We start from the raw sequence: 55,771 nt of genomic DNA, 5'->3' as shown, positions 1-55,771 counted from the left end.
ATGACCAGCGGATCGGTGTCCAGGGCGGCCTGGATGACGGGCGTGTTCCAGTACATGTGGCGCAGCGTGTAGCCGTACGCCGCGGCCGCCGCGCCGGACAGCTCGCCGGCCGCGGCCGCGTCGGCCAGGCACTGGGCGACGGCGCGCTGCAGGTCGGGCACGGTGCCGGCTTCGGTCCGCAGCCCGGAGTTGATGAAGTCGGCGCCGACGCCGGTCAGTACGGTGCCGGCGGGGATGCCGCCCTGGCGGTAGACCGCGACGAGGTTGACCCCGCCGGCGACCATCTCCCGGTTGGGGACGCCGAGCATCCGGACGGTCTCCGGGATCGCCCGGAGGATGTCCTCCTCGGAGAGCGCCAGATGGCGCACGGGCAGGCCCAGGTGGGCGCCGAGCTCGTCGGCGGCGGCGTACTCGTCGCCCCACGGGGTGCCCAGGGTGGCCAGGTGGTCGAGGATCCCGGCCTGCTGGGCCAGCGCCGCGACGAGCCCGGAGTCCACGCCGCCGGAGACGATGGCGGTCACCGGCCCGGGCGTGCCGGAGGCGGCGATCTCCCGGCGCAGGGTCTCGATCTGCCGGGCGCCGGCCTCGACGGCGCTCTCGCCGGTGATCACGGCGGCCTGCCAACTCTGCGACACCGTCTCGGTGATGGCCGTCGGGCCGCCGTTCGCGGAGCGGGACAGGACGACGGTGCGGCCGCCGCCGATCGCGCGGATCGAGGCGCGGACGGCGCGGATCTGCGCGACGCGGTCGGGTCGGGCGCCCTGCAGGGCGATGGCGCGCGCGGTGAGCTCGGCCAGGTCGGTGCCGATCAGGACGCGGCCGGTGCCCGGCTGCTGCCAGTGGCGCAGGATCGTGGGGTTCTGCCGGCTGGTGCGGACGGTGACCTGCTCACCGGTCCACTCGACGGTGTTGCAGTCGTCCACGCCGCCGGAGGGCAGTGCCTGCCCGCGGCCGAACTCCTCGACCACGAGTCGGCCGGTGTCGGGGAGTTGACCGGCACCGTCGAGCCGGATCACCAGGCCCGCGCGCTCGCTGCGGACGTCCAGAAGGAGCGAGGGAAACGTGTTCATCGTGCCGTCGCCGCTCAGGCGACCGACAGCCGGACCAGCTTGCGCGGCTGGTCGGGGAAGGCGGCACGACCGTGGACGACCTGCAGGTTGTCCTGGACGATCACCTCCCCGACCTGCCACTTGTGCGCGTAGAGCACGCTCGGCTGGTGCAGGACGGTCTTGATCCGGTCGAGCAGGTCGGCGCTCTCCTCGGCGCTGCGGCCCACGATCGCCGCGTCATGCGTGCGCATCGGGTCCTCGGGGTCGGTGAGGCCGATGACCAGCCGCTTCTTGCCGGTGACCGGGTCGTCCTGGATCGGGGCCACCCGGGGGTGGTCGCCATCGGCCCGGTCGCGGTAGTAGCCGGCGATCCGGTTGCGGTACTCGATGGTGACGCCCTGCATGTCCGCCAGCAGATCGGCCGGAGCCTGGGCGAAGAAGGCGTCGTTGCTGGCGATCAGCGTCTCGCCGCCGACCGCGGGCGCCGTCTCGCAGTACATGCCGATGTACCGGACGGCCGGCCCGGCGTTGAAGTTGCCGTCGGTGTGCAGCGGCATCGCGCGGGTGGTGAACTGCAGGTTGTCGGAGCCCTCCTTCGGCTGGAGGTCGAGCTTGGGGCCGAAGCCGTACTCCACGGGTTCGCCCAGCTCGCACATGATGTCGTCGAGGCTGCGGTCGTCGGCGCCGCCCGGCTGGAGGACGACGAACCCGTACTCGTCCAACTTCTTCCGGAAGTCCTGGTGCTGTCCGGCGGGACAGAGCGCGTTGCGGGCGATGTCCCGCATGTCGAGCGAGTTGGCCATTTCCACTCCTAAGCGATCCGAAGCAACGCATGCGCGGCGCACCGACCCGGTGGACGTCCCTGACACCGGAGCGGCGATCCGTGAGCGAGTGAGTGAACGAACGAATGGACAGATGAACCGGCAGTACCGCCGGGGGCAGGGCAACACGGCCTGGCCGCACCGGAGTTCACACGGCGCGAGCAGGAGCGGCGGCGGAGGCGGCAGCCGAGGCCCAGAGGCCTAGGACCTGGGAGTTCTCCCGGACGACGACCCGAACCGTACGCCCGGACACGACACCGACGCTCGTCCCATGATTCCCCCCGTGGTCATTGATGATGAACCGTCAACCAAGATCCGTGAAAAGCGCCCCGTTGTCCCCACGGATCCTCGAATACCCCTGACGGGCAATGCCCCGCCGCGGTCGGGGAGTTGACCCGACCCTTCATACCTGGGGTGCTCTCTCTCCCGCCGGGCGACCGCGCTCGGCAGGATCGATCACCACCGTAAGCGCCCCGATCGCATACCGTCAAGGAACTCATGCACGACATGACGTGCCATCACCTCGGCCGTGGCACAGTCGAAGTGACGCATCCGGCAGCGCACTTGACACAGCCCGCGGACCCGGCCGGGTCACCGCCGCGCAGACCGCCTCCAGGGCCCGCCGCTCGTCCTCCCCGGCCTGCCGGAGCAGCCGGCGGGCGGCATCGAGGAACACCGCGCTCTCCGCGTGCAGGAACTGCAGCGCCCTCATCCGCAGCAGCCCGACCGTGGTCACACCGTCCCGCCCGCAGTCATCTGCCGGGCCAAGGAGCGGATTTCACCGAGCAGGTCGGCCGGCCCGCGGCCGAGGTCCAGCGCGTGCTGGTGGAGGACGATGCCGGCGTGCCGCACCCGGTGGGCGGCGTGCGGGGCGTTGCCCTTGGCGTAGATCAGGTGCCCTTCCCGCAGGTGGAGGGCGGTGCAGTAGGCCAGCATCTGGTAGAGGTCGTCGTCGGGGTAGCCGCCGGACTTCTCGGCCTTGTACTTGGCGTCGGCCACCGCCTGCGGTTCGCCGTCCGGGCCGTACAGGACGAAGTCGGGCTTCATCCGGATCCCGCCCGCCTCGTCGAGGTGGTGCGGATCCTGGAACCGGCAGGTGCGGTCCGTGCCCCGGAACGCCTCGCGCAGGGCGACCGTCACGAAGTCCTCGAAGAGCTTGTTCATGTCGAACAGGAAGCCGTCGATGCGCAGTTCACCGGCCACGTGCCCGGGTGACGATCCGTCGAGGACCACACCGGCCAGCTGGAGGGCGTGCTGGTAGCGGGAGTTGAGCCGGGTGGCGTGCCATTCCGGGAGCTCCTGGCCGCGCACCAACGGGGTGACGTCCGCGAGGCGTACCCGCTGGTGCAGCAGGCGGCGGCGCACGTCCTGGGGTACGCCCGGCAGGCGGAGCAGGCGTTCGACCGCGGCCCGCAGGATGCGGTTCTCCGCGATGTCGGTGGTGAACTCGTCGTACGCGATCTCCACGGGCAGAGCGGCGCCGAACCTGCGGCGTATCTGCTCGGCTTCACGGATCCGGCCCCGGACCACGAGCGCGGACTCCTCGACCGCGGTGTATCCCTGCAGGAGGCCCTGGCGCAGCGCCCGGTCCACCTGGCGCTCCACGGCGTGGGCGAGGGCCGGCAGGAGTTCGTCGTGGTCACCGGCCTCGACGTCGCCGTCCCGCCAGCCGCGCGGGTCGAGGCTGTACCCGATGAGGAAGAACAGGCGGGCGATCGGCACCTTGGGAGTGATCCGCACGGTGACCGGGTCGCCGCCCGGCACCGGCAGGCTCACCGCGCCGACCTTGCTGCCGGCCCGCAGCGTCCAGTGGCCCGTCCGGTACGGATCGGGGGCGGCGGTGTCGAGGATGCGGGAGGCGGCGACGGCGCGGCCGGCGGCGTCCGGGAGGGGAACGGAGACCGCCGGGGCGTGCTCGGTCAGGTGGACGACGGTCACGACTCGGCCGGGGACTGGCCGTCCCACCGGATGTCGCCCGGCTGCACGGCGAACCTGGAGCGCTTCGCGGCCACGTCGGCCTGCAGCGCTTCGAGGCCGTACCGCTTCTCGATGTCGACGCCCTCGCCGTAGTGGTGCTCCTCCAGCAGGGGAAGGATCTTGGTCCGCCAGGTGCGCTCCAGGCCGCCCTCGCGGTAGACACCCGGCTTCATCAGGTACGAGGGCCCGATCCGGAAGTCCGCGTCGTCGATCCGGGCGTTGAGCGCGGCCAGCAGGTCGGCCGGTTCGCCGTCGCGCTCCTGTGCCGCGAGCCAGCGCCGCAGCAGGCCGCTGGTCGGCTCGGTGCGCGGCGACAGTTCGACGAACGCGAACCGGCGCCGCATCGCCGCGTCGACCAGGGCGATGGAGCGGTCGGCGGTGTTCATGGTGCCGATGACGAACAGGTTCGGCGGGAGGGCGAAGTCGTCGCCGGAGTAGGTGAGCCGGACGGCCTTGTTGCGGTACTCCAGGAGGAAGTACAGCTCGCCGAAGACCTTCGCCAGGTTGGCCCGGTTGATCTCGTCGATGATCAGGAAGTGCGGCACGTGCCGGTTGCCCTCGCGGGAGGCGAGGTCGGCGAGTTCGCGCAGCGGGCCGGCGGTGAGGCGGAAGGCGACCTCGCGGGTCTCCGGGTCCTCCTTGGGGCGGAAGCCCTCGAAGAAGTCCTCGTAGGCGTAGGAGGGGTGGAACTGGACGAGCTTGACCTGCTCGGGCCCGCCGCCCAGGAACTCCGCGAGCTTCTGCGCGAGGTACGTCTTGCCGGTCCCCGGAGGGCCGTAGAGGACCAGCTGGCGCTCGTCCCAGAGGAGGTCGCGGACCTCCCGGAGCCATGCCACGTCGTGGACGAGCAGGTCCCGGGCGAGCTCGGGGGTCGGCTCGGGCAGCTCCAACTCCCGCCGGGCGATGAGGATCTCCGCACTCGGGTCACGCTCGGTGGCCTCGGCCTCCTCCGCCAGCTCCTGGTCGCTCACCCCGAGGCCCTTGACCAGGGCCTGTACGGAGGTGAGGTCCACGACGTCGTGCTGCACCGAGAGCCTCTGTTGAAGCTCCTCGGGCAGCTGGGAGTACGGGTACCCCTCGCTCTGCCACTCCACCGGCCGTCGCAGGTTGGACCGCCCGTCCTCCGACGCCGTCTGCTCCACCGGCCCGGTCACCTCGCCCACGTGGAGCCGGCCGCCGGACAGGGTGCACACGGTGTCACCGGGCTTGATCCGGGACAGGAAGGCGTGCAACTCCTCGACCAGGTCCTGCTTCTGGCTGTACGTGGCCGTAGACTCGTAGTCCTCCTGCACGAACGCGCGCAGCCTCTCCTTGCTCTCGCCCTTCTCGACGCCCTGCCGCAGCCGGGACGCGGCCAGCGTGACCAGCCCCTCGGGAAGCCACAGCCCCTGGACGAGGTCGAGGCCCGAGACGTTGGAGCCGCGGACCAGCCAGGCCCGGTTCGGGCCCATCCAGACGCCCGGCATGAACTCCGACAACGGCCGGTCGTCGTCCTCCGTCCGCCACCGCGACCACCCGTTGGCCGCACGGCCCATCAGGATCTCGGCGGCGGCGGACGGCGAGCCGCACTCCACGTCCGCGACCAGTTCGAGGTGCCCGGGCCAGCGCTCGGAGGGCCGCAGCCTCCCGTCCTCGATCAGCTGCGTCCGGAGCCGATGCGAGGACGCGTTCCGCACCGAGAAGGACGGCACCACGCTCCCCCGAGCCGGCGCCCCCGCGTACACCAGGAACTTCTGACTCCCGTTACTGCCCTTCTCCGGCAACAGCCGCCCCCGCGCCACCGGCCCGCCGTTGGGCAACCGCAGCCGAAACTCCTGGTACTCGTCCTGCACGGACAACTCCCGCCCCTCGTCCTCAGAGATCCCGTAGCACCATAGGCCCTACCACTGACAAGAAGGCAGGCGGATCACGAGGTCCGAGGACACCCGCACGGGGAGTGCGCGGCGGTCGGCGGGCGGACGGCGGGTCAGCGTTCCCGGCCGCGCGGCTTCAGGGGTAGTGCGGGGAGGTCCGGAGCAGGCAGTCGGGCCCCGTCGTAGCCGTGCACCTCGCCGAAGCGGGTGCCGGCCGTCCAGTCAGCGCGGGCCCGGGCGATGTCCTCGGTGGTGCGCCCGATGAAGTTCCACCACATGAGGATCTTCTCCTCGAAGGGCTCGCCGCCGAGCAGCAGGACGGCCGCGTCGGTGTGGGCGCGGAGCGGGAGGTGGGGGCGGCCGCAGCCGAGGTAGAGCATGGTGCCGGGCTCGACGGGGACGCCGTCGACGTCGACCCGGCCGGACATGGCGAGGACGGCGTACTCGAAGTCGGGGACGAGCGGGAGCCGCAGGTCGGCGCCCTCGGTGAGGGCGAGGTCGGCGCCGACGAGAGGGGTGTGGGTGGTGCCGGGGGAGGTGGCGGTGTCGAGGGTGCCGAGGATGACGGTGGCGCGCAGGCCGCCGGCGGTGACCACGGGCAGGTCGGGGTGGTGCTCGAAGCGGGGTTCGGTGTGCCGGTGGGCGTTCGGGAGGGCGACCCAGAGCTGGGCGCCGTGCAGGTAGCGGGCGTGCGGGCGCGGGGACTCCTCGGAGTGGGAGATCGCCCGGCCGGAGGTCATCAGGCCCAGTTCGTACGGCCGGACGGTCTGCAGGCTGCCGAGGCTGTCGCGGTGCAGCACCTCGCCCTCGTGCAGCCAGCTGACCGTCTGCAGGCCCATGTGCGGGTGCGGCGGGACCTGCATGCCGGGTTCGTCGGCGATGTCGTCCGGGCCGTAGTGGTCGACGAAGCACCAGGCGCCGACCATTCGGCGGCCCAGGTTGGGGAGCAGTCGGCGGACCACCGTGCTTTCGCCGAGCGGGACGTGACGTGGCGTCAGCAGATCTCGCACCGGGCCGCCGCCGGCCTCGCGGCCGCAGACGGTCGGGGTGGGCTTGAGGTCGAGGTTGCTCATCGCGGTTCCACCACCGTACGAGGAGGGCCGGGCGGGGAGTGAAGGGGTCCGTCACCGATCATGCGCCACGATCGGCGGTTCCTCCACCCACGCCCGGCCGTCCGGCGGTCCTGCCGCGCCGAGGAGACGGGGAGCCGGGAGCCGGCCTCAGTGCTCGCAGGCCCACCAGGCGTCCGCCGAGGCCTTGTCGGCGAGCTCCCGCAGGTTGCGGACGGCCGCCGCCGGGTCCTGCGCCCCGTACACGGCCGAGCCGGCCACGAAGACGTCCGCGCCCGCCTCGGCGCAGCGCTCGACGGTACTGGCAGCCACGCCGCCGTCCACCTGGAGCCAGAGCTCCAGGTCGTGCTTGGCGATCAGCTCCCGGGTGCGGCGGATCTTCGGCAGCATGATGTCCAGGAACGCCTGGCCGCCGAAGCCGGGTTCGACGGTCATGATCAGCACCATGTCGAGCTCGGGCAGCAGGTCCTCGTAGGGCTCGATCGGCGTGCCCGGCTTGAGCGCCATCGAGGCCCGGGCGCCCTTGGCGCGGATCTCGCGGGCGAGCCGGACGGGCGCGGCGGCGGCCTCGACGTGGAAGGTGACGGAGCCGGCGCCGGCCTCGACATACTGGGGGGCCCAGCGGTCCGGGTCCTCGATCATCAGGTGGCAGTCGAGGGGGATGTCGGTGGCGCGGGCCAGCGACTCGACGATCGGGACACCCAGGGTCAGGTTGGGCACGAAGTGGTTGTCCATGACGTCCACGTGCAGCCAGTCGGAACCCCGGACGGCCTCGGCCTCGTCGGCGAGCCGGGCGAAGTCCGCGGACAGGATGCTGGGGTTGATCTGGGCCATGACCGACTACCTTCACATGAGGGCTGGGGCGCCCCGGGATCGGGCACCTCGTCCCATCATCTCGCGCCGCGCAAGCGCCGACCGCCCCACCCCCGGCCCGGCCCGCCACCGCCGCGCCCCGCCGACCCCCGCCCGCCCGGGTCCGCGCGTGACCGTCATCACACCCCGCCCGGGGTTACCGGGCCCCCCGCCGTGGTCATCAGCACTTGAGCGGTCCTCGCACCCGCCCCGCACGGTCCGCGACCCGGGCCGTCCCGGCGCCCGTCGGGCCGTGCCCGTCCAGCCGAGCCCCCGCTCCGTCGGGGAGCTCCGTCCGAGGAAGGTCTGCCGATGACCGATCTCGTCCACCCCGCCCGCGCCCTGTGGTGGCTCTTCGAGCCGGTGCACGCCGTCTCCGGCTTCCAGCCCGAGACCCGCGAGGCCTACGAGGCGGCCGGGCTGCACGGCGCCTGGCGCGGCTACTTCGCCGGGCGCTCGGCGCCGCTGGGCGCGGTGGACGCTCCGCCGGTGATCGCCGCCTTCTTCAACTTCGCCCCGTCGCTGGTCGAGCGCGTACTGCCGGAGGCGTGGACGCACGCCGGCCCGGAGGAGGTGCTGACCGCCCGGCTGAAGGGCGCGGCGGCGACGCTGGCCCGGCTGCTGGAGCACGTGGACCAGGAGCAGGTCGAGCAGGTCACGCAGACCCTGGAGCAGGCCGCGGCGCGGCTGGACTGCGCGGGCCGGGTGCTGGCCGCTGCCAACGCCGCGCTCCCCCGGCCGGCCGGCCTGTACGAACGGCTCTGGCAGGCCGCCACCGTGATGCGGGAGCACCGTGGGGACGGCCATGTCGCCGCCCTGGTGGCGGCCGGGCTGGACGGCTGCGAGGCACTGGTGGTCCGGTGCGCGATGGACATGCGGCGGGAGATGCTGCAGCCGCTGCGCGGGTGGACGGACGCCGAGTGGGAGGCCGCCACGGGGCGGCTGGTGGAGCGCGGCTGGCTGACGGCGCAGGGCGCGGTCACCGAGCTCGGCCGGATCCGTCACCAGGGCCTGGAGGCGGCCACCGACCTGGCCGCCGCCCGGGTCTGGGAGGACTACCCGCGCGCCGAACTCGACCTGCTGGCCGCGGCGTTGAAGCCGATATCGGCGCTCTGTCGCGGCGCACTGCCGGTCAACCCGATGGGGCTGCCGGACAAGATCTGACCGGCAGCCCCGAAGTCCACTGCTACCGGCCGCCGGGCGGGCCGAGCACGATCCCCCGCCCGGCGTAGAACTGCCCGAACGAGCGCCACGGCACCCGCGCGAAGGCCTGCGACTCCCCCGGGAACCCGGACGGGTTGTGGACCAGCAGCGCGGTGTCCGTGGCGCCGACCGCCAGCACCAGGTGCCCGCCGCGCCGCACCGGCTCGGGCCCGCCCGGCTCCCGGATCGACGGGTGCACCGACACCATCACCAGCCGCCCACCGACCACCTCGGCCGCCACCTCCTCGGGCGTCAACTCCGCTTCCTGCGCGGCCAGTCCCCAGCGCCGGCGGACGTACCCGGCGAACGGCGCGTGGATCAGCCCGCGCAGGCTGTCACCGTCCCGCACGTACGCGCCGGCCGCCACGCACTCGCCCGCGAGCGCCATCGCCGTCGGCGTCACGCCCCACCAGTGCTCCAGCGCCATCCGCAGGCAGGCCACCCCGCACAGCCGCCAGGACCACCAGGCGTACTCCTCCGGGCTGGCCGCCCCGGACTGCCCCCAGCGCGGGTCCGCCGCCGCGTCCAGCCGCCCGTCCACGATCTCCCGGACGAGTTCCGCGGACTCCCACTGCGCGCGGTACGGCACCTCGTGCACCACCCGCGCCCCCTGTACGGCGCGGGTCGGCCGCTCCGGCCGGCCCGCCCGCACGCTGCCCTGATCAACCATCCCCCGACGCTCTCACGCGGCGGCGGCCGGACGACTCACGACACTCCCTGGGCGCCGCCCGTGTCCCCCACGGGCTCGCCGACCTGCGCACCGGCGGCGGCCTCCGCACCGGCAGTGGCCTCCGCAGCGGCCGCGACCGGCGCGCCCGCCGCGTTCGGCTCCCCCGCCGCACCCGCCGCACCCGCCGCGGCTTTCCGGCCCGACCGGTACGCCAGGCGCTGCGCCGCACGCCGGCCGCGCTGCTCCACCGGGATCGCGCCGGTGGCGCCGGCCAGGCCGAACGGCGGCATGTCGAAGTAGATCGACTCGTACCCGCCCTCCGGCACGATGTACGTCTCGTGCCAGAGCCCGACGTGCCCGCGGGTCCTGCCCTCCGCCAGCTTGCGGTTGGCGATGCTCCACGCACGGTGGTGGAAGCCGTCCGGCGCGGTCGCGTAGTCGTACAGCTTCTCCTTGGACTCCCAGTACTGGACGACGTAGTAGGTGCGCGGCGAGGCGGTGAGCAGGATGCGGCCGAGCATCCCGCGTTCGGGGCCGCGGCTCAGCTCGTACAGCATCCGGAACATCGCGAACATCACCGGGCCCCACTGGTGCACCGCCCAGAACCGGTTGATCCGCATGCCGATGAGCAGCACCACGGTGTCGCCGCTCGCGGCGGCGGTGGTGAAGCCCGGCAGCGGCTTGACGAACAACGGCATCTGCGCCTCCCCGTACGGCTGATGTAATCGGTGATTACATCAGCGCGCGATACCCCGGTCAAGGCACGCCACAGGCACAATTCGGCTACGGGACAAGCTGGTTGACCGCCATGGACAAGTTGACGGCCATCGCCGGGTCGGCGGCCACACGCCAGCCGGCGTCTACGGCGCAGGCCGGTTGGCGATGCCCTGGCCGAAGCTGTCGAGCACCCGACCGGCCACCTCCTCCGCCTTCTCGGCCGGCAGGTAGCCGTCCACGATCATCTGCGCCAGCCCGTACACCAGCGCCTGCCCCGCCAGCGCGACCAGCGCCGGGTCACCGGGGCGCAGCCGGCCCGCCTCCTGGTCCGCGACGATCAGGTCGGTGAACGCCCGGTCGATCCCGTCCAGTTGCTCGCGCAGCTCGGGCTCCCGGGTGGCCGTGAACACCCGCGAGCGCACCAGCTCGAACCGCTGCGGATGGTGCACCGCGTACCGGACGAACCCCATCCCGATCGCCCGCATCACCGACCTGCCGTCCGGGCCGGCGGCCGCGACCTGCGCCTCCTGCCAGCGGGTGAAGTCCGCCAGCACCCGGTCCGCCAGCGCGGTCAACAGCGCCTGCCGGTCGGCGAAGTGCCGGAACGGCGCCCCCGCCGACACCCCCGCCCGCCGCGCCACCTCCCGGACGCTCACCTTCTCCAGCCCCTGCTCGTCCAACACCTCGAACGCCGCCGTCACCAACGCCTCCGGCAACGCCCCGTGGTGGTAGCCACCCCGTTCTCCGGCGCTTTCCCTGATGTCCCTCATGTCTGTCTTGCTACCACAACCGGCCGGCACCGCCTTCTCCCCGAAGGCGGTGCCGGAGCCGGACGCCGAACCGCACGTTCTACCAGGCGTAGTCCTCCGGGGCGGGCCGGTGCCCGGGGAAGAGCTCGTCGAGGCGGTCGAGGGTCTTCTGGTCGAGCTTCAGGTCGAGCGCCACCAGGGCGGCGTCCAGGTGGGCCGGGGTGCGGGGGCCGATGATCGGGGCGGTGACGGCGGGGCGGGAGAGCAGCCAGGCGAGGGCGAGGTCGGCCGGGTCGACGCCGAGTTCGTCGGCGAAGTCCTCGTAGGCCTGGAGCCGGTCGCGATGCTTGGCGAGGAGTTCGCTCGCGTAGCCCATGGCGCTGCGCGCCCGGGTGCCCTCGCGCTCCTTGCGCAGGACGCCGCCGAGCAGGCCGCTGCGCAGCGGGGACCACGGGATGAGCCCGAGGCCGTAGTGCTGGAGGGCGGGGATGACCTCCAGCTCGATCGCGCGGTCGAGCAGGTTGTAGAGGGACTGCTCGCTGACCAGGCCGAGGAAGTGGCGGGAGCGGGCGGCCTCCTGGGCCTGGGCGATGTGCCAGCCGGCGAAGTTGCTGGAGCCGACGTAGATGATCTTCCCCTGGGCGACCAGGACCTCCATCGCCTGCCAGATCTCTTCCCAGGGCGTGGCCCGGTCGATGTGGTGCATCTGGTAGAGGTCGATGTGGTCGGTCTGCAGGCGGCGCAGGCTGGCCTCGACGGCCCGGCGGATGGCGAGCGCGGAGAGCTTGCCGTCGTTGGGCCAGTCGCTCATGTTCGCGTAGGCCTTGGTGGCGAGGACGGTCCGCTCGCGGCGGCCGCCGCCCTGGGCGAACCAGCGGCCGATGATCTCCTCGGTGCGGCCCTGGAGCCTGCCCTCGCTGTCGCGGCCGTAGGAGTTGGCGGTGTCGAAGAAGTTGATGCCGCGCTCGTGGGCGGTGTCCATGAGGTGGTGGGCGTCGGCCTCTTCGGTGTGCGGGCCGAAGTTCATGGTGCCGAGGCAGAGGCGGGAGACGGTCAGGCCGGTACGGCCGAGGTGGGTGTACTCCATGGGGCCCACCTTCGGCCGCACCGGGCCCGGTGTCCAGCACATTTCACGTCCGGACGGGGCGAACGAGCCGGACGAGCCGGACCAGCCGGACCAGCCGGACCAGCCGGACCAGCCGGACCAGCCGGACCAGCCGGACCAGCGGGTCACCGCCCGTGCGTGGCGAACTTCCGTACGGCCAGCGGCCCGCAGACCGCGAGCAGAAGTCCGCTCCAGAGCAGCGTGGCCAGGACGGCGTGCTGCATCGGCCAGGCGGCGCCGGGTGCGGACGGGTTGCCGAAGAGCCCGCGGGCGGCCTCGACGACGGAGCTGATCGGGTTCCAGTCGGCGACCGTCCGCAGCCAGCCGGGCATGCCGCCGGTGGGCACGTACGCGTTGGTGACCATCGCCAACGGGAAGACCACAACGGAGAGTTGGCCGGCTGCCTCCTCCTTGCCGACGGCCAGGCCGAGCAGCGTGCCGAGCCAGGTCATCACGAACCGGAACAGCAGCAGCAGCGCGAACGCCCCCAGCGCGTCGGCGACTCCGTGCCGGGCGCGCCAGCCGGCGGCGAGTCCGACCAGGGCGAGCAGGGCCAGGACGACCACGCTGACCAGCAGGTCGGCGAGGGTCTGCCCGAGCAGCAGCCCGGTACGCGAGACCGGCATGGAGCGCAGCCGGTCGGTGACCCCGCGCCCGACGTCCCGGGCGGCGCCGACCATGGTGGGCATGACGCCGTTGGTGGCGACCATGGCGAACAGCCCGGGCATCAGGAACTCCCGGTAGTCACCGCCGCCCGGTACCTGCATGGCACTGCCGAAGACGTACCCGAAGACCACGACCATGACCACCGGGACGCCCAGCGAGGCGGCCAACAGGCCCGGCGAGTGGCGGTAGTTGAGCAGAACGCGGAGCATCGACGTCCAGGTGTCGGAGGCCAGCCGTCCCCCGACCGAGGGGCGCCCGGCGCCGTACGCGGCGGTTTTGACGGTGTTGGCCATCAGGCGGCCCTCCCCATCGCAGCGGCGGACTCCTTGGTCAGCGCGAGGAACACGTCGTCCAGCGAGGGCGCCCGCACCGCGACGTCCTCCGCCAGGACGCCTGCGCCGTCCAACTCCCTCACCAGCGAGGGCAGCTGGACGGACACCCCGGGCACCGTCAGCACCGTGACGGTGCGCTCGGCCACGTCCACCTGCGCGTCGCCGCCGGTCAGGGCGGACAACACCACCGCGGTGGAGGCGAGTTGGTCCGGGTTGGCCAGGGTGACGGAGACCTGGCTGCCGATCGCCGCCTTGAGCCGGTCGGGCGGGCCGGTGGCGATGGCGGCGCCGTGGTCGACGACCACGATCTCGTCGGCGAGCCGGTCGGCCTCCTCCAGGTACTGGGTGGTGAGCAGCACGGTGGTGCCGCCGTCCGCCAACTCCTTGACGGTGTCCCAGATCTCCAGTCGGCTGCGCGGGTCGAGCCCAGTGGTGGGCTCGTCCAGGAAGAGCACGGGCGGGCTGGTGACGAGGCTGGCGATGAGGTCGAGGCGTCGGCGCATGCCGCCGGAGTAGGTGCGGACCAGCCGGTCCCCGGCGTCGGCGAGGCCGAAGCGGGTGAGCAGTTCTTCGGCGCGCTGCCGGGCCCGGCGGGCGCCGAGGCGGTGCAGCCGGCCGAAGAGGTGGAGGTTGTCGCGGCCGGTGATGCCCTCGTCCAGGGCGGCGTGCTGCCCGGCGAGGCCGATCGCCCGCCGGACCTCCTCGGGGTGGCGGACGGCATCGTGCCCGGCGACCCGAACGGCGCCCCGGTCGGGGGCGATGAGGGTGGCGAGAACGCGCACGGCGGTGGTCTTGCCGGCGCCGTTGGGGCCGAGGAGGCCGCAGACGGTGCCGGTGGGGACGGCGAGGTCGAGGCCGCGCAGGGCCTCCGTGGCACCGAACCGTTTCTCCACACCCGCCATCTCGATGGCCGGTCGACTGGCTTCGGACATGGCTGATCCCTCTCTCTAGGTACAGCGTACGTAGAAGCGCGCGCAAGCGCATCCTACTACGTACGCCGTACGTATCTAAGATGGGGAACCGAGGTGATCTTCCAGTGCCGTCCAGCAAGCCCAGCCCGTCCGGCAAGCCCGGCCCGTCCGGCCCGTCCAACGAGCCCCGCCCGTCCAGCCCCTCCGCCAGGCCCACGCCCCCCGAGGCGCCCGAACTGATCTGGCTGCGCCCCGAGCGCACCGGCCGCGGACCGCGCCCGGCCCACAGCCGCGAATCGATCGCCGCCGCGGCGATCGCGATCGCCGACGCCGAGGGCCTGGACGCCGCCTCCATGCGCCGGGTCGCGGCCGCGCTCGGCGCGGGCACCATGTCGCTGTACAACTACGTGCCGAAGAAGGAGCACCTGCTCGACCTGATGCTCGACGCCGTCATCGGCGAGTACCGGCTTCCGGCCGAGCCGAGCGGCGACGTCCGGGCCGACCTCACCCGCCTCGCCCACGAGCAGCTGGCCATCCTCCGCCGCCACCCCTGGGTGCCCGCCGTGGTCCTGGCCCGCCCCGGCATCGGCCCCAACGCCCTGCGCTACACCGACCACTTCCTCGCCGTCACCGCCCCCACCGGCCTCGACGGCGCTGCCCGGATGGAGGCGATGTCCCTGTTCAACGGCTTCCTCACCCAGTACGCGCAGTACGAGCAGACGGCGGCCGCGGGCGCCAAGTGGCAGGCGGAGCTGGTCGGTTACCTCACCCAGGCGGCGACGAGCGGCGAATACCCGCACCTGGCCCAGGCATTCGCCACCTCGGGGCCGCCCGCCGACCCGGACCGGACCTTCGACCGCGTCCTGGAACGGGTCATCTCCGCCGTCCTGGCCTCGGCGGCGGGGCACTGAGGGCAGGGGCTCGGGGGGTTGATCACCCGTCCGAGTGGTTTGAGGGGCGCGCCACCGGAACCCCAGAGGCTTGGCACGCCAGACTGAGCCGCTGTTGCAGAGATCAACTCCCCTCACCCATGGAGGCTTTCGATGGCCGGCTGGGACTACTCCGACGTCGGGCTGCCGACGGACCCGCTACAGATCACCAGCATCACCGTCACCCCGGACCCACCCCTCCCGGGTAAGACCAACGTCTTCACCATCAACGCCACCGCCCAGGAAGAGATTCAGGACGGTGCCTACCTCGACGTCGTCATCAAGCTGGGCCTGATCAAGCTGATGGCCAAGAAGTTCGACCTCCTCGCCGAACTGCGCGGCGAGGGCAGCCTCCAACTGGCCTGCAGCACCAGCGACGGCAAGAGCCCGATCCCGAAGGGCCCCACGACGCTGACCCTCACCCTGGACCTGTCGAGGGAGACACCGCGGGCGAAGTTCAGCATCAACGTCCGGGGCTACACGGTGGACGACGACGACCTGCTGGGACTCGACGTCAAGGTCGACTTCCTGACCGCCTGACCGCCTGACCCGCGACGCCGCAGGACGCGTCTCTATCCGACGGCCAGAGCCGCCCTCGGCAGCACCGCCGCGACCCGTCCGTCCACCAGCACCGCCACCCCGGGCCGTGCCTCCCCCAGCGCCGCCCGCGCCTCGGCCGGCGACTGCCCGACACCCACCGTCGGCAGCGCCGGCCCGAGCAGCGCACCGCCCACCGGGTCCCCCAGCGGGTCGCCCGGCTTTGCGGAGCCGTCCGTGAGCGCCGCCGCCAGCTCCGCCCGCTCCACCGAGCCGACCACCTCCGCCGCGGCCACCCCGAACGGCCGCGAGGCCCGCGCGAGCACGACCGGCGCCAGCCCGCCCGGCGCGTCGCGCAGCGCCTCCAGCGCCTCGCCGACGGTCGCCCCGGCGTCCACGGCCACCAACCGGCCCCCGTCGAGCAGGCCCCGCAGGCTCTCTCCCTCCTCTTCCAGGAACCCCCACTGCCGCATCCAGGCGTCGCTGTGCACCTTCGACAGGTACGAACGCCCCGAGTCCGGCAGCAGCACCACGACCAGGTCCTCCGGCCCGAGCTCCCGCGCCACCCGCAGCGCCGCCGCCACCGCCGTCCCGGAGGACGGACCGGCCAGGATGCCCTCCTCCCGCGCCAGCCGGCGCGCGGTCAGCAGCGATTCACGGTCCGGAATCCGCTCGAAGGCGTCGACCACCTCCGACCGGTAGGCCTGCGGCCAGCGGTCCTCGACGGTCTCGGGGTGCAGGAAGTGCCCGATGCTCTCGACGTACCAGGGGCTCCCGTCGCCGCCCCCGTACATCGAGGACTCCGGGTCCGCGCCGACGACCCTCACCGCACCGCCCGAGGCCTCCTTCAGGTACGAGCCGGTGCCGGTGACGGTGCCGCCGGTTCCGACCCCCGCGACGAAGTGGGTGATCCTCCCCTCGGTCTGCTCCCAGATCTCGGGGCCGGTGGTTCGCACATGGGCATCGGGGTTGGCCAGGTTGTCGTACTGGTTGGCCAGCCAGGCGCCGGGGATCTCCTCCTCCAGCCGCCGGACCAGGTTGAACAGGTGCTGCGGGTCCTCCTGCGGCACGGAGGTCGTCGCGTGCACCACCTCCGCGCCGTACGCCCGCAGGATGTCGGACTTCTCCGCCGACGACTTGTCGGACACCCCGACGATCACCCGGTACCCGCGCTGCCGCCCGACGATGGTCAGGCCGATGCCGGTGTTCCCGGAGGTCGCCTCGATGATCGTCCCGCCGGGCTTCAGCAGACCGTCCCGCTCGGCGGCCAGGATCATGGAGAGCGCGGCGCGGTCCTTGACGCTGCCGCCGATGTTGAGGAATTCGGCCTTGGCATAGATCGGCGCGGCGCTGTCCGCGCCCAGCCGGGCGAGGCGGAACAGCGGCGTCCCGCCGATCCCGTCGAGAACGGATTCGTGAACTGCGGCCATCTGGCGGCCCCTTTCGCTAGTCGTCCGCCCCAGACTGCCCAGGCCGGCGGCCCGTTATTGAGGCTTCGCCACATTGTCGGTGGCGGCAGGTCGCGGGAATGAATCACAGGACCTCGTGGCTGTCGGATCACGTCGGGGTGATCACAGTGCCCCGACCCCGTGTGAGCAGTCTTGAGGGAGTGTCAGCGTCATGTCCGATACACAGCCTGCCGCCGAGCGCGTGCGCGTCTCCGCGGAGCCCGACTGGTACGAGTCGGCCGGCATATCGCTCGGCGTCCGGGTCGGGAACCTGGTCTTCACCTCGGGGCAGGCGCCGATCGATGCCCAGGGCGCCACGGTCGGCGCAGGGGACTTCGAGGCGCAAGCCCGTCAGGCGCTCGCCAATCTGTCGACGGTCCTGACGAACGCAGGTTCCAGCCTGGCCGAGGTGGTCAAGGCGACGGTGTTCGTCACCGACATCACCCAGCAGGACGTCTTCGCCAAGCTGCGCGCAGAGCACTTCCCGGACAAGCCCCACCTCGCGGAGTCGTTCGTGGAGGTCTCCTCACTCGCCGACCCTGCGTGGATGATCGAGATCGAGGCCATCGGACTCGTCCGGTGATGCCGGGCGTCGACACCCGTCTCTGCCTCTGGGCGTGAACAGGGGCGCGCGGCCGCCCGTACGCGCCCCGCAGCTCAGCCGCACTCCAAGGTGCGCAACGCTGCGGCCCGCGCCCGCCCCGCCGACGGGGTGTGTGCAGAGAGTGACCGATCGTCAGATCAACGGACCGAAGACACCGCGCTCCCAGTGGCCGAGCCAGGAGGCCGTACGGGAGGGCAACTCCTCGTCCTCCGTGGACTCGTCGTAGGGGAGCATGGCGGTCGGCGCGAACCAGCCCTCGCGCGGCTCGATGCGGATCCGCAGCAGGCCGACCGGCTTGTGCTGGGACAGGCACATCCGCAGGTCTTCGGTGTGCGGGTGGTGGGTCTCGTAACGGTCGCGCACGGTACGGCAGACCGACAGGATGTTGCTGGTCGAGAGGAGCAGGTACCGGGTGCCGGGGCCGAGGTTGACGCAGAGCCGGCGGCGGGAGGTCCGGCGCTCGGCGTACGGCAGGTTCTCGTGGTGGTCGATGTGCACGCCGGGGCGCAGGCCGGACTCGGGAAGGCGGTGGGTGACGGGCTCGCCGGGCGGGTCGTCGGTCTCGCCGAGGGGGACGGGGTGGGGGTCGCCGAGCTCGCCGACCAGGGCGGCGAGGGAGTGGCGGTCGGTGACGGTGTCGGGGAGGCGGAAGAACTCGACCAGGCCGCTGTCCTGGGTGAAGATGCTCGGCGCGTACCGCTCGGGGTGGTCCTCGGGCAGCGGGGACCAGTCGCCGGCGGGCAGCACGGCACCGCTCTCGTAGCCGGGTTCGAGGTGGAGGCGCTGTCGGACGCCGCCGATCTCGCACCGGTCCAGGAAGGCGGCGGGGTCGCGGAAGGCGATCGCGGCGGGGTGGATGTTGACCATGGGTCTTCCTCGGTCAATCGTCGTGGTCGGAACGGTCGTTACGGTCGTTACGGTCGTTACGGTCGTCGTCGTTGCGGCGCGTGATGCCGGTCATGAGGGCGGCGGCCAGGGTGGTCCACCAGACGACGTCGGCGGTGGCTGGCTCGCGCGCCGGGACGAGGTCCGATGCGAAGCAGGCGAGGGCGAGGCTGGCCGCGGTGACAGCGGCCGTGGAAGAGAGCTTGATCGGGCTCAACTCCTGAGCAGGACGCGCGCCCAGACCCGCTTGCCCGCGTCACGGCGGGCGATGACGCCGAAGTCGAAGGCGAGCTGACGGACGAGTTCGATGCCGCGGCCGCCTTCGGTGAAGCGGCGGGGGCGCGACCGGCGGAGCGAGAGGTCGCCGCGCGGATCCCAGACTTCGAGGCGGCAGTCGCCGTCGAACTCCTGGAGGTAGAGGCGGACTTCGCCGTGCCCCTGACAGGCGTGCACGACGGCGTTGGTCACGAGCTCGGAGGCGATGAGGACGAGGTCGTCCACGGGTTCGCCGCTCCAGCCCCAGGAGGTCAGCTGGGCGTGGATGAGACGGCGGGCGGTACGGACCGAGGTCGAGTGCTCGGTGAGGACGGTCTCCCAGGTCTGGAGGACCGGGTTACGCATGGTGGACATGGGTCACCCCACACCTTCAGTGGCGTGTTCGTGCGGTCACGTTGAGTGTGGGGCATCTCAATTCGAACCTGCAACCCGAACGGAACAACAAATCCGTGGATCTTGAAACGAGTTGAGCCACCTGCGCATCATGGCGACACTGGACCCACACTCAGAGGGAGGGGCGCCACTTGAGCAAGGACCTGTCAGCGATCAGGCAGATCCGCCTCGGCGACGAGCTGCGAAACTGGCGGCTGTACAACAACAAGACCTTGACCGAGGTGACCGCCGGCCTGAAGGGTTGGAACGCTGCTCGCCTCAGCAGGATCGAGCGAGCCCACCAGCAGATCAGCGCATCCGACCTCAAGACACTGCTCGATCATTACGGCATCGAGGGCCAGGAGCGCGAGGATTTCGAGAGTCTGCTCAGCGACGGCCCCACGAGGCAGTGGTGGCGCAACCTCGACTTCGCGGACTCGATCACCGCCGCCTTCGCCGAGTACCTCGCGTTGGAGTCCGACGCATCTCACATGCAGGAGTACTTCCTGTCCGCGTTCCCTGGCCTTCTCCAGACCGAGGGCTACGCGAAGGAGATGATCGCAGCGGGCCTGAGTGCTCCCAACGAGGAGCAGATCGAGACCGCCGCTGAAGTCCGGATACTGCGTCAGCGTCGGCTCGCCACCGAGCCGGTACTCACCTTCGACGCATATTTCGGTGAAGTAGCCCTTCTGGTCGCCGGCGACCAGAAGGTGTTGGCTGAGCAGATTCGCCACACGATCAAGGTCGCTCAGTATCCCAACGTCACCGTGCGCATGGTCCCTCTGAGTGCAGGGCGGCAGGGCATTCTCACCTCTGGGCTCGTCCTCATGCGCTTCCCGGACGAGCCCTCCGACGGCTTCGTCTTCGTCGAAGCCGTCGGAGGTATGCTCCCGCGTAGAACGGGACGCGACGTGCGGCGAGCCGAAAGGGCATTTGCCCGCGTGAAGCGGTGCGCGCTGTCCCCGGAGGACACCATCGCAGCCCTTGAACGCAAGTTGGAAGAGTTGACGTGAGCGAAAAGCGCGACCCCTACGGCCACGATCCCGCCTCTGCCGCCTGGGTCAAGTCCCCCTTCTCTGGGGACGACAACGGCAGTTGCGTGATCATCGCGCGTTTCGACAACGGTGACGTCTGGATCGGCGACGACAAGAACCCCGACCGTCCCCACCTCGCCTTCGACCAGGCCGAATGGACCGCCTTCGTCCAGGCCATCGAAGCCCGCGACCCCCGCTTCACCGCCTGACAACCCCCGGGCGGGGGAGTGGGAAGTCGGCGGGTCCGACTTCCCACTCCCCCGCCCGGGGGGTGCCGCCCGGTCCCCGCGCATGACGCCCGCACTGCCCGCGGTACCGCAGAGTGAAGTCGACGACGCCGACGACACCGAAGTGGGCGGGCATGGCACCCCAGTTGGCACTCCGTTTGGCACCGAAGACCGCGCGCAGCGCCGTCCCCCTGGCGGGCGCCCTCGCGCTCCCCTACATCGCGCTGAAGACGTACTGGGCGGCGGGCGGCCGGGCAGGCGTGGCCGACGGCTTCGACGTGGCGGACGAGTTCGCACGCAACGGCGCGCCCACCGCCCTGGTCTGGCTGGAGCGCCACGGCGTCGACTTCACCGCCGTCCTCGCGCTGATCGGCGTCGCGCTCGCCCCGACCTGGGCCGGCACTCTGCTGATCCCGTACGGCCCGCTCACCGGCTGGGTGGCTCCGGTCGGAGCCGCCGCCTTCGTCGGCATCGGTACGGCGCTGGGCATCGCCGCATGGCCGCACCGCCCGTCGGCCGCGCGATGACCACCCGTCACCACCGTCCCGGATTCGGCGAATACCGCTTCCATCTGCTCGGGATCTGCCCTGCGGCGCAGGGCAGATCCCGAGCCGTGGTCACCGTGCGCGGGGCGTGTCACCTCCGATACCGCTGCGCCACTGCGGCGAAGGCGGCCTTGGGTTCCCATTCCATGTCGGGGTAGGTCTGTCCCCGGCGCCCTTCGAGGAGTTTGACGATGCCCAGGCCGGCCCGGTCGAGGTCGTCCCGGGGGTCGCCGTCCGGGCGGTGGGGGTAGCCGGGCAAGGCGAACAGGAACACGAACGCGCTGTCCACGCCCTCGGTCTCGAAGATCTCCAGCAGTTCGCTCAGGTATGCGGCCTGGCCGGCCTCGTCACGCTCGTACACGCCGTTCAGCCGTACCGGGGCCTTGGTCTCCGGGTCGTGCTCGACCACTTCCAGTACCCGCCCACCGCGGTCTCCCGCGCCGCGGTAGGCCGCGGTGCCGAACCCGGTGATGGCGAGTGGCTTCGGGCCCTGGGCCAGGGTGCGCACCGCTTCCCGGAACCGGTCGGCGACCTCGGCGGAGCGGATCAGCTCGAACGTCATCATGTCGAAGGGGGTCCAGTCGACCTGTTCGAACTGGATGGATGCGTAGGTGAGCTTGCCCTGGAAGTGCTCGCGGACCGTGGCCGCGGCGTCGCGGAGGAATGCGTTGATGCGCACGCCGAGTTCGCGCATCGCAACGGATCGCTGCTCGGGTCGGCTCATCAGCTGCTCGACCCGCTCCTCGGGGCTCTCTCCGGGCAGGAACCCGCGGTTCATCACGCTCAGCTCGACCCCTGCGACGAACACGACGGTGGCCCCCTGCTGCCGGAGCCGTTCCGCGCGCTCGGCGCAGTCGCGGAAGAGCGTGAGGATCTGGTCCGGATTCAGCTCCAGCGGATAGGGCGAGAACCAGACCTCCAGGCCGAGTTCGGCGGCGGCATCGGCGGCCAGTTCCATTCGGTCCGGGTCGCCGCCGATGATCTGGACCGCGTTGCAGTGCAGGTCGTCGCGGATGATGGCGAGTTCACGCCGGACCACCGCGGGGTCTAAGTGCTCGCGGGATGTCTGGCCGTGCACGACGAATCCGGTGTCGTAGGTCATTCCTCTTGCTCGCATGGCGACGTCCTCTCGGTCGGTCTCGGTCGGGTCGAGGCTGACAGGAAACTTGCGTGCGCGCAAGTTTGCGTGCACGCATCCCTGTGTGGAACGCTGTCACCGTGACGACACCACCACCAGGGCTGCGGGAGCGGAAGAAGCAGGCCACGCGCGAGGCGCTACGCGAGGCGGCCCTGCGCCTGGCTGTTGAGCGCGGACTGGACCAGGTGCGGGTCGAGGACATCGCGGGGGCGGCCGGGGTCTCGCCGCGCACCTACAACAACTACTTCGCCAGCCGCGAGCAGGCGATCGTCTCCGCTGTCACCGCGGACCGGGAGGCGCGCATCGCGGCATCCGTCGCGGCCCGGCCCGCAGGAGCCCGCCTGGCTGACGCCGTCACCGAAGCAGTGGTCGAGCAGTACACGAACACCGGTGAGCACGAACACGAGGCGCTGCTGCTGATCACCACCCAGCCCGCGCTGCGCGACGCGTTCCTCGACGCCACCGCCGGCATCGAGCCCCCTCTCACGGCGGTGATCGCCGAACGCCTGGCTGACGCCGGAGCACACACAGCCCGCGTGCTCGCGGCGAGCGTGGCCGCGGCGGTTCGCATCGCACTGGAAGGCTGGCTCCAGCCGGCCGGGAGCGCAGGGGCGGCCGGGAGTTTCTGCGCCGGAGGACTGGTCGTGCCCTCCGGCTCACTGCCCGACCAGCTCCGGACGGCACTGGCCCCGCTCGCACCCGCGTTCGACGCCGCCGAGCGACGCACCCAGCCGTGAAGTCGACCCACCTGGGGCATCCGCTGGACAGACAACCTGCCGATTCAACGTAGATGATGGTCGCCGGGCACCGAGGCGGCCGCGCTGATCGTGCCGAGCCTGGCCGGCTCCCTGCGGGCCGTCCTCGACCAGCGCAAGGTCCTGGAGAAGCGGATCCAGGCTTGCCGCCGCGACCCGCAGTTCCGGCTCCTCCATACGCGGCGAGCACCCCTCGCGCCGGGGCAACAAGCAGCTGAAACGGGCGTTCTTCCTGGCTGCGTTCGCCTCGCTCAGCGACCCGGCCTCCCGCGCCTACTACGACAAGAAGATCGGCCGAGGAAAACGGCACACCCAGGCCCTCCTCTGCCTGGCCAGACGCCGGGTCGACGTCCTGTTCGCCATGCTCCGCGACGGAACCTTCTACGAATCCCGGGTGGCGGCAGAGGTCAGCTGAACTGCGGGTCCGCCATCAGCACCACGCGATCGGCCGCGAGGTCAAACCCGAGCACCGGGTTCCCGTAGTCGCCTTCGGCGGTCATGGCCACCGGCTTGCCCAGTCGCCGACCGACCGCCGCCAGGAACCGGCACAGAGTGTCCACTCCCTCCTGGCCCTGCAGCTCGCGAAGGTCGACATCGAAGTCGATCTCCTCGGCAGACATCGGACGGAAGATCGCCAGCACGCCCGGAACCGGTCAGACCTGAAGGTTGACCGTCTCGGCGCCGGCCGGACGCGACAACACCTCCGCTGCGGGAGGCAGCGGCACGGCGACGCGGCCCTCCAAGTACTCCCACGCCCAACCGCTCGACCGGACCAGATCGAACACCGCCTGCCAGTCATCCACCGAAGTGCCTTCCACGGACACGTCCGGCAGAGCACCGATCAGGTCAGGATCGAAGAAGTTCCTGACGTCGTCCCACAGCAGATCCGGCATCCCGCCATGCTGCCCTCCAACGCCACCCGAACGCAGCCCGATTTTCCTTGACGAACCCCATAGAGGCACCCCCCGGCGAGGAGTGGGAAGTCGGACCCGCCGACTTCCCACTCCCCCGCCCGGGGGTGCTGCCCGGTCCCCGCGCAGGACGCCCGCACTGCCACCGAGCCTGCAGGGTGAAGTAAGGCCCTTCGTCGGCATCGGAACGGCAAGGCATGCCGAAGGGCGGCCCCCGCCGGTTTGCCGGGGCCGCCGAAATCACCTGTCCTGTCCGTGACTCCACGGATTCGCAGGAACCTTCCCGAGCAGCGCGCCGGCGTCAGGCCGTCCGAATCCGGTCCCGCCGCTCCGACCGCGCCTCGAACCCACCACTACCAGCGGCAAGCCGCCCGAGCGTCATAGACCACCTTCAAGCACGTGGGCTAACGTTGGTCGCATGTCGGGAGAACCGCCGGAGCTGCGAGCCTCGCACGCGGACCGGGATCAGGCCGTGGACGTCCTGCGTCTGGCCGCCGGCGACGGCCGGCTGAGTACCGATGAGCTCGAAACCCGTGTGGAAGCCGCGCTTTCGGCTCGGACCATCGGCGAACTCGCCTCGCTCACCTCTGACTTACCGGCCGCCAAGCAGGCCGAGGAGGTGCTCCACATCAACCAGCGCTTCGGCCGGTTCGAACGCACCGGCCGATGGACCGTGCCTCGGCGAATCGCGTTCGGCACCCACTTCTGCCGCGTCATCCTCGACTTCACCGAAGCAGAGATCACTCATAGCACCCTGCACATCGACATCGATGCGCAGGGCGGGAAGCTAGTCCTGGTCACCAAACCCGGCATAGTGGTGGACACCACCGAGCTCAATGTGGAGTTCGGCAAGATCAAGGTCAGGCCGCCCGTCGACTCAGGCATACCACTCCTGGTCCGTATCGAACTGGTTGGCGCGGCCCGCCACATCCGCGTTGTGGAGCAGTTCGTCACATCCGAGGTGGCGCGCAGGGCCCGGCGCACATAACGATCTACGGCAGCCGCACCTTCCCGAGCGCCGTCGTCGCTACCCCGGACGCCTGCGCATACCGGACCGGGCAGCACTCGCGGGCGTGATGTACGTGCTGCGTATCGGCGTTGCCGGCGGCGGCTCCGCCTCCACCCGGTAGGCTTCTGTTACAACTACTGGGCCCGCCAGGAGACTTCAGCACATGCGGCGGTCCAACCGGCTCGTGGGCACGGCACTTCTCCCCACGGCCGGCCTCGCGACCGCACGCACCGGCGGCGGCACCGCACCTCAGGGCGGAGACGGGCCGTGGGCCTTGAACGGGCTCGTCGCCACGTCCGCCAGTGAGCCGATCCAGCGCAGCATCGATGCGCGGCCGTCCAAGGGGGCTGCGAAGGTCCTTGGGATTGCCGGGATTTCGGGCACCGACGTGATCCTCTCGGTGAGGGACGGTGCCTGCCAGGTGGCGCTCCTGCCGGACTCCCTGACCGAGCCGACCACGACCGCTCCGACGTCGCTCGGATCACCTCGACCGACTGGCCGTACCGGATAGAAGTCAGGTGATTCGCTGCAGTTCTGGCGGGAAGCCCAGGACGCGGTGCTCGCCGTCGGCCTCCCCGAGGCCATCCATCGGCCGGCCCCGTAGCACAGCAGCTCCTGAGGAACCCTGGCCAACCCGCACACCCCTCCCGATCGCCGCCCGAGTCCGTCACACCCGCCCCACCCGCCCCGACGTGGCGAAATCCCCTCGTCACGACCGCTCCGCTCCCGTAGCGTGGTCCGGTCGATCTTGAGGTCAGAACGGGGCACCACATCATGCAGCAGTACCAGGGCTGGGCCGACGAGCGCTTCGGTGCCGTCGCCGACGTCTTCGCGCGCAACTTCGCCGAGTTCCCCGAACTGGGCGCCGCCGTCACCGTCTTCGTCGGCGGCCGCAAGGTGGTGGAGCTGTGGGGCGGCACCGCCGACGAGCGGACCGGGCGGGCCTGGACGCAGGACACCCTCGTACCCGTCTTCTCCTGCGCCAAGGGCGCGGTGAGCATCAGCGCCCACCTGCTCGCCCAGCAGGGCCGCCTGGACCTGGACGCCCCGGTCGCGCGCTACTGGCCCGAGTTCGCGCGAAGCGGCAAGCAGGAGATCACCACCCGGATGATCCTCGGCCACCGCGCGGGCATCCCGGCCCTCGACGCGGTGCTCTCCTTCGAGGAGATCGCTGCCTGGACGCCGGTGATCCGGGCGATCGAGGCGCAGCAGCCGCTCTGGGAGCCGGGGACGACGTACGAGTACCACGGCCATGTGCTCGGCTTCGCGGTCGGCGAGGTGATCCGCCGGATCACCGGCCTCACCCCGGGGGCGTTCCTGCGCAAGGAGATCGCCGAACCGCTCGGCGGACTGCCGGTCTGGATCGGCCTTCCGGAGAGCGAACTCCGGCACGTGGCCCGGCTGGTGGAAGCCGAGGGTCGTCGTCCGATGCCGGGCCCGGAGCACCTGCTGACCCGGATCGTGACGATGAACGGCGCGCTGGTCTTCCCCGGCCTGGACGTTCCGCACGGGTGGAACGACCCGGCGCTGCACGCGATCGAGCTGCCCGGCGCGGGGGCCGTCGCCTCCGCGACGGGGCTGGCCGGCCTGTACGCGGCGGCGGTGACCGGCCTGGACGGCTCGCCCCGGCTGCTCTCCCGCGAGACGGTGACCGACGCGGTGCGCGAAGTCTCCGCCGGCGCGGGCTTCCTGGGCTTCGACATGGGGGCCCGCTGGGGTTCCGGGGTGCTGCTCGACTCCCCCGCCTTCCGCAGGCTGCTCGGCGCGCGCAGCTTCGGCAATGACGGCGCCGGCGGCCAGTTCGCCTTCGGTGACGACGAGTTCGGCGTCGGCTTCGCCTACGTCGCCAACCGGATGATCGGCCACGGCGACGCCCGGGCGAACCGGCTGATCGAGGCGGTGCGCGGGTGCCTGGGGTGACGGACTTCCTCGGCCGGCTGACCGCGCTCGCCCTCACCGGCGGCCTCGGCGATCTGCGCTACGACGCCTCGCTGCCCGAACTCGCCGCCCGCTACGGCGATCCGTGGGACGGCGGGCGGGTCCACAAGGAGTCGCGCTGGCCGCACGCCTTCGGCTGGGGAGACGCCCAGACGGTGTTCTGCCGCTGCCGCCGGCTCCGCAGCCTCTCCCTGCCCACCTGGCACGGTGAGCTCGAACTCCCCGAGGGCGACGGCGGGTTCGGCACGCTGGACACCCGTGTCACCGAGTCCGCCCTGGTCGCCGCGCTCACCGCCGCCGGCTGCAGCTGGGAGACGGTGACCTACGAGAACATCCCCGGCCAGCGCACCCTGGAGGTGGCCCCGGCCGAGCAGCTGCGGGTCGCCTTCGTCCTCGTGGACCGGATCGGCCACGACGAACCGCCCCTGGGCGACTGGCTGTTGCACAAGACCGGTCTCTGGGGCTACGACCACCCCGACTGCCCCGAGCCGGACCGTACGCTGCCCGACGACGGCTGGGGCGCTGCCGAATCCTGAGCCGACGGCGGGCCGTTCCCACCCCCGTGGGGAACGGCCCGCCGCCCGGCCCGGTACGGCGAGGGCCCTACTTCAGCAGGAAGTCGTACACCGCCTGCCGCCCGGCCGGGTTCGCCGCCCGGGACTGCACCGAGTGCGCCGCCCCGGGGACGATCACGATCTGCGGGTCGTGCGCCTGCGCGGCCTCCTCGTACAGCCACTCGTACGGCGTGGAGAGGTCCCGGTCACCGCCGATCAGCAGCACCGGCACGTTGGGCAGCTTGCGGTGCGCGGGCGGCGTCGGCGGCACCGGTTCGCGCGGCCAGTCCAGGCAGACCAGCAGGCTGCCGAGCCCGGTGGCGGTCGCCGCGTCGTACGGCCAGGTCTGTTCGGTGGTCAGCCGCTGCCGGGTGCGTTCCAGTGCGGCCGCCCGGCCGGCGACCGGGGTGTCGGTGGTGCCCCACGGGAAGTGCGAGTCGGCGCACAGGGTGGCGGCGTGCAGGCCCTGGCTGAGGAATTCGGCGGGCGCGGCGTCGTTCTTGTGCACCTCGTCGATGAAGGCCTGGAGCTTGGCCGGCTGCCCGGCGGCGGCCTCGTGCAGGGCTTCCGGCACCCCGCCGTAGTCGGGGTCGGCGAACTCGTAGCTGGTGAGCGCGTCGAGGATCTGCGCCCCGTTGCCGTACCTGCGGACGGTGGCGGCGAGGTCGGCGGCCGGGTCGGTGGTGCAGCCGGTGGCCTGGCAGGCGGTGTGCAGGACGCGGGCGGTGGCGGGCAGCGCGCCCAGGTCGAGCGGGTCGAAGCCGCGTTGCGGCACCACCGAGTCGAGCACCAGCCGGGCCACGTGGGCCGGGTGGGCGAGGGCGTACCGCTCGGCGACGAAGGTGCCGTAGGAGACGCCGTCGATGGTGAGGCGGCGGTCGCCGAGGGCCTGGCGCAGGAGGTCCATGTCGCCGACGGTGTCCGCGGTGCCGTAGTGGCGGGCGTTCGGGCCGAGGGCGGCGGCGCAGTCGGCGATGGACTGCTTGCGGGGCACGGCGAGGTCGGAGGAGCCCATGTCCTCCTGCAGCCCGGGGCACTGCAACGCGCGTTCACCGGTGCCGCGCTGGTCGAACATGACCAGGCGGTAGTCCTTGAGGACGGGCGTCAGCTTGCTCGCGACCCGCCGGATCAGCGGTACGCCGGGCTGGCCGGGGCCGCCGGTGAGGAACAGCAGGTCGCCCTTGGGGGCGTCGGCGTTGCCGGTCATCGCCACGTCGAGCTGGAGGGAGCCGGGGGTGGCGCCGCTGTGGTCGAGCGGCACGGTGATGGTCCCGCAGGTGAACTCGGGCGCCCCCTGGCAGGGCGCCTGCCCGGTGATCCCGCCGGACTTCCCGGTGATCCCGCCGCCGGGCCGGGCCGCTCCTGCGGCCGGCGCCGCGACGGCGGGGGCGGCCAGGGTGGTGCCAGCGACCACCGCGACGGCGCCCAGCAGGGCGGCGACACGGCCGCGCGTGCTCGTCATGTTCGTCCTTCCGTTCGCACCGCGTCCGTGCTGACGCGGTCACGGAAAACAGCTTGAGCCGGGGCGGTCCCGAACGCGAGCATTCGTGTCAGGATTCGACCAGAGTCGAAAGGTCGGAGCCGAAAGGGCGCCGCACGGCAGTCGAATCCGGCGGTCCCCAGGCGATCTCCCACGGACAGGACGGCATGATCCGACTCACCATCGACTCGGCCGGGCTCGCCCGCACCCGCTTCGTGGTCTCACCGCTGCATGAGGCCGTCAACACCCTGATGGCCTTCTCGCTCAACTCCCGTACCGGCCCGTACGCCTGGGTCGGCCGCACCCGCCGGGTGCTGCGCCGGGAGAAGCTGGAGCTGCTGGCGGGGCTGGCTCTGGACCAGCCGGGCGGCTACATCCCGGACTTCCTCTCCCCGCACCCGGCCGGGCCGGAGCCGACGGTGGCGGAGCAGCTGGAGGCCGTCCGCCGGGCCGACCCGGAGCGGGTGCGGGCGGAGCTGGAGACCGTCCGGCACGGCCTGCCCGCCGCCAACCTGGTCGGCCGTCAGGTGCCGGACGTGGTGCTGCGCGCCGTGCAGCGCGGCCCGCGCTACTTCGCCGAGCGGGTCGCCGACGAGCTGGGCCGGTACTGGGAGGCGGCGCTCGCACCGTACTGGCCGGACGCCCGGGCGGTGCTGGACGCCGAGGTCGACGAGCGGGGCCGCTTCCTGGCCCGGTACGGGACCGGTTCGCTGTTCAACTCGCTCTCCCCGGAGCTCTCCTGGGCGGACGGGCTGATCCGGTTGGAGAGCCGCTTCGAGGTGACGATGCCGGCCCGGATGGTGCTGCTGATGCCGACGCTGGTGAGCCGGCAGATCCACGTCATCCTGGACCCGGTCGACGGCTGCCACCGGGCGCCGACCTTGATGTACCCGGTCGCCAAGCCGCCGGCCGTCCCGCGTACCCCCACTCCGGCGCTGGCCCAACTGCTCGGGCCGACCCGGGCGGACCTGCTCGCCGCCCTGGTCGACCCGACGACCACCGTCGACCTGGCAGCCCGGCACTTCCTGAGCGCGGGCACCGTCTCGTACCACCTGGGCGTGCTGCACCGCTCGGGTCTGGTCAGCCGGATGCGCAGCGGCCGGGAGGTGCTGTACCGGCGGACGCCGCGCGGCGAGGAGCTGCTGGCGACCCGCTGACGCCGCAACCGGTCCCGGGCGTTCCGTCGCGTCAGGCCGGGGCCCGCCCGCGGCTTCAGGCCGGCGCCCGCCTGCGGCTTCGGGTCGGCGCCCGCTCGCGGCTTCAGGCCAGCGCCCGCGGCAGGACCACCCGCACCCACTCCTCCGGCTGCGACAGGTGCGGGGCGTGCCCGGCGCCGACGTACAGGTGCCGCTCCGCCTTCGGCAGGGCGAGGTCGATGAGGTCCAGCACCTCCCCGAACATCGGGGCGCTGTCGTCGCTCTGCGTCAGCAGGGCCGGGTCGGGGTAGCGGGCCAGCCCGGTGAGGTCGAGGTCGAGCGCGTCCGGGTCGCGCAGCTCGTCGAGGTAGGTCGGCGCGTTGCGGATGTAGGTGTGCCGGATCGGCGCGGGCAGCTGCTCCCAGGCGCCGGGCCCGAAGGCGAGGCTGTCCACGTACAGTTCGGCGGCCGCGGCCGATTCGGCCTGTTCCAGCAGCTCACGGACGGCGGCGATCCGGTCGGCGAAGGCGGTGCCGATCGGGCGCAGGTCCGGGTCGGCGAGCAGGATGCCGGTGCCCGGCGGCTCGTGCCCGGCGATGCCGCGGAGCAGGTCGGGGCGGGCGGCGGCGAGCCGGAGCGTGACCAGCGCGCCGTAGGAGTCCCCGTAGACGAAGGCGGGCCCGAGGCCGAGCTCGTGGATCAGCCCGGCCAGGTCGGCCGCGTCCTCGTGGACCGAGCCCTGGGTGAGGGAGTCCTCGCTGCGGCTGTGTCCCCGGCGGTCGTAGGCGACGACGGTGGTGGACTCGGACAGGCCCGGCATCACCCGCGCCCAGGAGTCCCCGTCGCTCCACGAACCGTGCACCAGGACGACACCGGGGCCCTGCCCGCGGGCCTCGTAGTGCAGCGTCACCCCGTTCACGCTGATCTCGGCCATCAGAGCCTCCCGATCTCGGCGGTGCTCCCCCACCAGCCTGACACAACCGCCCGGAAGGCTCAGGTCCCGCCGGTGGGAGGCCTGCTCCCCCGTACCGGGGAGGACCGGGACGAAGATCATCCTCACGTGTGATCCCGCTGCGTCACGGCCGTGCCAGGCTCGGTGCATGCCCTACGTCGTACGCCGGATCGCCGCCGAGGAGTGGCGGGAACTCCGCGAGATCACGCTGGAGGCGCTGCAGGACTCCCCCGGCGCCTTCCACCTCTCCTATGCCGACGCCGCTGCCCGGCCCGACGGCCACTGGCAGCGGCAGGCCGCCGCCGAGGCCACGGCCGAGAACGGCTCCGCCACCCTCACGGTCCGTGACGAGGCCGGGAGCTGGGTGGGAATCGCGGGGGTCGAACCCGTCCCCGACGTCCCCGACACCGTGTGCGTCCGCTCCGTCTACGTCGCCCCGGCCCACCGCGGCGCCGCCGGCCCCGCCGTCGACCTCGTGCACGCGACGATCCGCCACGCGCGGGACCACACGGACGCACGGTGGCTGACCCTAGGAGTCAACGAGAGCAACGGGCGGGCGCTGGCCTTCTACCGGCGGCTGGGCTTCGAGGACACCGGCAAGGTGATCCCTTACGTCCGGAACCCGGCCGAGCGGGTCTTCATCCTGGGCTACCCGGACTTCCGGTCCTGACCCGTCCTCGCGTCACCCGGCGTCACCAGATCACCCGCGTCACCAGGTCACCCGGCGCCACCAGATCACCCAGCGCCACCGCGTCACCCGGCGTCACCTGGTCACCCGGCGCCACCGCGTCACCCGGCGTCACCAGATCACCCGGCACCACCGGCAACGGGCCCTCAGCCCATCCCGCGCACCGGCGGCTCGTCCCGCGTCCCGTCCTCCGCCACCACCGCGAACCGGTCCGGCCCCGCGACCGACAGGTCCACCGGGTAGAGCGAGGACGTGCCGTTCACGTCCAGCTCGGCGCTGCGCCGTCCGGTCGCCGCGTCGACCCGGACGATCCGGCCGCGCGTCATCGCCCACACCGAGCTCCCGTCCACCACCAGGCCGGTCACCTGGTCGTCCAGCCCCGCCGTCCACCGCTGCCCGCCGTCGGCGAGCGAGTACGCCACGAGGCGGCCGGTGGCGCTGCGGCTCGGGTGCTTGCCGCCGCTGATGGTGACGTCGCCGGGCTTCTCGCCCGGCACGATGAACAGGTCGCCGACGACCACTCCGCCGAACAGCGGCCGGGCGTCGAACTCGTCGAAGGCGTGCAGCCCGCCCAGCATCACGTCCAGGTCGTACTCCTCGCCGGAGACCGGGATCGACGCCCGCTGCCGCCCGTCCCGGTCGTAGCCGAGCACCGCGTGCGTCCCGCGCTCGCCCTGGGCGTCGACCCAGACCGCGAGCGGGTCGACCGACACCACGGCGAGGTTCTTCAGGCCGCCGTCCGCCGGCAGGGCGATCCGCGACCGCTCCTGCCCGTCGACGGCCGCCAGCGACCGCAGCACGGGCGGCGCGGCGCCGCACTGCGCGACCGTCACCACGTCCTGCGCCCCGCCCGCGACCTGCAGCGGGGCGCAGCCGGGGTCGGCCGTACCGCGCCACAGGTCCGCGCCGTCCGCCAGGCGGACCGCCCGCCAGCCGTCCTTCTCCTGCAGGACGGCCTGCGGCCCGGCGACGGCGACCACGTCCGGCGCCGCCGAGTCCCCGTCCCGGGCGGGCGTGTCCACGGCGGCGGTCCAGCCCTCCTTGCCGTCGGTGAGGCCGAGTGCGGTCACCGCCGCGCACGGCTTGTCGTGCGGCGAGTGGCCGATCAGCCCGATCCCGCCGGCCTCGCCCTGCCCCGTCCCCCGGCTCATCGCGCACACCGAGTCCTGCCCGGGCGGGGTCCACCGCCACACCACGGCGCCGGTGGCGCTCCGGTACGCCACCACCAGGTCGGGCCGGACCCGCACCACCAGGTCCCCGGCCGTCCAGCTGCCCAGCGCGCGGGTCGTGGACGGCCGGTCCAGCGGTGCCGTCCAGGTGTCGTTGACGCCGTCCCCGGCGAAGCAGAGGAAGATCCCCAGCCCGAGCAGTGCTCCCACGGCGGCCGACGGAAACCCGACCCGGGGGTGAATCAAAGCCCAGACGAAGCCCGCACCGCAGGGCATCAGCCCGAGGATGCTGATGATGCCCATGAACGCGAGGCTGTCGCCGCCGAACCCGTTCGCCGGCCCGAACAGCACCGCCAGCCCCATGCTGACGAACATGGCCCCCAGCACCCCGCCGGAGACCACCATCCAGGTCTCCTTGTCCCAGGCGAACCTGTTGCCCCAGGCGAACCTGGCCCTCCACCCCGCCCGGACGACACTGTCCTCGGGCCCACCGGCCATGCCCGTCTCTCCCCTGCGACGCGTCGCCCACCGCAACGAGGCGACGATCTTCGGATCGTCGCAGAGCCCGCCATGATCCGAAACAAAGAGCAGGGAAAACCCCAGCCATCACCTGCACATGAAAGGCCCAAGGTGGGGTGATCCGCACGAATCCCCACTCCGCCCGCGCAGCTCCGCCGGCGCTCCTACCAACGAAAACGGGCCAATCTTGGCCCCTCAGCCTGGGCCGCCCAACCCGCTGGACTGCCGCGCTCCGCAGCCGAGGAGAGTCCGCCATCAGCGACCCTGCCCGCCGCCTGACCCGACCGCGCGCACCCGGGGAACCCGCTGGATCCCCTGGTCACCGACCGGGTCCCCTGGCCCCGGCCGGCGCACCGCGCCCCGTCGCCGGAACCGTAGAATCCGCCTGTACACATCAGGGAGGATTTCGCGTGTTCCGAGCGCAGCGTCCGCGCACCGCAGAGTTGACCCCCCGGCAGGGGGACGGGCCCGTCAACGGCGTCGCCCTGCTGCTACCGGGCGGGTTCATCCGGAGCCACAGCGGACCGCTGAAGGTCGCCGAACGCGGCCTGCGCGACCTCGCCGTCGAACTCACCGACCGCGGCCGACCGCACGGCACCGCCGTCCACCTGCTGCGCTACCGGTACAGCGGCTGGAACGGCGCGGACGCCGACACCGCCGTCGACACCCGGTGGGCGCTCGACGAACTCGCCCGCCGGTACGGCGACGTACCGGTGGTCCTGATCGGCAACTCGCTCGGCGGGCGCGCCGCGTTCTGGTGCGCCGGGCACCCGTCCGTCGTCGGCGTCGCCGGGATCGCCCCCTGGCTGCCCAGCGGCGACGCGGTCGACCAGCTGGCCGGGCGGCGGGTCCTGATCGTCCACGGCACCGGCGACCACAGCGCGGCCAACGCCACCCAGTCCCTGGAGTACGGGCTGCGCGCCCGCGAGGTCGTCCCGGACCTCGCCCGCTACGAGGCCCCGGGCGCCAACCACTACCTGCTCCGCGAGGCCCGCGACATCAGCGCGCTCACCACCGCCTTCACCCTCGCCGCCCTCGGCGCCGAACCCGCCCCGCTCGCGACGGGCAGCGTCTGCACTCGCCTCCCCGTCCGGGTCTGACCCACCCCGACTCCCGGGCCTCCCCTGCCGATCGGCAGGGGAGGCCCGCCGCATTTCCCGCCGGATTCCTGCCGATCGGCACATACGCAACCGCCCCCCGAACCCCCACCCTTGACACCACCAAGCCCAGTCAAGGAGCCCCCATCATGCGCCCTACCCCCACCCCCACTCCCCGCCTCTCAGCCCACCACCACCGGCCGACGCATCACCTCCTCCAGCCAGCCATCACCCCACCCCAGCACCCCCGTCGCGGCCGCCACCCACCACTCTCCACCCCTCCCCCTCTCCACCCACCGGCCCCAACGCCGCCGGAGGCGCGGGCGGGTTCACCTTCGCCTGCTCCGCGAGGAGGTCCGCGAAGGCGACCGTGAGCGGGTCGGGCCGGGTGCGGGTGTAGGCGGTGAGGGTGCGACGGATCGGCGGGTCCGGGCGGAGCAGGGCGCCGTCGAAGTGCGGCGGCACGATGTTGGCGGGCACCAGGGCGGGGCCCAACCCTGCCGCGGCCAACAGCGGTGCGGCGGAGGTCTGTTCGGCGCGGACGGCCGCGCGGGGCTGGAATCCGGCCCGGGCACCGACGCGGTCGAGCAGGTCTGCGAGGCCGTTGTCGGGGGCGTAGTGGACCCAGTCCCGGTCCGCGAGCCGGGCCGGATCCACCGTGCCGCCGGGGCTGTCGGCCAGCGGGTCGTCCGCGGGCAGGACGATCACGAACTCCTCGACCCCGAGTTCGCGGATCGGCCCCTCCCAGCCGGTCGGGGCAGGGCCGATGGCGACGTCGGCGCGGCCCGCGCTCATCGCGGCCTGGAGGCGATCGGCGTGCGGGTACTCGCGCAGTCGGATCCGCACGCCGGGGTGCCGGCGCCGCCAGGCCCGCAGCACGGGCGGCAGGATGCCGAGGCTGACGGAGTAGACGGCCGCGACCTCCAGCTCGCCCTCCTCCAGCCCCGCCGTACGCCGGGCCACGGTGCGCAGGCGTTCCGCTTCGGCGAGCGCGGCACGGGCGTGCGGCAGCACCGCCCGCCCCATCGGGGTGAGCCGTACCGTGCGCGGCAGGCGTTCCAGCAACGGGCCACCGACGGCCTTCTCCAGGGCCCGGATCTGGTGGGAGAGCGCGGGCTGGGTGACGTGCAGCTGCTCGGCCGCGCGTGTGAAGGAGCCGGTGTCGACCACCGTGACCAGGTATTCGAGCTGCCTGAGCGTTGCCATGAACACATTTTATCGTCGGCGTAGAAAACAATCCTTGGACTCATCACCGCAGCTCAGGCGAGGCTCATGGGGTACCGCCGCCGCCCGCAGAACAGCAAAGCGGCGGCTCCTGACCCGAACCGAAAGGAACACTCCCGTGTCCGAGCTCCCCGACCTCCCCAACCCCAGCACCCCCACCGCCCTCACGGGCCGGCGCCTCATCGTCGTCGGCGCCGGCTCCCGCACCGGCCGTGCTCTCGCCAGGGCCGCGTCCGCCGCCGGTGCCGAGCTCGTGCTGGCCGGTCCGGATCCGCGCAAGCTGGAGTGGACGGCCGGTGAGCTGTCCGGCCCGTCCGAGGTGCTCGCCCTCGACCTCGCGGAGGAGCGGTCGATCGCCGAATTCGCCGCCCGGGCCGGCCGGTTCGACCACCTGGTGTCCACCGCCGCGATACCGGCCAACGGCCCGCTGCAGGAGCTCGAAGTGGCCGACGTGCAGCGGGCGTTCTCGGCCAAGGTGATCGGCCCACTGCTGCTGGCCAAGCACCTGGCCGGGCAGGTGTCCGAGGACGGCTCGTTCACCTTCTTCTCCGGTGTGGCCGCGTGGCGCCCGTCCCCCGGCCGCACCGTGATGGCCACCACCAACGGCGCCCTGGCCTTCCTGGTCCAGGCGTTGGCGGTGGAGCTCGCGCCGGTGCGGGTCAACGCGGTCTCCCCCGGCATCGTCGACACCGGTTCCTGGGACGGCCTGGGCTCCGACAAGGAGGCGTTCCTGCGCGGCGTCGCGACTCGCAATCCGGCCCGCCGCGTGGGCAGCCCGGAGGACCTGCTCAAGGCCGTGTTCTACGCGATCGACAACCCGTACGTCACCGGCACCGTGCTGCACGTCGACGGGGGTGGCCGCCTTGTCTGAGCCCCGGCCCGGCACCGCCGCCGCCACCACCACCACCGCCAGCTCCGCCACCCGCCGGCGCCTCGCGCCGCGCACCGCCGCCGTGGCCGCCGCCTTGACCGTCCTGCTGGGCACCACCGCCGCCGCTGCCCCGGCCCACTCGCCCGCCCACTCGCCCACCCATCACCCCGACCCACAGCCCTGGCCCCAGCGCCTGGTCGACCGCTCGCCCGACCTGGTCCAGCCGAAGGCGCTCACCGTGGACCGCTCCCTCGGCGCCCGGCGCGCAGCCCAGGAGGTGCACCTGGCCCAGCAGTTGTACACCTTCTGGAACACCGGGCAGCAGCGGTACCTGGACGCGGCGATCAGCCCGGCCTTCCGGGACAACACGCTCCCGCCCGGCCGCCCGCAGGGCCCCACCGGCCCGGTCCTGGCCTCCCGGACCTTCCGGGCCGCCGTGCCGGACCTGACCTGCGAGCTGTCCGAGGCCCTGGTCACCGGGGACCGGATCACCGCCCGGCTGGTCTTCCGCGGTCACTTCACCGGCACCTTCGACGGTGTCCGGGGCAGCGGCCAGCGCATCGAGTTCAACGCCATCGACATCCAGCACGTCGGCACCGACCGGATCGTGGAGGACTGGCACATCGAGGACAACACGGCCCTGCTGTCCCAACTGGGCGTCACCGGCTGACGCCCGCCTCCCCGACGAGCGGCCGCCGACCGACGCACCGCCACACCGCCACACCGGCGAAATCGCATTGGCGGTCGGCGGCCCCTCCTGCCTATCGTCGGGAGATGACCACCCGAACCTTCCGCATCATGGTGCGCGGCGTCTTCGACGGCCTCACCGAGGAGCAGCGCGCCGAACTCGTCGCCGCCGCGCCCGAGCACGACGTCCTGCGCGCCGCCTTCACCCGTGAGGGCCACCTCAGCTACGACCTCTCCGCCCGCACCGCCTTCACCTTCCGCTTCCTGGACGAGGGCGAGGCCGAGGAGGACATCCTGGAGGCCACCGAACGGGCCGAGCAGTCCGCAGAGAACTGGCTGACCGAACGCGGCTACGGCTACAAGAACCTGCGCTCCCAGGCGGAGGACCTCTCCCAGGCACCGCTCGGCAAACGACAGCGCCGCGCCGCCACCACCATCCGCTGATCCGACCCCCTCCGCCACCTCCTTGGCGGCTCCCTCCGGGGATATACTTGAGCAGTCAAGGAGGTGGCAATGACAGAGCGCACAACCGACCGTACGACCGAGCACACCGAAACCGACCCGAGCCCCGACCCGCTGGACACCGCCCTGCGGCTGGTCCGCGCCCAGACCGCCCTGGTCAAACGATTCGACGCGAGCCTCAGCGGCCTGCACGGCGTGAGCCTGTCCGACTTCACCATGCTGCTCCACCTCGCCCAGGCCCCCGGCGGCAGAATGCGCCGGGTCGACCTCGCCGAAGCACTCGGCCTCACCGCCTCCGGTGTGACCCGCGGCCTCGCCCCACTGGAACGGATCGGCCTGGTCACCCGCGAGGCCGCCGCCCGCGACGCCCGCGTGGCGTACGCCGCCCTCACCCCCACCGGCCGCGACCGGCTCGCCGAGATGCTGCACACCGCCCGCCAGGTCGCCGCCGACCACTTCGCCGCCGCCCAGTGGAGCCCCGACGACCTCACCCGCCTGTCCGCCCTGCTCACCCGCCTCGGCGGCACCGCCCCCGGCCAACGCCTCACCTGACCACCACCCTCCGACGCCACCCCCACCCGACGCCGCCCCTCACCCGCCACGCCGCCTAGGCTGAACCCCCATGACCCGCCCCATTACCACCCCCGACCTCACCGTCGACGGCACCGGCCTGCTCTGCGTCCAGCTCCTGCTCCGACTGCGCGCCCACATCGCCCACCTCCCGGCCGGCGCGGTGGTCCACATCCTCACCACCGACCCCGCCGCCCCACTCGACCTGCCCGCCTGGTGCCACCTCACCGGCCACGACTACCTCGGCCAGGTCCCCCACGAGGCCCCCGGCCATGAGATCTACGCCCTCCGCCTCACCTCCACCCCCACTCCCACGCACCCCACCCGCCCCTGGCACCCCACCCCCACCCCCACCACCCCCTGACGCCCCCACACCCCAGCTCCCCAGCCCCACCTCCCCGACGGAAAATCCCCGCGCACCCACCCCGACCGCCGGTGCAGACGTCCGCCATGCCCGCCGCCGGCCCACCGGGTGATCGCCGAGCACGGCGTCACCGTCCTGACTACCGTCCGCTGCGGAACGTCTGGCAACGAGCCCGAGAACGGCTTAGTCCCGACTTCCGTCGGCCGCCCGGTGTGCCACGATGAGGGAACACGAACGGCCCATGCCCACAGGGAGGTTGACCACCATGGACCCGACCCTCCACTGCCACTGGCACGACAAGAACGGTCAGTGGGCGCTGACCGTCAGCCACAACGGCCACGACTGGGAGCTGTTCGCCGCCACACCCTTCGGGTCCGAGTCCCTACCGTTCGCCGACCCGGACGAGGTCCGCCAGCTCGCCCAGGCCCTGCTGGACCTGCCCGCCGAGCCCGAGCCCTACGAGTTCGAATGGGAACTCTCCCGAACCGAGGGCGCCCGGACGGAGCGCGAGCGCACCCGCTTCGCGACCTTCGCCGTCGGGCTCGACCCCACCGACGACCACCGGCCGTACCTCGCCTACCAGTCCTACACCCACACGGGCCAGGCGACCGCACTCGGCCTGGAGGCGGTCTGCGAGGACCCGCCGGTCGACGAACTCCGCGCCCAGGCCCACGCTTTCCTCACCAACCTCCCCTGCCCACCCCCGACACAGCCGAAGCAGAAGCAGAAGCCGAGGCCGAAGCCGTAGCCGCAACCGAGCCGCCACCACCACCGCCCACGGCGCGCACCGCCCACTCCACCTCCGCAGCCCAACTCTCCGGCGCAGCCCACCCGTTGACCACCGCCAGCAGCTCCAGGTACCGCTCCCGCCGCGGATCCGCCATGGCCCGCAGCCGCTCTCCCAGCCGGCCCCGCAGCACCTCAGCAGAGCCCGGAACCATCTCCCCGTACCGATCCAGCAGCTCCGCGACGACCCGCGCCGCCGTCTCCGACCCGGGCTCCGCCGCCACCGCGACCGCAGGCCTCGCCAACTCCCGTACCATCACCGCCAGTCCAGGCCCCGGCAGCCCCCCGCTTGCTTCCGCCGCTTCCGCCTCGACGAGCCCGCGCAGCAGCGCCCGGAACTCCACGTCCCCCGCCAGCTGCGCCAACTCCACCCACGCCTCGACCTGTTCGGCCGACGGGTCTTCCGGCAACTCCGGCGTCAACGAGCGCGCCGCGGCCGCGAACCGGCCACCGGGCCCACCACCCCCAGGCCCACCACCACCGAACACCCCCGCCAGGAACTCCCCGATCAGGCGCCCCCGTTCGTCCTCCGACAGCCGGGCCAACCGATGCACGAACGTCAACTCCTCGGGTGAAGACCCGCGCCTGGCCACCGCCCCCAGCACAGCCCGTCGCAGCCGCAGCACCCGAATCTGCATGTCCAGCGCCTCGGCATGCGCCGCCGCCACGGCGGGCAGCGCGAGTTGGCGCTCCAGCACTCCCCGGATCGCGGGCAGTCCGAGCCCGAGTTCCCGCAGGGTGCGGACGAGTTCCAGGCGTGCGACGGCGTCCGCGCCGTACCGCCGATGGCCGGCCGGGTTGCGGTCGGCCGGCGACACGATCCCCTGGTCCGAGTAGAAGCGGACGGTCTTGACCGTCACCCCCGCCCGCCGGGCCAGCTCACCGATGGTGTACGTCGCGTCGCCGTTCATGGCAACCACCATGCCGCCTCCCCCTACGGGAGGTGCAACCACCCGCTACCGATCAGGCCGTCCGCCGCAGCAGCGCCAGGTACATCGCGTCCGTCCCGTGCAGGTGCGGCCACAGCTGCACGTCCGGCCCGTCCCCGAGCGCCGGGACGCCGGGCAGCAGCGGGCGCGCGTCGATCCACTCGACCCGGCCGCCCTCCTCCCGCAGCACGTCGTCCACGACCGCCCGGGTCTCCGCCAGGTGCGGCGAGCAGGTCGCGTAGCCGACCACGCCGCCGACCCGGGTGGCCTCGATCGCCGAGCGCAGCAGGTCCCGCTGGAGCGGCCCGAAGGCCGCGACGTCCGCCGGGCGCCGCCGCCAGCGCGCCTCCGGGCGGCGGCGCAGCGCGCCGAGTCCGGAGCAGGGCACGTCGACCAGCACCCGGTCGAAGCCGCCGGCCTGCCAGGCCGGGCGCGTTCCGTCCGCCGCGATCACCGTGTACGGGCCGGGGTTGCCCTCCAGCGCCCGCGCCACGAGCCGGGCCCGGTGCGGCTGCTTCTCGCTCGCGACGAGCGCCGCCCCGCGCTCGGCGGCCAGCGCGCCGAGCAGTGCGGCCTTGCCGCCGGGGCCGGCGCAGCCGTCCAGCCAGAGCCGGTCCGGGCCGTCCACCGGCGCCGTGGCCAGCGCCAGCGCGACCAGCTGGCTGCCCTCGTCCTGCACGCCGGCCCGATTCTCCCGGACCGCGTCGATCGAGGCCGGGTCGCCGCCTTCGGCGAGCCGCAGCGCGAACGGGGACCAGCGCCCGGGCTGGGCCTCGGGCAGCGCGTCGGCCAGTTCGCCGACGGTGGACCGGCCGGGGCGGGCGACCAGGGTGACCTCGGGCCGCTCGTTGTCGGCCCGCAGCAGTTCCTCGACGGCGCTGCGCCCGGAGGCGTCCGGCTGCCAGCGGCCGAGCGAGTCCCACAGCGCGGCGACCACCCAGCGCGGGTGCGAGTGGACGACCGCCAGGTGGTCCTCGGCGTCCTGGTCGTACGGCGGGGCGACCTGCTCGATCCAGGCGTCCAGGTCGTGCGCGCTGATCCGGCGCAGCACGGCGTTGACGAACTTGGCCTTGCCGTCGCCGAGCACCACCCGGGCGAGTTCGACGGTCGCCGAGACGGCGGCGTGGCTGGGGATGCGGGTGGTGAGCAGCTGGTGGGCGCCGAGCGAGAGCACGTCCAGGACCGGCGGGTCGACCTTGCTGAGCGGCCGGTCGATGCAGGCCGCGATGATCGCGTCATAGGTGCCCTGCAGGCGCAGGGTGCCGTAGACGAGTTCGGTGGCGAGGGCGGCGTCGCGCCGGTCCATGCCCTTCTGCTCGGCTTCGCGCAGGAGCGAGGGCAGGATCAGGTTGGCGTACGCGTCGCGCTCGTCGACGGCGCGCAGCGCGCGGAACGCGACGATCCGGGCCGGGTCCTTCTTCGGACGGCGGTGCGGACGGGGGGCGCGCTTGGCGCCGGGGGTGGGGGTGCTCACTGGTGCCTCGACTGCTTCAAAGTGCTGCGGTGGTTATCGGGGTCAACGATATCCCCTGCGAGATGCCCGACTGCGCGATGCCCGACTGTGAGAGGTCCGACCCCCTCTCGCCCGACAGGTCCGACCCCCTCTCGCCTGAGAGGTCCGACCCCCTCTCCCCGAAGGGGCCGGCCTCCCGTCCCGGACGGCTCGTCAGTCCGCCTCGCAGAGGGCGAGCGCCCGGGCTCCGTCGATGCCCACCGCGATGACCTCCCAGGTGTTGTTCTTGTCGACCGACGGTGCGTTCCGCTCCACCACCAGGGCCGGCGGCGAACCGCTGGAGGAATCGACCTGGACGGTCCCCAGGTCGTAGCCGCCCGAGATCAGGTGGTGGTCCGCCGGGCAGGTGGCGGAGGAGAGCGTGCCCGTGGCGGCCGGGTCGCCGGCGACCACCGTGGTGGTCACGGCACCGGCCGGTGGAGCGGTCGCCAGCCCGTAGGTCGCGGTCACCAGCAGTGCACCGGCCACGGCGGTCCAGGTGCGCGGGCTCGTCCAGGTGAGTCGGGCCATGGGGATCAGCCTTCCTGGTGAGGAACCCCCCACTCGGACCAAGGTAGGCCCGCCCGCACCACCCCGCGCGGCGAATCTCAGCGCCCCGGACGAACCGCCCCCGAGCCCTCAGCCCACGGGTGGGCCCTCAGCTCGCCGCCCCGAACCGCTCCCCCGCCGCCAGCCGGGCGCCCCGGGCCCAGTCCGCGGCCCGCATCTCCTTCTTGCCCTGCGGGCGGACCTCCCCCAGCTCGATGTCGTGGCTGCCGGTCCCGACCCGCACGCTGTTCTTGCCGACCATCGCAACCTCGCCGGGCGCCAGCTCGGCCGACTCCGCCAGCAGCTTCACCGGCCCGGTGACCTTCAGCCGCTCGCCCCGGAACTCCGTCCACGCCCCGGGCGCCGGCGCGCAGCCGCGCACCACGCGGTCGATCCGCAGCGCGGGGTGGTTCCACTCGATCCGGGCGTCCTCGACGGTGATCTTCGGAGCGAGCGTGATGCCTTCGGCGGGCTGCGGCACGGCGTGCAGGGAGCCGTCCGCGATGCCGTCCATGGTGGCCGCGAGCAGCCGGGCGCCGGAGACGGAGAGCCGGGTGAGCAGTTCGCCGCTGGTGTCGGTCGGGCGGACCTCCTCGGTGATGACGCCGTAGACCGGGCCGGAGTCCAGGCCCTGCTCGATCAGGAAGGTGGACGCGCCGGTGACCTCGTCGCCGGCCAGCACCGCGTGCTGGACGGGGGCCGCGCCGCGCCAGGCGGGCAGCAGCGAGAAGTGCAGGTTGACCCAGCCGTGCTTGGGGATCTCCAGGGTGCCGGGGCGCAGCAGCGCACCGTAGGCGACCACCGGGCAGCAGTCGGGGGCGAGTTCGGTGAGCCGCGCGACGAACTCCGGGTCGCTGGGCTTCGCCGGCTTGAGGACCTCGATCCCGGCCTCCTCGGCGCGCTGCGCGACGGGGCTGGCGACCAGCTTGCGGCCGCGGCCGGCGGGGGCGTCGGGGCGGGTGACCACCGCGACGACCTCGTGCCGGTCGGAGGCGAGCAGGGCGTCCAGGGCGGGAACGGCGACCTCGGGGGTGCCGGCGAACACGAGGCGCATCAAGTGCCTTTCTGTAAAAGGGAATTCAGGAAATCAGCGCGCAGCGCCGAAGGTGCTGTGCGGCGAGACCTTGACGACCGGAGCCGGCCCGCCGCCCCAGTCCGCCTCCCGGATCGCCTTCAGCGCGGCCTTGCGCTGCTCGCCGTCGAGGCGGTCGATGAAGATGATGCCGTCCAGGTGGTCGGTCTCGTGCTGGATGCACCGGGCGAGCAGCTGGGTGCCCTCCAACGTCACCGGATCGCCGTACATGTTGAAGCCCTTGGCGACCACGCCGTACGCGCGCCTGGTGTCGTAGCGCAGGCCGGGCAGCGAGAGGCAGCCCTCGGGGCCCTCCTGCTCGTCCTCGCTCAGCGACAGGTCCGGGTTGATCAGGTGCCCGGTGACGCCGTCCACGTGGTACGTGAACACCCGCAGCGAGACACCGAGTTGGGGCGCGGCGAGGCCGGCGCCGGGGGCGGCCGTCATGGTGTCGGTCAGGTCGCGGACCAGGTTGCGCAGTTCCTTGTCGAACACGGTCACCGGCTGGGCGGTGGCCCGCAGGACGGGGTCTCCGAAGAGACGGATCGGCTGGATCGCCACGGGGTACGGGTCCTGTCCGTCGAGGTGTCGGGAGTCGCTCGGGGGCTGCGGGCAACGGCTGTTCGGCCAAGTCTATGCAACGCGCCGACCCCGTCCCCCATGCCCTCGGACCATGCCCCGGCCACACCCCGGAGCATGCCCCGGAGCCTGCCCTCGGACCGACCGAACACCCGCTGGCATATCCCGAGTCCGGCGAGCCGCGTTACCCCGGCCCCCGATTCGGCGTTGGTCAAGAGAGATTGACCGGGGCCGGGCGCACGGGACACCGCGCCCCGGCCGAGCTGAACCGTACGGAAGGTGGCACGTAGGCCATGGCCGAGCAGATCAACCACGACGCCCGGGCGCGGGCGAGCCTGCACCTGCTGGTGCGGGACATCGAGCGGGTGAGGCGCCAGGTCGACGCGCTGCGGACGCTCACCGCCCAGCTGGGCAACGTCTACCGACCGCGGCGCCCCAGCACCTCGGCCGGCTTCGTGGTGTACGGGCGGGCTCCGGCGCCGACCGTGCGCCTGGCGCAGGAGTTGCGGGAGAGCGTGGAGACCCTGGTGGCGGCGGCGGTCGAGTTCGACCGCGCGCTGGGCTTCTCCTGGGACTCGGTGGGCTCCGCCCTCGGGGTCACCAAGCAGGCCGTGCACCGCCGCTACGGCATGCGCCGCCCGACCAGCGAACTCCTCGCCGCCAGCGGCGCCGTCCCGGGCCCGAGCCGCCCGGATCGCTCCGAGGACCTCCCCACCACCCCGGCCGGCGGCCTGACCCCCACCGTCCCCGCCGCCCGCCAGGGCGGCCTGGACCGCAGCACCTTGGACCGCCCCGCGCTCGACCGCACCCCCGTCGACCGCCCCCAGCCCGACCGCACCACCCCCGTCGACCGCACCGGCATCCCCCTGCGCGGCTGACGGGCACCACCGTACGCACCACCGGCCGTCCGGGGCGGGGTGGCCCACTCACCCCGCCCCACCGGCGCCGCACGCCCTCCACTCCCCCCACCGGCGCCGCACGCCCCTCCCCGAAGCACGCCCCTCCCCGAAGCCTTCCCGAGACCCCGCCCGCGCCGCTCCCCGGCCCGACCTCAGCCGATGTCCGTCGGATCCACCCGCACCCGCACCGGCTCCGCCGTCCGCAGCGCGATCCGCGCGATCTGCGCCGCCTTGAGCGCCGCCGCCAGCGCCGCCCCCTGCCCGGGCGACACCCGCAGCAGCGCCCGCTCCTGCTCCTCCCCCCGCAGCGCCGGCACCGGCACCGGCCCGAGCACGTCCGCCCCCTCGGGCAGCCGGATCAGCCCCAGCAGGTCGGCGACGGCCGCCGGGCTGCCGCTGACCGACGCCATCCGCGACACCGGCGGGAAGTGCAGCTGCGCCCGCTCGTCCCGCTCCAGCCCGGCGTGCCCCAGCGGGTCCCACCGCACCAGCGCCTGCACCGGTCGGGCGGAGGGCTCGGCGACCACGACCACCGTGCCGCCCTCGGTCGAGGGCCGCACCAGCGCGGCGGCCGCCAGCCAGAGCCGCAGCGCCTCCTCCCCGGCCCGCAGGTCGGGCCGGCTCAGCAGCGCCCACCCGTCCAGCAGCAGCGCGGCCCCGTACCCGGAGCCGCCCTCCACCAGGGGCTCCGCACCCGGTGTGGAGATCACCAGCGAGGGCTCGTCCGGCACGGTGGCCAGCACCGCGTCCCGGCCCGAGGTCCGCACCGGGATCCGCGGGAACGCCTTGCCCAGTTCCTCCGCCGTCCGCCGGGCGCCGACCACCTGGGCCCGCAGCCGGAACGACCCGCACTCGGGGCAGTGCCAGTCGTCCTCCGTCTGCCCGCACCACCCGCAGGTCAGCAGGGCGTCCGCCGAGGGCGCCTCCAGCGGCCCCTCGCAGCGCCGGCACCGCGCCGGGGTCCGGCAGCGCCCGCAGGCCAGCCGGGGTACGTAGCCGCGCCGGGGCACCTGGATCAGCACCGGGTGTCCGGCCGCCAACGCCTCCCGGGCGGCCTCCCAGGCGACGGAGGGCAGCCGGGCGGCCTGCGCCGCCGCGTCCCGGTGCTGGTCCTGGTCGGTGACGGTCCGCACCCTGGGCGCGACCTGCCGCACCGTCTCCCGGTCCGCGACGAGCGGGCGGGCCCAACCGGTGCTGACCAGCTGCGCGCCCTCCACCGTCACCGCGTGCCCGCCCAGCAGCACCGCCGCGCCCTCCTCGGCGGCGCGCAGCAGCGCCACCTCCCGCACGTGCGGGTGCGGGGCGCGCGGGTCGCTGTGGCTGCTGTCCCCGTCGGACCAGACGACGACCAGCCCGAGGTCGCGCACCGGGGCGAACATGGTGGCGCGGGTGCCGATCGCGGCGTGCACCGAGCCCCGGCTCACCGCGAGCCAGCGCTTGTAGCGCTCGCGCGGGCCGAGCTCGGCCTCCAGCGCCACGTGCATCCCGGGGCCGAGCAGTTCGGTGAGCGCCTGGTCGACCCGGGCGAGCGACCGCCCGTCCGGCACGACGACCAGCGCCCCGCGCCCGCTCGCCAGCGTCGCCGCCACCGCCCGCGCGATCTCGTACGGCCAGCCGGGCCCGGGCAGCGCCGTCCACACCGCGCGCGGCGAGCCGCCCCCGGCCAGTGCGGCGAGGAAGTCCGGCCCGGCCGGGTAGCGCTGCCAGCCGCCGGGGGCCGGGGCGGCCGGGCGCGGCTGCGGCGGCGGGGAGGGCTCGGCCTCGGCCTTGGCGTGCCGGGGCGGGACGGCCAGCTGGAGCACGTCGGCGAGCGTCCCGGCGTAGCGGTCGGCGACGGTTCGGCAGAGCCGCAGCAGCTGCGGGGTGAGCACCGGCTCGGGAGAGAGCACCTGCGCCAGCGGGGCGAGCGGCCCGGGGAAGTCGCTCTTCTCCAGCCGGGCGACGATGAACCCGTCGTGCAGCTCGCCGCCCTCGCGCTGGCCGTTCACCACGCGCGCGCCGAACCGCACCCGCACCCGCACCCCGGGGCGGGCCTCCTCGGCCATGGCGGCCGGCACCTCGTAGTCGAAGAACTTGTCGATGGTGAGCACGCCCTTGTCCACCACGACCCGGGCCACCGGCAGGTGCTCGGCCCGCTTCGCCCCGCGCCAGCTGCGCGGCTTGGCGCGCTTGACCGTCTCCCGGATGAAGGCCAGCTGCTCCGGCTCCGCGGCCCCGTTCTCCCCTGTGCTGCTCATCGCTCCCAAGTACTACCAGGTCACACCGACAACGCACACACACCGACGACCCACACGGCCGACCCGCCCGCACACGGAAGCGGCGCCCGCCCCCGAAGGGACGGGCGCCGCCTCACGACGTCCGGACGTCAGTCCTGCACGGCAGCCTTCAGCTGCTCCACCCGGTCGGTGCGCTCCCAGGTGAAGTCCGGCAGCTCACGGCCGAAGTGGCCGTACGCGGCGGTCTGGGAGTAGATCGGCCGCAGCAGGTCCAGGTCGCGGATGATCGCGGCCGGGCGCAGGTCGAAGACCTCGGAGACGGCCTTCTGGATGCTGAGGACCGGCACGGTCTCGGTGCCGAAGGTCTCCACGAAGAGGCCGACCGGCTCGGCCTTGCCGATCGCGTACGCGACCTGCACCTCGGCGCGGCGGGCGAGGCCGGCGGCGACGATGTTCTTCGCCACCCAGCGCATCGCGTACGCGGCCGAGCGGTCCACCTTGGACGGGTCCTTGCCCGAGAAGGCGCCGCCACCGTGGCGGGCCATGCCGCCGTAGGTGTCGATGATGATCTTGCGGCCGGTGAGGCCGGCGTCGCCCATCGGGCCGCCGATCTCGAAGCGGCCGGTCGGGTTGACCAGCAGGCGGTAGCCGTCGGTGGTCAGCTTGATGCCCTGCTCGGCGAGCGCCTTGAGCTCGGGCTCCACCACGAACTCCCGGATGTCCGGGGTGAGCAGCGACTCCAGGTCGATGTCACTGGCGTGCTGGGTGGAGACGACCACGGTGTCGAGGCGGACGGCCTTGTCGCCGTCGTACTCGATGGTGACCTGGGTCTTGCCGTCGGGGCGCAGGTAGGGGATGGTCCCGTTCTTGCGAACCTCGGTCAGCCGGCGCGAGAGGCGGTGGGCCAGCGTGATCGGCAGCGGCATGAGCTCGGGCGTCTCGTCGGACGCGTAGCCGAACATCAGGCCCTGGTCACCGGCGCCCTGCTTGTCCAGGTCGTCGTCGTCACCCTCGACCCGGGCCTCGTACGCGGTGTCGACGCCCTGCGCGATGTCGGGCGACTGGGCACCGATGGACACCGAGACGCCGCAGGAGGCGCCGTCGAAGCCCTTCTTGGAGCTGTCGTAGCCGATCTCCAGGATCTTGTCCCGGACGAGCTGGGCGATCGGCGCGTACGCCTTGGTGGTCACCTCGCCGGCCACGTGCACCTGGCCGGTGGTGATGAGCGTCTCCACGGCGACCCGGGAAGTCGGGTCCTCACGCAGGAGAGCGTCAAGGATGGTGTCGCTGATCTGGTCAGCGATCTTGTCGGGGTGTCCCTCGGTGACGGACTCCGAGGTGAACAGGCGGCGAGACACAGCGCTCCCTGGGGTTGCAGCGGCTGCTGACTGAAGTTCCCCGGGTGGACCGGGAGACTCCGGAAAGACTTGATTCCTGGATTCTAACGGTCTGGTTCCGTCGAACGTCACCCGCTTCTGGAATTCTCGAACGTTCTGAGATCGATTTCGATCAGTTGCCGCCCGTTTCCAGCCGCTTTGCGACGAGGTCCCAGACCACGTCCGCAAGGACCTCCTTCGGGCCGACCGGAACAGCCGTCTCACTGCCGTCCGAGCCCAGGACGACGGCCTCGTTGACGTCCGTGCCGAAGGCCTTGCCGTTGCCCACCTCGTTGACGACGAGCAGGTCACACCCCTTGCGGGCGAGCTTGGCGCGGCCGTTGGCGAGCACGTCGTCGGTCTCCGCAGCAAAACCCACGACCAGTTGACCCGAACGGGGCCGGTGGGCCGACAGCTCGGCCAGGATGTCGGGATTGCGCACCAGGGCGACGGGCGCCGGCTCGATCCCCTCGACCTTCTTGATCTTGCCGGTCGCGTACTCGGCGGGTCGGAAGTCGGCCACGGCGGCGGCCATCACCACCGCGTCCGCGTCCGCGGCGGCCTTGAGCGCCGCCTCGCGCAGCTCCAGCGCGGTCGAGACGTGCACCACGTCCACCCCGGCCGGGTCCGGCAGCTCGGCGTTGGCCGAGAGCAGGGTCACCCGGGCCCCGCGGGCCGCGGCCGTCACCGCGAGCGCGTAGCCCTGCTTGCCGGAGGAGCGGTTGCCGAGGAAGCGCACCGGGTCCAGCGGCTCCCGGGTGCCGCCGGCCGAGACCACCACGTGCCGGCCCGCCAGGTCGGTCGCGACCGCCCCGCCGCGGCGCAGCACGGCCCGGCAGGCGTCGAAGATCGCGGACGGCTCGGGCAGCCGCCCCTTGCCGGTGTCCTTGCCGGTGAGCCGCCCGACAGCCGGCTCCAGCACGATCACGCCCCGGCGGCGCAGCGTGGCGACGTTGTCCCGGGTGGCGGGGTGCTCCCACATCTCGGTGTGCATGGCGGGCGCCACCACGACCGGGCAGCGGGCGGTGAGCAGGGTGTTGGTCAGCAGGTCGTCGGCCAGGCCGTGGGCGGCCTTGGCGATCAGGTCGGCGGTGGCCGGGGCGACCACGACCAGGTCGGCCTGCTGCCCGATCCGCACGTGCGGCACCTCGTGGACGCGCTCCCAGGTCTCGGTGGCGGCCGGGCGGCCGGACAGCGCGGCCCAGGTCGCCTCGCCGACGAAGTGCAGCGCGGCCTCGGTGGGCACCACGGTGACCTGGTGGCCGGACTCGGTGAACCGGCGCAGCAGTTCGCACGCCTTGTAGGCGGCGATCCCGCCGCTCACACCGAGGACCACGCGGGGGGCGTCCGCTGGAGCGCTCATGTACCGACCTTTCTCCGCATCGGGAACCCGCCCACCCTACGGCCCCTCAGCCGCCTGCGCGGTGCCCCACCCCCTACCGGCGGCCACCGACAGCGAGCGGAAACGCCGGAGGGCCCGGCGGAAACGATTCCGCCGGGCCCTCCCGGAAACCACGAAGCTACCGACCGCCTCAGGCGGCCTCGACCGCCTCGGCGGTCAGCATGCCCGCGTTGATCTCGCGCAGCGCGATCGACAGCGGCTTCTCGTGCACGTGGGTGTCGACCAGCGGGCCGACGTACTCCAGCAGACCCTCACCGAGCTGGGAGTAGTACGCGTTGATCTGGCGCGCGCGCTTGGCGGCGTAGATCACGAGGCTGTACTTGGAGTCGGTGGCCTCAAGCAGCTCGTCGATCGGCGGGTTGATGATGCCCTCGGGCGCGGTCATGGAAGAGGACACGCGAAAACCTTCCGAAAGGGTGGAAAAGACAGACAGGTCAGGCTACACCGAGCAAGGCTAGCAGTTCGGCCGCTACCTGCTCGACGGAGGTGTTGACCAGGGTCGTGTCGAACTCGGGCTCGGCAGCGAGCTCGATCTTGGCGGCGGCGAGCCGCTTCTCGATCACGTCCTGCGGCTCGGTGCCCCGGCCGGTCAGCCGGCGGACCAGCTCGTCCCAGCTCGGCGGGGCCAGGAAGACCAGCTGGGCGTCGGACATCGACTCGCGCACCTGCCGGGCGCCCTGGAGGTCGATCTCCAGCAGCACGGGCTCGCCGCGCTCCAGCTTCTCCAGCACGGCCGCACGCGGGGTGCCGTAGCGGTTCCCGGCGAACTCGGCCCACTCCAGCAGTTCGCCGTTGGCGACCAGCTTGTCGAACTCGTCGTTGTCGACGAAGTGGTACTGGACCCCGTTCTTCTCGCCGGGCCTGGGGTGGCGGGTCGTCGCCGACACCGAGAGCCAGACCTCGGGGTGCATCTTCCTCATATGAGCGACGACCGTGCTCTTGCCGACCCCCGAGGGGCCGGAGAGCACGGTCAGCCGCGGACGCTCACTCATGCACCGATTATCCCGGATCGCGGAGCTTCCCGGGACCACCGGGTCACGGTCAGGCGGCACCCCCGCCGAACTCCCGCTCCAGGGAGGCGATCTGGTTGGTGCCGAGGCCCCGGACGCGCCGGCTCTCGCTGATGCCGAGGCGCTCCATGATCTGCTTGGCGCGGACCTTGCCGACACCCGGAAGGGATTCGAGCAGGGCCGAGACCTTCATCTTGCCGATCACGTCGTTGTCGGCCTTGCCGGCCTTGATCACCTCGTGCAGGGAGGCGCCGGAGTGCTTGAGCCGGTTCTTGACCTCGGCGCGCTCCCGGCGAGCCTCGGCGGCCTTGGCGAGCGCGGCGGTGCGCTGTTCAGGGGTAAGGGGCGGAAGAGCCACGCCGTTCACCTCAGGTGTGGATGGAAGGGATTGAGCTAGGACTGGTTCGGTACCGAGGACACCGTCCGCAAGGGGGAACCACAAGGCCCTGACCTGCGGGAGACGCGTGAATCGCGGCTCGCCGATGACCTATCGCCGGACACTACCCGGATTGCGGCGCCACGTCAGGAAAAGAACACGAAAAGTCCTGGTCAGCCAAGGCCGACCAGGACTTTCCCGGGCAAATTGACCGCGATTGCGAGACTTTGACACGGTCGATGTGACGGCGCTCACGTCGACTCCGCGACGGCGCCGCCGTCCTGCGGACACTCCACAGGGTCACCGCGCCGCTACCAGAACCGCGCCTTCCGCAACCGGGCGGACACCTCCCGTCACCCGACGGCGTCCGCCACCCGATCCGCCACGCGATCCGTCACGCGAGGACGACCGTCACTTGACGGCGTCCGCGAACTCCCCGACGAAGCGGTCCGCCGCCTCCCGCAGAGCCGCCACCGAGGGGCCGTGCTTGAGGACGTCCCGGCTCACGCTCGGCACCACGTTCAGCACCGAGGCGCCGAACACCCGCGGCAGGTCCGCCATGGTCGCGCCCTGGGCGCCGATCCCGGGGGCCAGCAGCGGGCCGTTGATGGCCAGGTCCACGCCCGCGTCGGCCAGCGTCGCGCCGACCACCGCGCCGAAGGAGCCCAGCGGCGCGGCGTCCGCGTTCTCGGCCGCCAGCTGCCGCAGCACCGAGGCCGCGACCGGCTCGCCGTCCGCGCCCACCGCGCGCTGCACCTCGGCGCCCTCCGGGTTGGAGGTGAGCGCCAGCGCGAAGACGCCGCAGCCCTGCTCACGGGCCAGGTCCAGGGCCGGGCGCAGCGAGCCGAAGCCCAGGTAGGGGCTGACCGTCACGGCGTCCGAGAACAGCGGGCTGCCGGGCGACAGGAAGGCCTCGGCGTAGGCGGCCATGGTGGAGCCGATGTCGCCGCGCTTGGCGTCCATCAGGACCAGCGCGCCGGCCGCCCGGGCCTCCTCGACGGACTTCTCCAGCACCGCGACGCCCTTGCTGCCGAAGCGTTCGAAGAAGGCGGCCTGCGGCTTGAGCACGGCCACCCGGTCGGCCAGCGCCTCGACCACGGTGCGGCTGAAGGTCTCCAGCCCGGCGAGGTCGTCGCCGAGCCCCCAGGCGGCGAGCAGGGAGGCGTGCGGGTCGATGCCGACGCAGAGCTGGCCGCGGGTGTCGAGGGCCTGGCGCAGCCGGGCGCCGAACGGGGCGAGAGTCATGTCGTCCTTTCCAGAACCGGGGTTTCCGGAGCCGATGGGGGTGGTCACGAGCTGCGCACGGCGCTGCCGACGGCGGAGGCCAGGTCGCGGAAGCCCGCGGCCCGGAGCCGGGCGGAAAGGCCCTTGTGGATCTTCCGGCACCAGAACGGGCCCTCGTAGATGAAGGCGCTGTAGCCCTGGACCAGGTCGGCGCCGTGCACGATCCGCTGCCAGGCGTCCTCGGCGGTCTCGATGCCGCCGACCGAGACCAGGGTGAGCCGGCCCTCGGTACGGGCGCGCAGCCGCTGCAGGACCTCCAGCGCGCGGGCCTTGAGCGGGGCGCCGGACAGGCCGCCCATGCCGATCTCCTCGACCCGGGCGGCGTCGGTGCGCAGGCCCTCACGGCCGATCGTGGTGTTGGTGGCGATGATGCCGTCCAGGCCCAGCTCCAGCGCGAGGTCGGCGACGGCGTCGACGTCCTCGTCGGCCAGGTCGGGGGCGATCTTGACCAGCAGCGGCACGTGGTGCGCGGTGGTGCGGTCGGCGGCCTCGCGCACGGCGGCGAGCAGCGGGCGCAGGTGGTCCACGGCCTGCAGGTTGCGCAGCCCCGGGGTGTTCGGCGAGCTGACGTTGACCACCAGGTAGTCGGCGTACTTCGCCAGCCGCTCGGTGGACTTGACGTAGTCGGCGACGGCGTCGGCCTCCTCGACCACCTTGGTCTTGCCGATGTTGACGCCGATCACCGGGGTGGAGCTGGTGTGCGGGCGGGCGGCGAGCCGGGCGGCGACCCGGGCCGAGCCCTGGTTGTTGAAGCCCATCCGGTTGATCAGCGCGCGGTCCTCGACCAGGCGGAACAGCCGGGGCGCCGGGTTGCCGGGCTGGGGCTCGCCGGTGATGGTGCCGATCTCGACGTAGTCGAAGCCGAGCATGGCCAGGCCGTCGATGCCGACGCCGTTCTTGTCGAAGCCGGCCGCCAGGCCGAACGGGCCGGGCAGGTCCAGGCCGAGGGCGCCGGTGCGCAGGGCGCGGTCGCGCGGGGCGAGCACCAGCCGCACCAGGGTGCGCAGGCCGGGCACCGAGGAGGCGAGCCGGATCCAGAAGAAGGCCAGGTGGTGGGCCTTCTCGGGGTCCATCTTCTTGAAGACCAGGTCGAACAGAAGCTTGTACAAGGGCGGTTCAACTCCCGGAGCGGAGAAACGGATTCGGGCACACGAGTGGGGGGCACCCAACGGTTCCGGTGCCCCCCACTGCGGTGGTGCTACTTGCGGCCGGCGTTGATCAGCTCGGCGTGCTCCTGGAGCGACATCACCCCGACCTCGTCGCGCAGCAGCCGGTCGATGCCCTGGACGGCCGCGCCCATCGCCTGGACGGTGGTCAGGCAGGGCACCGCCCGCGCCACGGCCGCGGTGCGGATCTCGTAGCCGTCGAGGCGGCCGCCGGTGCCGTACGGCGTGTTGATGATGAGGTCGACCTCGCCGTCGTGGATCAGCTGGACGATCGTCTTCTCGCCGTTCGGGCCCTCGCCCTCGCTGTGCTTGCGCACCAGCGTGGACGGGATGCCGCCGCGCTGCAGCACCTCGGCGGTGCCGGCGGTGGCGAGCAGTTCGAAGCCGAGGCCGACCAGCGCGCGGGCCGGGAAGACCAGGTTGCGCTTGTCCCGGTTGGCGACGGAGACGAAGACCTTGCCCTTGGTCGGCAGCGCACCGTAGGCGCCGGTCTGCGCCTTGGCGTAGGCGGTGCCGAAGACCTTGTCGATGCCCATGACCTCACCGGTCGAGCGCATCTCCGGGCCGAGCACGGTGTCCACGCCGCGGCCGTGGATGTCGCGGAAGCGGCTCCACGGCATCACGGCCTCCTTGACGGCGATCGGCGCGTCGGCGGGCAGCGTGCCGCCGTCGCCCTCGGCCGGGAGCAGGCCCTCGGCGCGCAGCTCGGCGACGGTGGCGCCGAGCGAGATCCGGGCGGCGGCCTTGGCCAGCGGCACGGCGGTCGCCTTGGAGGTGAACGGGACGGTCCGGGAGGCGCGCGGGTTGGCCTCCAGGACGTACAGGATGTCGCCGGAGAGGGCGAACTGGATGTTGATCAGACCGCGGACCCCGACGCCGCGCGCGATGGCCTCGGTGGAGGCGCGCAGGCGCTTGATGTCGTGGCCGCCGAGGGTGATCGGGGGCAGCGCGCAGGCGGAGTCGCCGGAGTGGATGCCGGCCTCCTCGATGTGCTCCATGACGCCGCCGAGGTAGAGCTCGGTGCCGTCGTAGAGCGCGTCGACGTCGATCTCCACCGCGTCGTCCAGGAAGCGGTCGATGAGCACCGGGTGCTCGGAGATCAGGCCGGCGTGGCGCTCCAGGTAGGAGGCGAGCGAGGCCTCGTCGTAGACGATCTCCATGCCGCGGCCGCCGAGCACGTAGGACGGGCGGGCGAGCACCGGGTAGCCGATCTCGTCGGCGATCGCCTTGGCCTCCTCGAAGGAGAAGGCGGTGCCGTGCTTGGGGGCGGGCAGGCCGGCGTCGCGCAGGACGCGGCCGAAGGCGCCGCGCTCCTCGGCGAGGTCGATCGCCTCGGGCTGGGTGCCGACGATCGGCACGCCGTTGTCCTTGAGCGCCTGGGCCAGGCCGAGCGGGGTCTGGCCGCCGAGCTGGACGATCACGCCGGCCAGCGGGCCGGCCTGCTGCTCGGCGTGGACGATCTCCAGCACGTCCTCCAGGGTGAGCGGCTCGAAGTAGAGCCGGTCGGAGGTGTCGTAGTCGGTGGAGACGGTCTCCGGGTTGCAGTTGACCATGACGGTCTCGTACCCGGCGTCGGCGAGCGCGAAGGAGGCGTGCACGCAGGAGTAGTCGAACTCGATGCCCTGGCCGATGCGGTTCGGGCCGGAGCCCAGGATGATCACGGCGGGCTTGGAGCGCGGGGCGACCTCGCTCTCCTCGTCGTAGGACGAGTAGAAGTACGGGGTCTTGGCGGCGAACTCGGCGGCGCAGGTGTCGACGGTCTTGAACACCGGGCGGATGCCGAGGGCGTGGCGCACCTCGCGGACGACGTCCGGCTTGAGGCCGCGGATCTCGCCGACCTGCTGGTCGGAGAAGCCGTGCCGCTTGGCGTGGCGCAGCAGCTCGGGGGTGAGCTCGGCGGCGTCGGCCAGCTCGCCGGCGATCTCGTCCAGCAGGAACAGCTGGTCGACGAACCACGGGTCGATCTTGGTGGCCTCGAACACCTCCTCCGGGGTGGCGCCGGCCCGGATCGCGTCCATCACGGTGTTGATCCGGCCGTCGGTCGGCACGACCGCCTTGGCCAGCAGCTCCGCCTTGTCGCCGACGGGGCCGGTCCAGGAGAACTGGGAGCCCTTCTTCTCCAGCGAGCGCAGTGCCTTCTGCAGCGCCTCGGGGAAGTTGCGGCCCAGCGCCATGGCCTCGCCGACGGACTTCATGGTGGTGGTCAGCGTGGCGTCGGCGCTCGGGAACTTCTCGAACGCGAACCGCGGGACCTTGACCACGACGTAGTCGAGGGTCGG

General features: G+C 72.6%; 56 protein-coding genes and 3 pseudogenes (2 of these 59 running past the window's edge). 22 read left to right on the top strand and 37 right to left on the bottom strand.

Annotated elements, in window-relative coordinates:
• From BX285_RS17185 to rpe, 6 genes are all read right to left on the bottom strand, one after another.
• Positions 1-1,070, bottom strand: partial view of an asparagine synthase-related protein gene (locus BX285_RS17185; RefSeq protein ID WP_121175582.1) — the 5' portion only. Its footprint begins 292 nt before the window's first position; the window shows 1,070 of its 1,362 coding nt (coding positions 1-1,070); the start codon lies at positions 1,068-1,070; its stop codon lies beyond the left edge, outside the window.
• 14 nt (positions 1,071-1,084) lie between these two features.
• Entirely contained in the window at positions 1,085-1,852 is a 768-nt protein-coding gene (locus tag BX285_RS17180; RefSeq protein ID WP_097238780.1) for a TauD/TfdA family dioxygenase, read from the bottom strand.
• Positions 1,853-2,602: 750 nt separating this feature from the next.
• Positions 2,603-3,808 carry an McrC family protein gene (locus tag BX285_RS17170; protein WP_121175580.1) on the bottom strand — a complete coding sequence of 402 codons (1,206 nt, stop codon included), beginning with the start codon at positions 3,806-3,808 and terminating at the stop codon, positions 2,603-2,605.
• A complete protein-coding gene (locus BX285_RS17165; protein ID WP_121177587.1) occupies positions 3,805-5,679 on the bottom strand; it encodes a DUF4357 domain-containing protein in 1,875 nt (624 codons plus the stop codon). The genes BX285_RS17170 and BX285_RS17165 overlap by 4 nt, the downstream gene beginning before the upstream one ends.
• 134 nt (positions 5,680-5,813) lie before the next feature.
• Positions 5,814-6,773: a pirin family protein gene (locus BX285_RS17160; RefSeq protein ID WP_121175579.1), complete on the bottom strand. Its 960-nt coding sequence runs from the start codon at positions 6,771-6,773 to the stop codon at positions 5,814-5,816.
• Between the two features lie 147 nt (positions 6,774-6,920).
• Positions 6,921-7,604, bottom strand: coding sequence for a ribulose-phosphate 3-epimerase (rpe, locus tag BX285_RS17155; RefSeq protein WP_097238777.1), 684 nt, complete (start codon positions 7,602-7,604; stop codon positions 6,921-6,923).
• Positions 7,605-7,934: 330 nt separating this feature from the next.
• Here rpe and BX285_RS17150 point away from each other — a divergent pair, with 330 nt between their 5' ends.
• Positions 7,935-8,786, top strand: coding sequence for an SCO6745 family protein (locus tag BX285_RS17150; protein ID WP_121175578.1), 852 nt, complete (start codon positions 7,935-7,937; stop codon positions 8,784-8,786).
• Positions 8,787-8,808: 22 nt separating this feature from the next.
• Here the strand turns inward: BX285_RS17150 and BX285_RS17145 are convergent, their stop codons facing one another.
• From BX285_RS17145 to BX285_RS17115, 6 genes and pseudogenes are all read right to left on the bottom strand, one after another.
• Positions 8,809-9,495: a C39 family peptidase gene (locus BX285_RS17145; protein WP_121175577.1), complete on the bottom strand. Its 687-nt coding sequence runs from the start codon at positions 9,493-9,495 to the stop codon at positions 8,809-8,811.
• A 182-nt stretch (positions 9,496-9,677) separates the two neighbouring features.
• A pseudogene (locus BX285_RS17140) lies at positions 9,678-10,193 on the bottom strand (DUF4188 domain-containing protein); the annotation flags it as partial.
• Between the two features lie 162 nt (positions 10,194-10,355).
• Entirely contained in the window at positions 10,356-10,982 is a 627-nt protein-coding gene (locus tag BX285_RS17135; protein ID WP_121175576.1) for a TetR/AcrR family transcriptional regulator, read from the bottom strand.
• Positions 10,983-11,061: 79 nt separating this feature from the next.
• Entirely contained in the window at positions 11,062-12,048 is a 987-nt protein-coding gene (locus tag BX285_RS17130; RefSeq protein WP_121177583.1) for an aldo/keto reductase, read from the bottom strand.
• Positions 12,049-12,191: 143 nt separating this feature from the next.
• Positions 12,192-13,025: an ABC transporter permease gene (locus BX285_RS17120; RefSeq protein WP_097238772.1), complete on the bottom strand. Its 834-nt coding sequence runs from the start codon at positions 13,023-13,025 to the stop codon at positions 12,192-12,194.
• Entirely contained in the window at positions 13,025-13,996 is a 972-nt protein-coding gene (locus BX285_RS17115) for an ATP-binding cassette domain-containing protein (RefSeq protein WP_121175575.1), read from the bottom strand. Before BX285_RS17115 ends, BX285_RS17120 begins: the two co-directional genes overlap by 1 nt.
• Before the next feature lie 104 nt (positions 13,997-14,100).
• Here BX285_RS17115 and BX285_RS17110 point away from each other — a divergent pair, with 104 nt between their 5' ends.
• Together BX285_RS17110 and BX285_RS17105 are read left to right on the top strand one after the other, a co-directional pair.
• Positions 14,101-14,886: a TetR/AcrR family transcriptional regulator gene (locus BX285_RS17110; protein ID WP_310794217.1), complete on the top strand. Its 786-nt coding sequence runs from the start codon at positions 14,101-14,103 to the stop codon at positions 14,884-14,886.
• A gap of 132 nt (positions 14,887-15,018) precedes the next feature.
• Positions 15,019-15,444 carry an ML domain-containing protein gene (locus BX285_RS17105; RefSeq protein ID WP_097238769.1) on the top strand — a complete coding sequence of 142 codons (426 nt, stop codon included), beginning with the start codon at positions 15,019-15,021 and terminating at the stop codon, positions 15,442-15,444.
• Positions 15,445-15,476: 32 nt separating this feature from the next.
• Here the strand turns inward: BX285_RS17105 and BX285_RS17100 are convergent, their stop codons facing one another.
• The gene (locus BX285_RS17100; protein ID WP_121175573.1) at positions 15,477-16,871 is read right to left on the bottom strand and encodes a pyridoxal-phosphate dependent enzyme; all 1,395 of its coding nucleotides are present in this window, start codon (positions 16,869-16,871) and stop codon (positions 15,477-15,479) included.
• Positions 16,872-17,061: 190 nt separating this feature from the next.
• On the opposite strand from BX285_RS17100, the gene BX285_RS17095 reads away from it, so the two are divergent.
• Entirely contained in the window at positions 17,062-17,472 is a 411-nt protein-coding gene (locus tag BX285_RS17095; RefSeq protein WP_121175572.1) for a RidA family protein, read from the top strand.
• A 153-nt stretch (positions 17,473-17,625) separates the two neighbouring features.
• Here the strand turns inward: BX285_RS17095 and BX285_RS17090 are convergent, their stop codons facing one another.
• From BX285_RS17090 to BX285_RS17080, 3 genes are read right to left on the bottom strand one after another with little or no spacing between them, the layout of a single operon-like run.
• A complete protein-coding gene (locus BX285_RS17090; protein WP_121175571.1) occupies positions 17,626-18,360 on the bottom strand; it encodes a hypothetical protein in 735 nt (244 codons plus the stop codon).
• 13 nt (positions 18,361-18,373) lie between these two features.
• Positions 18,374-18,595 (bottom strand): hypothetical protein, encoded by a 222-nt coding sequence (locus BX285_RS17085; protein ID WP_121175570.1) that lies wholly within the window; start codon positions 18,593-18,595, stop codon positions 18,374-18,376.
• Complete coding sequence (locus BX285_RS17080) at positions 18,592-19,008, bottom strand: ATP-binding protein (protein WP_121175569.1); 417 nt, start codon at positions 19,006-19,008, stop codon at positions 18,592-18,594. Before BX285_RS17080 ends, BX285_RS17085 begins: the two co-directional genes overlap by 4 nt.
• Before the next feature lie 170 nt (positions 19,009-19,178).
• On the opposite strand from BX285_RS17080, the gene BX285_RS17075 reads away from it, so the two are divergent.
• From BX285_RS17075 to BX285_RS17065, 3 genes are all read left to right on the top strand, one after another.
• Positions 19,179-20,039, top strand: coding sequence for a helix-turn-helix transcriptional regulator (locus BX285_RS17075; RefSeq protein ID WP_121175568.1), 861 nt, complete (start codon positions 19,179-19,181; stop codon positions 20,037-20,039).
• A complete protein-coding gene (locus BX285_RS17070; protein WP_121175567.1) occupies positions 20,036-20,269 on the top strand; it encodes a DUF397 domain-containing protein in 234 nt (77 codons plus the stop codon). Before BX285_RS17075 ends, BX285_RS17070 begins: the two co-directional genes overlap by 4 nt.
• A gap of 152 nt (positions 20,270-20,421) precedes the next feature.
• Positions 20,422-20,814 (top strand): hypothetical protein, encoded by a 393-nt coding sequence (locus BX285_RS17065; RefSeq protein ID WP_147465175.1) that lies wholly within the window; start codon positions 20,422-20,424, stop codon positions 20,812-20,814.
• 109 nt (positions 20,815-20,923) lie between these two features.
• Here the strand turns inward: BX285_RS17065 and BX285_RS17060 are convergent, their stop codons facing one another.
• Entirely contained in the window at positions 20,924-21,934 is a 1,011-nt protein-coding gene (locus BX285_RS17060) for a hypothetical protein (protein ID WP_121175565.1), read from the bottom strand.
• A gap of 116 nt (positions 21,935-22,050) precedes the next feature.
• Between BX285_RS17060 and BX285_RS17055 the strand changes: the two genes are divergently transcribed.
• On the top strand, positions 22,051-22,707 hold the full coding sequence (locus BX285_RS17055) for a TetR/AcrR family transcriptional regulator (RefSeq protein ID WP_121175564.1): 657 nt from the start codon (positions 22,051-22,053) through the stop codon (positions 22,705-22,707).
• Positions 22,708-22,867: 160 nt separating this feature from the next.
• A pseudogene (locus BX285_RS17050) lies at positions 22,868-23,140 on the top strand (transposase); the annotation flags it as partial.
• Here the strand turns inward: BX285_RS17050 and BX285_RS17045 are convergent.
• A pseudogene (locus BX285_RS17045) lies at positions 23,133-23,618 on the bottom strand (hypothetical protein). The pseudogenes BX285_RS17050 and BX285_RS17045 overlap by 8 nt on opposite strands.
• 436 nt (positions 23,619-24,054) lie before the next feature.
• On the opposite strand from BX285_RS17045, the gene BX285_RS17040 reads away from it, so the two are divergent.
• The 3 genes from BX285_RS17040 to BX285_RS17025 all read left to right on the top strand — a co-directional run bounded on the left by BX285_RS17040 (position 24,055) and on the right by BX285_RS17025 (position 27,119).
• Positions 24,055-24,624, top strand: coding sequence for a DUF1707 domain-containing protein (locus BX285_RS17040; RefSeq protein WP_097238757.1), 570 nt, complete (start codon positions 24,055-24,057; stop codon positions 24,622-24,624).
• 795 nt (positions 24,625-25,419) lie between these two features.
• The gene (locus BX285_RS17030) at positions 25,420-26,565 is read left to right on the top strand and encodes a serine hydrolase (protein ID WP_121175562.1); all 1,146 of its coding nucleotides are present in this window, start codon (positions 25,420-25,422) and stop codon (positions 26,563-26,565) included.
• Positions 26,562-27,119, top strand: a complete 558-nt coding sequence (locus BX285_RS17025; protein ID WP_121175561.1) for a hypothetical protein — start codon at positions 26,562-26,564, stop codon at positions 27,117-27,119. The genes BX285_RS17030 and BX285_RS17025 overlap by 4 nt, the downstream gene beginning before the upstream one ends.
• 67 nt (positions 27,120-27,186) lie before the next feature.
• Here BX285_RS17025 and BX285_RS17020 read toward each other — a convergent pair whose 3' ends face one another.
• Positions 27,187-28,599: an alpha/beta fold hydrolase gene (locus tag BX285_RS17020; RefSeq protein WP_121175560.1), complete on the bottom strand. Its 1,413-nt coding sequence runs from the start codon at positions 28,597-28,599 to the stop codon at positions 27,187-27,189.
• A 185-nt stretch (positions 28,600-28,784) separates the two neighbouring features.
• Between BX285_RS17020 and BX285_RS17015 the strand changes: the two genes are divergently transcribed.
• Positions 28,785-29,774, top strand: coding sequence for a helix-turn-helix domain-containing protein (locus BX285_RS17015; RefSeq protein WP_121175559.1), 990 nt, complete (start codon positions 28,785-28,787; stop codon positions 29,772-29,774).
• 103 nt (positions 29,775-29,877) lie between these two features.
• On the opposite strand, the gene BX285_RS17010 is transcribed toward BX285_RS17015, so the two are convergent.
• Positions 29,878-30,687 (bottom strand): alpha/beta fold hydrolase, encoded by an 810-nt coding sequence (locus BX285_RS17010; RefSeq protein ID WP_097238751.1) that lies wholly within the window; start codon positions 30,685-30,687, stop codon positions 29,878-29,880.
• Positions 30,688-30,853: 166 nt separating this feature from the next.
• Here BX285_RS17010 and BX285_RS17005 point away from each other — a divergent pair, with 166 nt between their 5' ends.
• Complete coding sequence (locus BX285_RS17005) at positions 30,854-31,375, top strand: N-acetyltransferase (RefSeq protein WP_097238750.1); 522 nt, start codon at positions 30,854-30,856, stop codon at positions 31,373-31,375.
• A 22-nt stretch (positions 31,376-31,397) separates the two neighbouring features.
• On the opposite strand, the gene BX285_RS38425 is transcribed toward BX285_RS17005, so the two are convergent.
• Complete coding sequence (locus tag BX285_RS38425) at positions 31,398-31,532, bottom strand: hypothetical protein (RefSeq protein WP_259470555.1); 135 nt, start codon at positions 31,530-31,532, stop codon at positions 31,398-31,400.
• Between the two features lie 7 nt (positions 31,533-31,539).
• Positions 31,540-33,060 (bottom strand): PQQ-binding-like beta-propeller repeat protein, encoded by a 1,521-nt coding sequence (locus tag BX285_RS17000; RefSeq protein ID WP_097238749.1) that lies wholly within the window; start codon positions 33,058-33,060, stop codon positions 31,540-31,542.
• A 431-nt stretch (positions 33,061-33,491) separates the two neighbouring features.
• Between BX285_RS17000 and BX285_RS16995 the strand changes: the two genes are divergently transcribed.
• Positions 33,492-34,181 (top strand): alpha/beta hydrolase, encoded by a 690-nt coding sequence (locus BX285_RS16995; protein WP_097238748.1) that lies wholly within the window; start codon positions 33,492-33,494, stop codon positions 34,179-34,181.
• Between the two features lie 225 nt (positions 34,182-34,406).
• Here the strand turns inward: BX285_RS16995 and BX285_RS16990 are convergent, their stop codons facing one another.
• Positions 34,407-35,384, bottom strand: a complete 978-nt coding sequence (locus BX285_RS16990; protein ID WP_097238747.1) for a LysR family transcriptional regulator — start codon at positions 35,382-35,384, stop codon at positions 34,407-34,409.
• A gap of 136 nt (positions 35,385-35,520) precedes the next feature.
• Between BX285_RS16990 and BX285_RS16985 the strand changes: the two genes are divergently transcribed.
• The 6 genes from BX285_RS16985 to BX285_RS16960 all read left to right on the top strand — a co-directional run bounded on the left by BX285_RS16985 (position 35,521) and on the right by BX285_RS16960 (position 39,104).
• The gene (locus BX285_RS16985) at positions 35,521-36,273 is read left to right on the top strand and encodes an SDR family oxidoreductase (protein WP_097238746.1); all 753 of its coding nucleotides are present in this window, start codon (positions 35,521-35,523) and stop codon (positions 36,271-36,273) included.
• Positions 36,266-36,943, top strand: a complete 678-nt coding sequence (locus tag BX285_RS16980; RefSeq protein WP_259470554.1) for an ester cyclase — start codon at positions 36,266-36,268, stop codon at positions 36,941-36,943. The genes BX285_RS16985 and BX285_RS16980 overlap by 8 nt, the downstream gene beginning before the upstream one ends.
• Positions 36,944-37,047: 104 nt before the next feature.
• Positions 37,048-37,404 carry a DUF6204 family protein gene (locus tag BX285_RS16975; protein ID WP_121175558.1) on the top strand — a complete coding sequence of 119 codons (357 nt, stop codon included), beginning with the start codon at positions 37,048-37,050 and terminating at the stop codon, positions 37,402-37,404.
• Positions 37,405-37,473: 69 nt separating this feature from the next.
• Entirely contained in the window at positions 37,474-37,974 is a 501-nt protein-coding gene (locus BX285_RS16970) for a MarR family winged helix-turn-helix transcriptional regulator (protein ID WP_097238744.1), read from the top strand.
• 70 nt (positions 37,975-38,044) lie between these two features.
• Positions 38,045-38,356: a sulfurtransferase TusA family protein gene (locus tag BX285_RS16965; RefSeq protein WP_097238743.1), complete on the top strand. Its 312-nt coding sequence runs from the start codon at positions 38,045-38,047 to the stop codon at positions 38,354-38,356.
• A 265-nt stretch (positions 38,357-38,621) separates the two neighbouring features.
• Complete coding sequence (locus BX285_RS16960) at positions 38,622-39,104, top strand: hypothetical protein (protein ID WP_121175557.1); 483 nt, start codon at positions 38,622-38,624, stop codon at positions 39,102-39,104.
• On the opposite strand, the gene BX285_RS16955 is transcribed toward BX285_RS16960, so the two are convergent.
• The 5 genes from BX285_RS16955 to def form a co-directional block, all read right to left on the bottom strand.
• Positions 39,037-40,053, bottom strand: a complete 1,017-nt coding sequence (locus tag BX285_RS16955; protein ID WP_121177578.1) for a MerR family transcriptional regulator — start codon at positions 40,051-40,053, stop codon at positions 39,037-39,039. The two genes, BX285_RS16960 and BX285_RS16955, sit on opposite strands and share 68 nt — an antisense overlap.
• A gap of 52 nt (positions 40,054-40,105) precedes the next feature.
• Complete coding sequence (locus tag BX285_RS16950) at positions 40,106-41,545, bottom strand: RsmB/NOP family class I SAM-dependent RNA methyltransferase (RefSeq protein ID WP_097238741.1); 1,440 nt, start codon at positions 41,543-41,545, stop codon at positions 40,106-40,108.
• A 192-nt stretch (positions 41,546-41,737) separates the two neighbouring features.
• Entirely contained in the window at positions 41,738-42,094 is a 357-nt protein-coding gene (locus BX285_RS16945; protein WP_097238740.1) for a hypothetical protein, read from the bottom strand.
• Between the two features lie 127 nt (positions 42,095-42,221).
• Positions 42,222-43,166 carry a methionyl-tRNA formyltransferase gene (gene fmt, locus BX285_RS16940; protein WP_097238739.1) on the bottom strand — a complete coding sequence of 315 codons (945 nt, stop codon included), beginning with the start codon at positions 43,164-43,166 and terminating at the stop codon, positions 42,222-42,224.
• A 33-nt stretch (positions 43,167-43,199) separates the two neighbouring features.
• Positions 43,200-43,745: a peptide deformylase gene (gene def / locus BX285_RS16935; RefSeq protein WP_097238738.1), complete on the bottom strand. Its 546-nt coding sequence runs from the start codon at positions 43,743-43,745 to the stop codon at positions 43,200-43,202.
• A 311-nt stretch (positions 43,746-44,056) separates the two neighbouring features.
• Here def and BX285_RS38420 point away from each other — a divergent pair, with 311 nt between their 5' ends.
• Positions 44,057-44,641, top strand: a complete 585-nt coding sequence (locus BX285_RS38420) for a hypothetical protein (protein WP_259470553.1) — start codon at positions 44,057-44,059, stop codon at positions 44,639-44,641.
• A 173-nt stretch (positions 44,642-44,814) separates the two neighbouring features.
• Here the strand turns inward: BX285_RS38420 and BX285_RS16925 are convergent, their stop codons facing one another.
• The 9 genes from BX285_RS16925 to carB all read right to left on the bottom strand — a co-directional run.
• A complete protein-coding gene (locus BX285_RS16925; RefSeq protein WP_121175556.1) occupies positions 44,815-46,899 on the bottom strand; it encodes a primosomal protein N' in 2,085 nt (694 codons plus the stop codon).
• A 128-nt stretch (positions 46,900-47,027) separates the two neighbouring features.
• Entirely contained in the window at positions 47,028-48,236 is a 1,209-nt protein-coding gene (metK, locus tag BX285_RS16920) for a methionine adenosyltransferase (RefSeq protein ID WP_097238736.1), read from the bottom strand.
• A 151-nt stretch (positions 48,237-48,387) separates the two neighbouring features.
• Positions 48,388-49,617 carry a bifunctional phosphopantothenoylcysteine decarboxylase/phosphopantothenate--cysteine ligase CoaBC gene (coaBC, locus tag BX285_RS16915; protein ID WP_121175555.1) on the bottom strand — a complete coding sequence of 410 codons (1,230 nt, stop codon included), beginning with the start codon at positions 49,615-49,617 and terminating at the stop codon, positions 48,388-48,390.
• A gap of 169 nt (positions 49,618-49,786) precedes the next feature.
• A complete protein-coding gene (gene rpoZ, locus BX285_RS16910; RefSeq protein WP_030056185.1) occupies positions 49,787-50,053 on the bottom strand; it encodes a DNA-directed RNA polymerase subunit omega in 267 nt (88 codons plus the stop codon).
• Positions 50,054-50,090: 37 nt separating this feature from the next.
• On the bottom strand, positions 50,091-50,648 hold the full coding sequence (gene gmk, locus BX285_RS16905) for a guanylate kinase (RefSeq protein ID WP_097238734.1): 558 nt from the start codon (positions 50,646-50,648) through the stop codon (positions 50,091-50,093).
• Between the two features lie 49 nt (positions 50,649-50,697).
• Positions 50,698-51,024 (bottom strand): integration host factor, actinobacterial type, encoded by a 327-nt coding sequence (mihF, locus tag BX285_RS16900; RefSeq protein ID WP_030056187.1) that lies wholly within the window; start codon positions 51,022-51,024, stop codon positions 50,698-50,700.
• Between the two features lie 429 nt (positions 51,025-51,453).
• Positions 51,454-52,287: an orotidine-5'-phosphate decarboxylase gene (gene pyrF / locus BX285_RS16895; protein ID WP_097238733.1), complete on the bottom strand. Its 834-nt coding sequence runs from the start codon at positions 52,285-52,287 to the stop codon at positions 51,454-51,456.
• A 44-nt stretch (positions 52,288-52,331) separates the two neighbouring features.
• A complete protein-coding gene (locus tag BX285_RS16890; RefSeq protein WP_121175554.1) occupies positions 52,332-53,435 on the bottom strand; it encodes a quinone-dependent dihydroorotate dehydrogenase in 1,104 nt (367 codons plus the stop codon).
• Positions 53,436-53,524: 89 nt separating this feature from the next.
• Positions 53,525-55,771, bottom strand: the 3' portion of a protein-coding gene (gene carB / locus BX285_RS16885) for a carbamoyl-phosphate synthase large subunit (RefSeq protein WP_097238731.1). Its footprint extends 1,062 nt past the window's final position; 2,247 of the gene's 3,309 nt are visible here — the last part of the coding sequence; its start codon lies off the right edge, out of view; its stop codon occupies positions 53,525-53,527.

Origin of the sequence: Streptomyces sp. 1114.5, assembly GCF_003635085.1 — a bacterium.
GTDB lineage: Bacteria > Actinomycetota > Actinomycetes > Streptomycetales > Streptomycetaceae > Kitasatospora.
The sequence above is the reverse complement of the archived record's forward strand: the minus strand, read 5'-3'. Positions and strand labels throughout refer to the sequence as shown.

Bases quoted from the DNA above. Each gene is read 5' to 3' on its own strand.
- BX285_RS38420 (WP_259470553.1), top strand. From the start codon at position 44,057: ATGGCCGAGCAGATCAACCACGACGCCCGGGCGCGGGCGAGCCTGCAC.
- pyrF (WP_097238733.1), bottom strand. From the start codon at position 52,287: ATGACTCTCGCCCCGTTCGGCGCCCGGCTGCGCCAGGCCCTCGACACC.
- fmt (WP_097238739.1), bottom strand. From the start codon at position 43,166: ATGCGCCTCGTGTTCGCCGGCACCCCCGAGGTCGCCGTTCCCGCCCTG.
- BX285_RS17100 (WP_121175573.1), bottom strand. From the start codon at position 16,871: ATGGCCGCAGTTCACGAATCCGTTCTCGACGGGATCGGCGGGACGCCG.
- BX285_RS17040 (WP_097238757.1), top strand. From the start codon at position 24,055: ATGTCGGGAGAACCGCCGGAGCTGCGAGCCTCGCACGCGGACCGGGAT.
- gmk (WP_097238734.1), bottom strand. From the start codon at position 50,648: ATGAGTGAGCGTCCGCGGCTGACCGTGCTCTCCGGCCCCTCGGGGGTC.
- BX285_RS16970 (WP_097238744.1), top strand. From the start codon at position 37,474: ATGACAGAGCGCACAACCGACCGTACGACCGAGCACACCGAAACCGAC.
- BX285_RS17160 (WP_121175579.1), bottom strand. From the start codon at position 6,773: ATGAGCAACCTCGACCTCAAGCCCACCCCGACCGTCTGCGGCCGCGAG.
- BX285_RS16955 (WP_121177578.1), bottom strand. From the start codon at position 40,053: ATGAACGGCGACGCGACGTACACCATCGGTGAGCTGGCCCGGCGGGCG.
- BX285_RS17060 (WP_121175565.1), bottom strand. From the start codon at position 21,934: ATGACCTACGACACCGGATTCGTCGTGCACGGCCAGACATCCCGCGAG.
- BX285_RS16965 (WP_097238743.1), top strand. From the start codon at position 38,045: ATGACCCGCCCCATTACCACCCCCGACCTCACCGTCGACGGCACCGGC.
- BX285_RS16960 (WP_121175557.1), top strand. From the start codon at position 38,622: ATGGACCCGACCCTCCACTGCCACTGGCACGACAAGAACGGTCAGTGG.
- BX285_RS17015 (WP_121175559.1), top strand. From the start codon at position 28,785: ATGATCCGACTCACCATCGACTCGGCCGGGCTCGCCCGCACCCGCTTC.
- BX285_RS16975 (WP_121175558.1), top strand. From the start codon at position 37,048: ATGACCACCCGAACCTTCCGCATCATGGTGCGCGGCGTCTTCGACGGC.
- coaBC (WP_121175555.1), bottom strand. From the start codon at position 49,617: ATGAGCGCTCCAGCGGACGCCCCCCGCGTGGTCCTCGGTGTGAGCGGC.
- BX285_RS17120 (WP_097238772.1), bottom strand. From the start codon at position 13,025: ATGGCCAACACCGTCAAAACCGCCGCGTACGGCGCCGGGCGCCCCTCG.
- BX285_RS16925 (WP_121175556.1), bottom strand. From the start codon at position 46,899: ATGAGCAGCACAGGGGAGAACGGGGCCGCGGAGCCGGAGCAGCTGGCC.
- BX285_RS17135 (WP_121175576.1), bottom strand. From the start codon at position 10,982: ATGAGGGACATCAGGGAAAGCGCCGGAGAACGGGGTGGCTACCACCAC.
- BX285_RS17180 (WP_097238780.1), bottom strand. From the start codon at position 1,852: ATGGCCAACTCGCTCGACATGCGGGACATCGCCCGCAACGCGCTCTGT.
- BX285_RS17000 (WP_097238749.1), bottom strand. From the start codon at position 33,060: ATGGCCGGTGGGCCCGAGGACAGTGTCGTCCGGGCGGGGTGGAGGGCC.
- BX285_RS16945 (WP_097238740.1), bottom strand. From the start codon at position 42,094: ATGGCCCGACTCACCTGGACGAGCCCGCGCACCTGGACCGCCGTGGCC.
- BX285_RS17145 (WP_121175577.1), bottom strand. From the start codon at position 9,495: ATGGTTGATCAGGGCAGCGTGCGGGCGGGCCGGCCGGAGCGGCCGACC.
- BX285_RS17005 (WP_097238750.1), top strand. From the start codon at position 30,854: ATGCCCTACGTCGTACGCCGGATCGCCGCCGAGGAGTGGCGGGAACTC.
- BX285_RS17030 (WP_121175562.1), top strand. From the start codon at position 25,420: ATGCAGCAGTACCAGGGCTGGGCCGACGAGCGCTTCGGTGCCGTCGCC.
- rpe (WP_097238777.1), bottom strand. From the start codon at position 7,604: ATGGCCCAGATCAACCCCAGCATCCTGTCCGCGGACTTCGCCCGGCTC.
- BX285_RS17150 (WP_121175578.1), top strand. From the start codon at position 7,935: ATGACCGATCTCGTCCACCCCGCCCGCGCCCTGTGGTGGCTCTTCGAG.
- BX285_RS17095 (WP_121175572.1), top strand. From the start codon at position 17,062: ATGTCCGATACACAGCCTGCCGCCGAGCGCGTGCGCGTCTCCGCGGAG.
- BX285_RS17010 (WP_097238751.1), bottom strand. From the start codon at position 30,687: ATGGCCGAGATCAGCGTGAACGGGGTGACGCTGCACTACGAGGCCCGC.
- BX285_RS17105 (WP_097238769.1), top strand. From the start codon at position 15,019: ATGGCCGGCTGGGACTACTCCGACGTCGGGCTGCCGACGGACCCGCTA.
- BX285_RS17090 (WP_121175571.1), bottom strand. From the start codon at position 18,360: ATGGTCAACATCCACCCCGCCGCGATCGCCTTCCGCGACCCCGCCGCC.
- BX285_RS17115 (WP_121175575.1), bottom strand. From the start codon at position 13,996: ATGTCCGAAGCCAGTCGACCGGCCATCGAGATGGCGGGTGTGGAGAAA.
- BX285_RS17080 (WP_121175569.1), bottom strand. From the start codon at position 19,008: ATGTCCACCATGCGTAACCCGGTCCTCCAGACCTGGGAGACCGTCCTC.
- BX285_RS17065 (WP_147465175.1), top strand. From the start codon at position 20,422: ATGGCACCCCAGTTGGCACTCCGTTTGGCACCGAAGACCGCGCGCAGC.
- BX285_RS17130 (WP_121177583.1), bottom strand. From the start codon at position 12,048: ATGGAGTACACCCACCTCGGCCGTACCGGCCTGACCGTCTCCCGCCTC.
- BX285_RS16990 (WP_097238747.1), bottom strand. From the start codon at position 35,384: ATGGCAACGCTCAGGCAGCTCGAATACCTGGTCACGGTGGTCGACACC.
- BX285_RS17020 (WP_121175560.1), bottom strand. From the start codon at position 28,599: ATGACGAGCACGCGCGGCCGTGTCGCCGCCCTGCTGGGCGCCGTCGCG.